The sequence below is a fragment of the Streptomyces sp. NPDC043738 genome (genome assembly GCF_056436545.1).
In genome coordinates, this window is record NZ_JBWKCJ010000003.1 from 193,130 (window position 1) to 250,800 (window position 57,671).

The window sequence follows — 57,671 nt, forward strand, 5'->3', positions numbered from 1 at the left end:
CCTACCCCCTACGCCCCTCTCCCCGCTCCCCCCCCCCCCCCCCCCCCCCACAAACCACCCCCCCCCCCCCCCCCCCCCCCCCCCCCCCCCCCCACGGCCGGTGTTTCGGGCCCCGCCGTTCGGCCGGATACGGCTAGCGGCGCCGTCCCCGACCGCCCCGGTCGCCGTCGTCGCCGTCCGCGTCGTCGCCCGGGTGCGGGCCGAGCAGCTCGTCGGCGAGCGTCGGCAGGTCGTCCAGCGGGGTCTCCTCCGCCCATTCGGGTCGGGGGCGGCTGCGCTGCGGGGGCTGTGCCGGGCGGCCCGTCGACGGGTCGACCTGCGGGAGCTCACGGGTGCGCTCCACGCCCGACTCGGCGGCGGAGGAGCCCCCGGCCTCCTCGTTCGGGGCTTCCTTGCGGAACATCCACGGCGGCACCCGGTCCGCGGGGTCACCCTCCCGTGCGCCATCGGAGTGTCCGTCCGGCCGTACGGGTGGCAGCACGGTGGTCTGCTCGGCGTCGGAGCCGTGGCTCCCGCGCGCGTCCCGCTCCTCGCGGACCGGGGGCAGCACGGCGGTCTGCTCCGCGTCGGAAGCCTGGCTCCCCCGCGCGTCCCGCTCCTCGCGCACCGGAGGCAGCACGGCCGTCTCGTCCGCCGCACCGGACGCCTCGCCGCCCCGGGGCGCCTCGGGCCACGACAGCGACTCCGTGCGCTCCTCGTCCGATCCGGAACCGGCGGAGGCATCCGCCGAGCCGTCCTCGCCCAGCCGCTTGCGCAGATCCGCCACCGGCGTCTCCGCGGTGGGCGCCTCGGCCTCCGCGCGAGCCCTGGCCTCCGCCGCGGCCGCCGCCTCGGCCGCCTCCACCCGCGCCTGCTCGGCGCGCAGCAGGGCCTCCTCGGCCTTGCGCTGCTTCTCCAGGCGGCGCTCCTCGGCCTCCTGGCGCAGCCGTGCCTGCTCCTCGTGCTGCTTGCGCAGCCGCTCCTGCTCGGCCTGGCGGGCCCGCTCCTCGGCCTCGCGGCGCTGCCGCTCCTCCTCCGCCGCCTGGCGGGCCTCCTCGGCGCGCTGCCGGGCCTCGGCCGCCTGCCGGGCGGCCTCCAGCGCCTTGGCCTGCTCGGCCTCCTGGCGCTTGCGCTCCTCTTCCTCGGCGCGCAGCTTGGCGAGCTGCTCCTGGCGCTCACGCTCCAGACGCGCCTCCTCCGCCTTGCGCGCGGCCTCCGCCTCGGCCCTGCGGCGAGCCTCTTCCTCGGCCGCCTTACGGGCCTCGGCCTGCGCCTTGACCTCGGCCTCGGACAACGGGAGGACCTGGTCGAGGCGGTGCCGTACGACGGTGGTGACGGCCTCGGGCTCCTGCCCGGCGTCGACGACCAGATAGCGCGCGGGGTCGGCGGCGGCCAGGGCCAGGAAGCCGGCCCGTACCCGCTGGTGGAAGGCGGCGGGCTCGGACTCCATCCGGTCCGGTGCCTCGGTGAAGCGCTCGCGGGCGGTCTCCGGGGAGACGTCGAGGAGCACGGTCAGGTGCGGGACCAGGCCGTCCGTCGCCCAGCGGGAGATCCGGGCGATCTCCGTGGGCGCGAGGTTGCGCCCGGCGCCCTGGTAGGCGACCGAGGAGTCGATGTACCGGTCGGTGATGACGACCGCGCCGCGCTCCAGGGCCGGCCGGATGACGCTGTCGACGTGCTCGGCCCGGTCGGCGGCGAACATCAGCGCCTCCGCACGGTCCGAAAGCCCGGACGTCGAGACGTCCAGGATGATCGAGCGCAGTCGCTTGCCGATGGCGGTGGCGCCCGGTTCACGGGTCACCACGACCTCGTGGCCCTTGGCGCGGATCCACTCGGCGAGCGCCTCGACCTGGGTGGACTTGCCGGCGCCGTCGCCGCCCTCCAGGGCGATGAAGAAACCCGTGGCCGCGGGCTCTTGCGTCGGGTCGCCGCCGCGCAGCGCCTCGCGCAGATCGCGCCGCAGCGACACGCCCTCGCGGTCGTCGAGCTTGCTCAGGACCCAGGCGGCGACCGGCAGCAGCAGCGCGCCGACCAGCATCAGCGTGTAGGCCGCGCCCCCGTAGGAGAAGTCGAAGGTGCCGTTGCCGAGGTGGTGCGGGCCGATGACGGCCGCGAGCAGGGGCGAGACGATGGCGGCCAGCGCGATCGCGAGCCGTACGACGGCGTGCAGATGCTCGGTCGTCCGGGCGGTGCGGAACTCCTCGGACTCCTGGTCCAGCAGGGTGTGCCCCGTATTGGCGGCGATGCCGGCGCCGACACCGGCCAGCAGCGCGAGCACCACGACCGTCGTCACGTCCGGGACCAGGCCCATGGCCAGCAGCGCCAGGCCCGTGGCGGCGACCGCCAGCGCGAGCAGCCGGCGCCGGGAGAGCGCGGGCAGCACCCGGCGGGCACCGCGGATGCCGACGGCCGTACCGCCGGTCAGCGCGAGCACCAGGAGCGCGAAGGTGGCCGGTCCGCCCGACAGGTCGTAGGCGTGGAGCACGGCGAGCGAGACGGCCGCGGCGATCCCGGCGGCAACCGCCGCGCAGGCCAGCACCAGCAGCGGGATCGCTCCCGTACGGCCCTTGTCGCCGCCCGGCCGGGCGGCTTCCGCCTTGTCAGCGGCGGCCTTCGGGCGGCGCAGCCCCTCCAGGGGGGACCGCGGCCGCGGCGTCTGCGTACCGGGAAGCTCGATGAAGTAGAGGATCGATACGGAGGCGGCGAACAGCCCCGCGGCCACATAGGAGCCGAGCGCGACCTGGTGGAGCTGGAACCAGTCGATGCCGGTGCCCAGGAGCTTGCTGACGAGCGTGACGACCACCAGGGCGGCGGCCGCGATCGGCAGCGAGACGAACGTGGTGCGCAGCGAGAGCCGGCGCAGGGCGTCCATGTTGTCCGGGAGCGGCCGCACCGCGGCGCCCTCCGGGGGCGGGGCGGGCAGCAGTCCGGGGGCCGCGCTCTCCCGGCAGACGGTCCAGAAGCGTTCGGCGACGCCGGTGACGAAGACCGTGACCAGCAGCCAGGCCAGCGCGTCGGCCGGCGTCCAGTCGATCCACAGCGGGGCGATCACCAGCAGCGCGAGCCGCAGCACATCCGCGCCGATCATCGTCCAGCGCCGGTCCAGCGGCCCGGAGGGCGCCGTGAGCGCCGAGAGCGGCCCCAGCAGGACGGCCCCGAAGAGCAGCATCGCCAGCATCCGGGCCGCGAAGACCGTGGTGACCGCCAGGGCGACGCCCCGATAGCCGCCACCGAAGACCGCCTCGCCCCCCACCGGTACGTACAGCGCCGCCTGAAGGGAGAGCACTATCAGGACAAGCATGGACAGGGCATCGCCGATGCCCCCGACAAATTGGGCGCTCCACAGTCGCTTCAGAGGGGGGAAGCGCAGCAGGGCTCGCACCGCGCGCTCGCGGGAATCCGCCGCCAGGGCGCCTGAAGTGGGGGTCACGACCGTTGGCTGCTCGGTACGCGTCATCTCGCCAGCCTATCGGGACGGTCCGCGCCGTCGGGCGCCTGCCCGAACAAACGGGCGGGCTCGACGGAACACGTCCGTCTTGCCCGCCCTTGTCCTGCGCCCGCAGCCGTCCGGCACGGTCTTTAGTCGTCGGCCGACGCCGCCGTCTTCTTGGCCGCCGCGGTCTTCGCGGTGGCCTTCTTGGCGGTCGTCTTCTTCGCCGTGGTCGTCTTCTTGGCCGCGGTCTTCTTGGCGGCGGTCTTCTTCGCCGTCGTCTTCTTGGCCGTGGTCTTCTTCGCCGCCGTCTTCTTGGCGGTCTTCTTCGCCGGGCCCTTGGCGCGCTTCTCCGCCAGCAGCTCGTAGCCGCGCTCGGCGGTGATCGTCTCGACGTCGTCGTCCCGCCGCAGCGTCGCGTTGGTCTCGCCGTCGGTGACGTACGCGCCGAAGCGGCCGTCCTTGACCACCACCGGCTTGCCGCTGACCGGGTCCGTGCCCAGCTCCTTCAGCGGCGGCTTGGCGGCGGCCCGTCCGCGCTGCTTGGGCTGGGCGTAGATCGCCAGCGCCTCGTCGAGGGTGATGGTGAAGAGCTGCTCCTCGCTCTCCAGGGAGCGCGAGTCGGTGCCCTTCTTGAGGTACGGGCCGTAGCGGCCGTTCTGCGCGGTGATCTCCACGCCCTCGGCGTCCGCGCCGACGACCCGCGGCAGCGACATCAGCTTGAGCGCGTCCTGAAGGGTCACCGTGTCCAGGGACATCGACTTGAAGAGCGAGGCGGTACGCGGCTTGACCGCGTTCTTCCCGGTCTTCGGGGTGCCCTCGGGCAGGATCTCGGTGACGTACGGGCCGTAGCGGCCGTCCTTGGCGACGATCTCGTGGCCGCTGACCGGGTCGGTGCCCAGCGCGAAGTCACCGCTGGGCTTGGCGAGCAGCTCCTCGGCGTACTCCACCGTCAGCTCGTCGGGCGCGAGGTCGTCGGGGACGTCGGCCCGCTGGTGGCCCTCGGAGTCCTTCTCGCCGCGCTCGATGTACGGGCCGTAGCGGCCGACCCGCAGCTTGATGTCGTCGCTGACCGGGAACGAGGAGATCTCCCGGGCGTCGATCGCGCCCAGGTCCTCGACCAGCTCCTTCAGCCCGCCGAGGTGGTCGCCGTCGCCGTTGCCGGCGTCCGAGGCGGCCCCTTCGGCCTCGCCCTCGCCGAAGTAGAAGCGCCGCAGCCACGGCACGGCCTGCGCCTCACCACGGGCGATGCGGTCGAGGTCGTCCTCCATCTTGGCGGTGAAGTCGTAGTCGACCAGCCGGCCGAAGTGCTTCTCCAGGAGGTTGACCACCGCGAAGGAGAGGAAGGAGGGGACGAGCGCGGTGCCCTTCTTGAAGACATAGCCGCGGTCCAGGATCGTGCCGATGATCGACGCATACGTCGACGGGCGGCCGATCTCGCGCTCTTCCAGCTCCTTGACCAGGGTGGCCTCGGTGTAGCGGGCCGGCGGCTTGGTGGCGTGCCCGTCGGCGGTGATCTCCCGCGCGGCCAGCGCGTCGCCCTCGGCGACCTGCGGCAGCCGGCGCTCGCGGTCGTCCAGCTCGGCGTTGGGGTCGTCGGCGCCCTCCACGTAGGCCTTGAGGAAGCCGTGGAAGGTGATGGTCTTGCCGGACGCGGTGAACTCGGCGTCGCGGCCGTCGGCGGCCCGGCCACCGATCTTGACCGTGACGGAGTTGCCGGTGGCGTCCTTCATCTGCGAGGCGACGGTCCGCTTCCAGATCAGCTCGTAGAGCCGGAACTGGTCGCCGGTGAGCCCGGTCTCGGCCGGGGTGCGGAAGCGGTCGCCCGAGGGACGGATCGCCTCGTGCGCCTCCTGGGCGTTCTTGACCTTGCCGGCGTACGTGCGCGGCTTGTCCGGCAGGTAGTTCGCGCCGTACAGGTGCGTCACCTGCGCCCGGGCCGCGGCGACCGCGGTGTCCGAGAGCGTGGTGGAGTCCGTACGCATATAGGTGATGAAGCCGTTCTCGTACAGCTTCTGCGCCACCTGCATGGTCGCCTTGGCACCGAAGCCGAGCTTGCGGCTGGCCTCCTGCTGGAGGGTCGTCGTACGGAACGGGGCGTACGGCGAGCGGCGGTAGGGCTTGGACTCCACGGAGCGCACCGCGAAGTCGGCGTTCTCCAGGGCGGCGGCGAGCGCGCGGGCGTTCGCCTCGTCCAGATGGAGCACGTCGTTCTTGAGCTGCCCGTTGGGGCCGAAGTCGCGGCCCTGCGCGACCCGGCGGCCGTCGACGGTGTTCAAGCGGGCGGTCAGGGTCGAGGGGTCGCTCGCGTCACCGGCCCGGCCGGTGGAGAAGGTGCCGGTCAGGTCCCAGTACTCCGCGGAGCGGAAGGCGATGCGCTCGCGCTCCCGCTCGACGACCAGCCGGGTCGCGACGGACTGCACACGGCCGGCCGACAGCCGGGGCATGACCTTCTTCCACAGGACCGGCGAGACCTCGTAGCCGTAGAGGCGGTCGAGGATCCGCCGGGTCTCCTGGGCGTCGACCAGCTTCTGGTTGAGGTCGCGCGGGTTGGCGACGGCCTCGCGGATCGCGTCCTTGGTGATCTCGTGGAAGACCATCCGGTGGACCGGGACCTTGGGCTTGAGGATCTCCTGCAGGTGCCAGGCGATGGCCTCGCCCTCGCGGTCCTCATCTGTTGCGAGGTAGAGCTCGTCGGACTCGGCCAGCAGCTCCTTGAGCTTCTTGACCTGGTCCTTCTTGTCACTGTTGACGACGTAGATCGGCTGGAAGTCGGCATCGACGTTCACGCCGAGGCGGGCCCAGGGCTCGCCCTTGTACTTCGCCGGCACCTCCGCCGCGCCGTTGGGCAGGTCGCGGATGTGCCCCACGCTGGCCTCGACCACATAGCCAGGGCCGAGGTAGCCCTTGATCGTCTTCGCCTTGGCAGGCGACTCGACGATGACAAGTCGGCGGCCGCCGCCCTCTGTGGCTTCGCTGGTCGGGGACAACTTCGCTCTTCTCTCCGGTCGACGCTGGGATTGCTCCCCGGCCTGGACGCCGGGACGCACTGCGGTGACGCTTGACGCTGCGGAGTGTGACGGTACCTCCCGCCCCCGTGTCAAACGGAAAAACCCCGCAACGCCACTCGAACGGTAACCCGACTACATGGCTTCATGCCGCCCGGACCGCATCAGCCGCTCTTTACGGGCCCCGGAGCGGGTCGGATGGATCATGACGGGTCCATGGCGGTTCCCGCCGCCCTCCCCGGCCGACGTCCGCACCCGCTACCGGCGGGCCGCCGACGATCTCGCAGAGTGACGGACCGCGTGCGGGCCACGGGTGAGCCCGGCGTCCCCGCCGCCGCGCCGACGGCCCCGGTGACGGTCACAAGGCGGCGCCGGATCCCGCCATCGCCCGATACGGCATATGAGCGGGCTGGCAGGATGGGCGCAGGACGAACACACGGTACGGCTCACCGCTCGAGCCGGTCACTGCCGTGGTCACGCAGACACTCGGGGGGACATCACCCATGGCGAACCAGTACCCCGGACCGCCACCGGAGCAGCCCGGCCAGCCCGGCCAGAATCCGTACGCCACACCTGCCGGCGGCCCGCCCGCCGACTCCGGCTACGGATACCCGCAGGGCGGCCGCCCCGGGGAGCCCGGATACGGCTACCCGCAGGCCGGCTCGCAGCCGCCCCCGCCCGGCTTCCCGCCGAGCGCTCCGCCGCCGCCGGCGCCCGGCGCGTTCCAGGCCGCGCCCCCGGTCGGCGGGATGTCCCTGTCGCTCGGGGACATCGCGGTGAGCGGCGACACGATCATGACGCCGGCCGGGCCGATGCCTCTCAAGGGCGCCATCTGGACGGCGACGGACATGTCGCGGACCGAGGAGAAGATCCCGGCGCACGCGGTCGTCCTCGCCATCGTCTTCTTCCTCTTCTGCCTGCTCGGCCTGCTGTTCCTGCTGATGAAGGAGCGGGTGACGACCGGGTTCGTGCAGGTCACGGTGAACAGCGGGGGCCGGCACCACTCCACGATGGTCCCGGTGCAGTCGCGCGAGCAGGTGATGTTCGTGCTCAACCAGGTCAACTACGCCAGGTCGCTGAGCGTGTGACCCCCCTGGAACCCGCTCAGCCGCCCACCGGGGCGTCGATCCGGAACCGCACCCTGCGCCGGGCGTCGATCGCGCTCGGCGTGGGCGGGGCGGCCGCGGTCTACCTCTGGCACACCAATCCGCACCAGCCCGGACAGGCGCTGCTCCCCTGCCCGTTCAAGTGGTGCACCGGGTTGCTGTGCCCGGGGTGCGGCGGGACGCGGATGGCGTACGACCTGATGCACGGTGATGTCGTCGCGGCGTTCCACGACAACGCGGTGCTCCTCACCCTGGGCGTGCCGGCCGTGGCGTTCGTCGCCGTGCGCTGGCTGGTCGCGGGGCTCCGCGGGCGGGCCCACCGGATGCGGCTGACGGCCCGGACCAACGCCGTGGTGCTCGGCATCGGCGCGCTGTGGATGGTCGCCCGCAATCTGGTGGGGTAGGGCGTGTCCGGGGGCCTCGGGGCGCGCCACGCGGAGCGCGCCCCGGCCGTCCGCCGGACGGGCGTGGACGGTCTCGACGTCAGCGGACGGTGACCGCGACCACCGGCGAGACGGTGCTGCCCGCGGCTATGCGGAGCTGGTTGGCGCCCTTGATGCCGAGCTTGACCCGTACCGAGTACGCACCGCTCTTGTTGACCGGAGCCTTGGCGGGCAGCGACACCCACTTCTTGCCCTGCTTCTGCTGGACGGTGACGTTGCTGCCGGCCTTGATGCCCTTGGCGACGCCGGAGATCCGGAACTCCTGCCAGGCCTTGACCGAGTTCACGCTGGCCTTGGCGGTCAGCGAGGCGGCGGCCGGAGCGGCGGCCACGACCGGCTTGGCGGTGTGGAGGTCCTGCGGCGCGGCGAAGGCGGCGGCCGAGCCGCCGGCCAGCAGGGAGACGGCGATGACGCCGACGGCGGCGTAGCGAAGTGCGCGGTTCATGGGAGTTCCTCACTGACGGTGTAGGGCCGTTGGTGACCTTCACCGAGGAACATGGCCGGGGGCCTGCCGGCGTTCCACGTAACGGCACATATCGGCCATCTGTCGGCCGGCTGTTACAGAACTGTCCGGAAGCACACGGAGCGGCCTTTCGGGGTGGCTCATGGGCGCGACGGCACGGCGGGCTGCGTGGTGGCTGCGAGGGCGGCTACAGCGTGGCCAGCAGCCAGCCCCCCGTGGCCAGGAACGCCACTCCTGCCAGCAGCGCCGCCAGGGCGGCGACCGGCCGGCTGACGCCCTCGGCGACCGGCTGGCCGGTCCGTGCGCAGACACCCGTCCACACCAGCAGTCCGGCGCCGAACAGTGCGAAGGCCGCACCGGCGAACACCTCGGGTCCACTCTCCATGCGGGCAGCGTGGCACCCCGGGACGGCATCCGGACGAACACCGGATGAACGGCTTCCGCCTGTCCCGTACGGACCCGCTCACATGGGCCCCGGTCTCCGTCCCACCCCTGGCCTGCGGCCCTTTGTTGCTCTTCGCGGGGCCGTCAGTCGGCCTCGGCCACCGGCTCCAGGAACCCCTGCTCGACCAGCATCCGGATGGAGGCCGGTGTGCGGTCCCGCAGCAGGACCGGGTCCTCGCCGACGAGTTGGGCGATCGCGTCGAGGATCCGCCCGGCGGGCAGCGAACCGTCGCACACCCCGGCGAAGCCCGCACCGACCGTGTCCACCTTCGTCGCCCTTCGCATACCGCGGTTCTGACGGAGCACCACATGCTCGGGGTCCTCCGCACCGGGCAGCCCGACCTGCTCCTGGACCACCTCGTCGGCCAGCCGGAAGTGGCCGGCCAGCAGCGCCGCGTCGTCGGTGGACCGCAGATAGTCCTGGCGGTCGAAGTGCCCCACGACCGACTCCCCCAGCGGCTGTTCGACCGGATGCGGCCACTCCTCGACCGTGATGGACGGGGCGTCGGACCCGGACTTGCGCAGCGTGATCCAGCCGAAGCCGATGGCCTTGGTCTTGCGCGCCTCGAACTCGTCGAGCCAGGCGTCGTACCCCGCGGCGTACGCCCCGGCATCGGCGCGGTGGTCACCGGCATCGCGCAGCCACAGCTCGGTGTACTGGGCGATGTCCTGCACCTCGCGCTGCACGATCCAGGCGTCGCAGCCGCGCGGCACCCAGGAGCGCAGCCGGTCGTGCCACTCCTCGCCCGCCACATGCTGCCAGTTGGCCAGCAGCTGGCAGTATCCGCCGTCGTTGAGGTGCGCGGCGGACTGCTGGACCAGCGTCCGGCACAGGTCGTCGCCGCCCATGCCGCCGTCCCGGTAGGTCAGCCGCGCGCCGTCGGACGCCAGGGGCGAGATCACGAACGGCGGGTTGGACACGATCAGGTCGTACGTCTCGTCGCCGACCGGCTCGAACAGCGAGCCCTCGCGCAGATCCGCCGCGCCCGCCCCGGAGAGCGCCAGCGTCAGCGCGGCGATCCGCAGCGCCCGGGGGTTGAGGTCGGTGCCCGTGACCCGGGTGGCGTGCTGGGCGGCGTGCAGCGCCTGGATGCCGGAGCCCGTACCGAGATCGAGCGCCTTGGCGACCGGGCGGCGGACCGTGATCCCGGCGAGGGTCGTGGAGGCGCCGCCGACGCCGAGCACCAGCTGCGCGCGCTCGGCCTCCCCGGCGCCCCGGATGCCGCCGGCGCCGCCGACCGCGCAGCCCAGGTCGGAGACGATCCACCAGTCCTGCCCCTCGGGGCCGCCGTACGGGCGTACGTCCACACGGGCGCGCAGCTCGTCGCCGTCCTGCACCAGCCAGCCGTCGGCGAGGCAGTCCTCGACCGGCAGCGCCGCCCGCGCCCGCCGCAGCTCCACCGGACGCTGGAGCAGGAAGAGCCGCACCAGCGTCTCCAGCGGGCTGTCGCCGCGGGTCGCCCGCAGCGCGGGAACGGTCTCGCTGCGGGCCAGCGCGGCGTAGGCCGGGGCGCCGAGCAGGTCCAGCAACCCGTCGGCGGTGAAGGCGGCGGTCAGCAGCGCCTCGCGCAGCCGGGCGGTGCGGGCGCTGCTCTCGGGGTCCTGGGCATCTGCGGTGGGGAGGTGCGTACTCACGTCCCCCATTGTCGGCCCTGTCACCGACAATCGGCGACGGCCCGGCGCCACGCCCGCCTCGGGCGCGTCGCCGGGCCGTACGGATCCGTCGCCGGTCCGTGGACGCCGGACCGGTTCCAGGCGTTCGTACGCCGGCCGGTTCCTAGGACTTCTTGGGCACCGGAGAACCGGACGCGCCCTGGCTCTGACAGCCCTTCTGCTTGGCCATCGCCGTGCCGACCTCGCCGGACTCCAGCTTCTTGAAGGCCTGCTCGCTCTGCTGGTTGAGCTTGTTGATGCCGCTGGACAGATCGCGCAGACCGTCGGCGAACTTGAGCTTGTCCGCGGTGTTCAGGCCTTCGACCTGCTTCTTGAGGTCCGCGTATCCCTTGGAGAGCGAGTTGAGCTCCTTGACCGCGTCCTTCTGCGCCTGCTCGCCGTTCTCGCTCGGCGGAGCCCCGGCCTTGTCCAGGTTCTTCGCCAGCGCGGCGTAGGCGTCGGAAATCTTCTGGAAGGCCGCCGAGTCGGTCTGCTGGACCTTCTTGGAGTCCGTGCTGCCGTTGTCGGCAGTCTGCATGGCGGCGTTGGCGTCCTGGATCTTCTTGAACTGAGCCTGCGCGGGGTCGCAGAACGTCTTCGCCCAGTCGTTGAGCTTCTTGCTGCTGTCCTCGCTGCAGCCGGTCAGCGCGAGCACCAGTGCCGCACCGCCGGACAGTGCAGCCACAAGCTTCTTGTTCACCGGATTGGTCCCTTCCATGGCTCTCGGCCCCGGAACATACACGTCCAAAGGGCCGGGCCGACCGGTCGGGCAGCAGGTCCGCCCGGCATTGCAGCCATTTGCACCAAGGTCCGCAGGGCCACCCGGGCATGCGGAAGGCGGGTGGCCGGCGCGTGTGAAAAACGCCGTCCACCCGCCCAGTTGAGCGGTCCGCGAGCCCCTTCGGAGGTGCTCGGTCCGTTAGGACGCCACGGCCGTCTTGGCCGATTTGGCGATGCTCTCCGGGTCTTCGGAGTTGCCTTCGTCACCTACGGCGATTCCGCGCCTCTTGGAGACGTAGACCGCGCCGACGATGACGGCGATCGCCAGCACCGCGACCACGAGCCGTACGCCGAGGCTCTTGTCCTCGCCGTACGAGAACTTCACCACAGCGGGCGCGATCAGCAGCGCCACCAGGTTCATGACCTTCAGCAGCGGGTTGATGGCCGGGCCCGCGGTGTCCTTGAACGGGTCGCCGACGGTGTCGCCGATGACCGTCGCCTCGTGCGCCTCGCTGCCCTTGCCGCCGTGGTGGCCGTCCTCGACCAGCTTCTTGGCGTTGTCCCACGCGCCACCGGAGTTGGCGAGGAAGACCGCCATCAGCGTGCCGGTGCCGATCGCGCCCGCCAGGAACGAGCCGAGCGCGCCGACGCCGAGCGAGAAGCCGACCGCGATGGGGGTGAGCACCGCCAGCAGCCCGGGGGTGGCCAGTTCGCGCAGCGCGTCCTTGGTGCAGATGTCGACGACCCGGCCGTACTCCGGCTTCTCGGTGTAGTCCATGATCCCGGGCTTCTCCCGGAACTGCCGGCGCACCTCGAAGACCACCGCGCCCGCCGACCGCGACACCGCGTTGATCGCCAGCCCGGAGAACAGGAAGACGACCGAGGCGCCGAGGACCAGCCCGACCAGGTTGTTGGGCTGCGAGATGTCCAGGCTGAGCCCCATCCCGCTGGCGGCGCTGCCGACTTCGCGAACGGCGGTGGCGATCGCGTCCCGGTACGAGCCGAAGAGCGCGGCGGCGGCCAGTACGGCCGTCGCGATGGCGATGCCCTTGGTGATGGCCTTGGTGGTGTTGCCGACCGCGTCCAGGTCGGTCAGCACCTGCGCGCCGTCACCGGTGACATCGCCGGACATCTCCGCGATGCCCTGCGCGTTGTCGGAGACCGGGCCGAAGGTGTCCATCGCCACGATCACGCCGACCGTGGTCAGCAGGCCGGTCCCGGCCAGCGCCACCGCGAACAGCGCCAGCATGATGGAGGCGCCGCCCAGCAGGAACGCCCCGTAGACCGCGAGGCCGATCAGCACCGCCGAGTAGACGGCCGACTCCAGGCCGATCGAGATGCCGGAGAGGATGACGGTGGCCGGACCGGTCAGCGAGGTCTTGCCGATGTCCCTCACGGGCCGCCGGTTGGTCTCGGTGAAGTAGCCGGTCAGCTGCTGGATCAGCGCGGCGAGCACGATGCCGATGGCGACCGCCACCAGCGCCAGCATCCGGGGGTCGCCGCTGCGGCCGAGGATGTCCGGGTCGGTGACGCCCTTGAGGTCCCGGTAGGTGGACGGCAGGTAGGTGAACACCGCGGCGGCCACCAGCAGCAGCGAGATGGCCGCGGAGATGAAGAAGCCGCGGTTGATCGCCGTCATGCCGCTGCGGTCGCTGCGCCGGGGCGCGACGACGAAGATGCCGATCATCGCGGTGACCACGCCGATGGCCGGGACCAGCAGCGGGAAGGCGAGCCCGGCGTTGCCGAAGGCCGCCATGCCCAGGATGAGGGCGGCGACCAGGGTCACCGCGTACGACTCGAAGAGGTCGGCCGCCATACCGGCGCAGTCCCCGACGTTGTCGCCGACGTTGTCCGCGATGGTCGCGGCGTTGCGCGGGTCGTCTTCGGGGATGCCCTGCTCGACCTTGCCGACGAGGTCGGCGCCGACGTCCGCGGCCTTGGTGAAGATGCCGCCGCCGACCCTCATGAACATGGCGATCAGCGCGGCGCCGAGGCCGAAGCCCTCCAGCACCTTGGGCGCGTCGACCGCGTACACGAGCACCACACAGGACGCGCCGAGCAGGCCCAGCCCCACGGTGAACATGCCGACGACGCCACCGGTGCGAAATGCGATCTTCATGGCCTTGTGCGAGACCGCCGTAAGATCCTTTTCCCGTTTGTCGCCCTCGGCCGGAGTGGCCTCCCGGGCGGCCGCCGCCACCCGCACATTGGCGCGCACCGCGAGCCACATGCCGATATAGCCGGTGGCCGCCGAGAATCCGGCACCGATCAAGAAGAAGGCGCTGCGTCCGGCGCGCTGCGTCCAGTTGTCCGCGGGCAGCAGCATGAGCAGGAAGAACACCACGACGGCGAATACGCCGAGGGTCCGCAACTGCCGTGCCAGGTAGGCATTCGCGCCTTCCTGCACGGCCGCCGCGATCTTCTTCATACTGTCGGTTCCCTGGCCGGCCGCGAGCACTTGGCGAACCAGCACCGCCGCGACAGCCAGCGCCGCCAGGGCGACCACGGCGATCACCAGCACGATGCCGCGATTGCCTGCCGTCAGCGAGGGCCCGGCCAGAAAAGAGGGGGTGTCAAGCAACTGAGGGGTGTAAGGCCCCGCCATTCGTCCTCCTTGACGTTTGGCACATGGGCGCGCGGAAGCACGCTCAGGCGTCCTGAGCAAGATGTGGACGGATTGTAGGGAGCCGCCGTTGATCAAAACAGGGCGCGTCAAAGGGAATTCGCCGGTAGCTGCGAAGATCAAAAGGTTGGCGGCACACGGAATTCGCCCGGACGAAGGAAAGGCGCGAATTGGCTGACCGCGGCCCGATGATCTCGATGTCGTACTGATCGTCAATTGCCCGCGCATTGATCGCCGCTGCTCAAAGGGGGCGGTCCCGGCACCCGGGCCGGTTGTGGCGTGCGGGACGCTGGTGAGAATTGAGCCGCTCGGCCGCGGCCGATCGGGTGACCCGGGGCGCGCGGGTCACCCCCTGACGCGCGCCGAAGGACGGTGATAGGCCGTCAGATCGAGTCCGGATCGCAACGCATGGGCGGGCGGGTGGCGTGACCGGGGGCAGGCGGGTCGAGGTCCGCCGGGGTGTTGCGTGGGCGTTCGCCGGCGGGGTGGGGCGCTCACGCGGTCGTCAGCGGGCCCGGGCAGGTGCGCCGGGACCGGGGCTGGGGCTGGGGCCGGGGGCCGGGGCTGGGGCTGGGATCGGGGCCGGGACCGTAGGGCGGCTTGCGCGGGCGTACTGGCGCGTCAGCGGCGATGCGCGAGGGACGGCGTGCACGGGCGTGTACCGGTGCGGCCGCGGTGACGTGAGGGGCGGGGCGCACGGGCGTGTACCGGCACGTCCGCGGTAATGCGAGGGGCCGTCTTCGGCGATCCCGGGGTCGGCATGCGGTGATCACGTGGTTCGGCGTCGGTGACGGCGAACCGTCGGGCCTGCCGAGGCCGTCGGCACCAGATACGGGGGCCGACAGGCGCGCTCTCGTACGTCTGGCGCGCTCTCGTACGTCTGGCACGCACGCATACGGCTCGCGCGCACGCATACGGCTCGCGCGCACGGCGCCCAGGCCGGCGCCCTCTCGCGCTCAGACCTGCGCTCCCGCGCTAAGGCAGGACGGCGGCCGTCGTCGTGGGCCAGCTCATGCGGATCATCCCGCCGTCCTCGCCGGAGGTCACCTCGACGTCATCGACCAGCCCGCTGATCACGGCGAGGCCCATCTCGTCCTCGCCCTCGGCGTCGCTCTCCGCGACGCTCTCGGCCTCGTCGGAGCCCCGCGCACCGGCCGCCCCGGAGCCGCCGGACACCCCGTCGCCCACCTCGATCGAGAACTTCTTCTCGTCCTCGATCAGCAGCACCCGCACCGGCGCCGAGATGTCATGGCTCTCATGCAGCCCAACGGCCCGGCTGCAGGCCTCACCGACGGCGAGCCGCACCTCGTCCAGCACGGCCTCGTCCACCCCGGCGCGCCGGGCCACGGCAGCTGCGACCAGTCGCGCGGTACGGACATGCTCGGGAAGGGCGCTGAAGCGAAGTTCGACGGTGGCCATGCCATCCCCCTCGATATGCGGGCGTGCGGCGCAGGGGGCCGGACACCGGGTCCGGTACCCCCCACTACTTCCTCCCCCGCGCCGGCTGGCGCGGGGGTACCGGCAAGCCGTCAGTCAGTGGCTGCGACGGCTTCGTCCACCGAGGTGTGAATCGGGAACACCTTGGTCAGGCCGGTAATACGGAAGATCTTGAGAATGCGCTCCTGGTTGCAGACCAGGCGCAGCGAGCCCTCATGGGCACGCACCCGCTTGAGCCCGCCGACCAGCACGCCGAGCCCAGTGGAGTCCAGGAAGTCGACACGTTCCATGTCCACCACGAGGTGGTAGCTTCCGTCGTTCACAAGCTCGACCAGCTGCTCCCGCAGCTTGGGCGCGGTGTATACATCAATCTCGCCACCGACCTCGACGACCGTACGGTCGCCAACGGTCCGGGTCGACAGGGACAGGTCCACGGATCCTCCAGCACCTTGCTATCGAGCGGTCGCCCCCCTGGGGCCTCCCCACCGAAGGTAGGGGCGGATCTGGCAGCCGCGATGGCATTCAATCACTTACCAGTAGGCGTGCACGACGCCCTTTGAGCATTGTCCGTCACTCCGGTGACACACTCGGTGCCGATGGCCTCCAATCGACTCCCGCCGGATGCGGGCGCGCGTCCTTCCCCAGGCATGATTCTCGAACGTCTCGCCCGGGGCGCGACCCGCGCTGCGCGCATCACTCATACGGAGCACTTGCCCCCGCGCATCGGCAGCCATGCCGACTGGCCGGAACAGATCCGACCGGAAGTGCTCGACGCCATCCGTTCGGCCGGAATCGATCGACCCTGGGCCCACCAGGCACGGACATCCGAACACGCACTGCGCGGCGAGTCGGTCGTCGTCGCCACCGGCACCGCCTCGGGCAAGTCCCTGGCATATCTCGCACCGGTCCTCTCCGCGCTCCTGGACGGCTCCGAGGCCCCGAACGGGCGGGGAGCCACAGCCCTGTATCTGGCCCCCACCAAGGCGCTGGCGGCCGACCAGCGGCGCGCCGTACGCGAGCTGGCCGCCCGGCTGGGCACCGCCGTCCGGCCCGCGGTCTACGACGGTGACACCCCCGTCGAGGAACGCGAATGGGTCCGCCAGTACGCCAACTACGTCCTGACCAACCCCGACATGCTGCACCGCGGCATCCTGCCGTCGCACCCCCGCTGGTCCTCCTTCCTGCGGGCGCTGCGCTATGTCGTCATCGATGAATGCCACAGCTACCGGGGTGTCTTCGGCTCCCATGTCGCGCAGGTCGTCCGCCGGCTGCGCCGCGTCTGCGCCCGCTACGGCTCCGAGCCGGTCTTCCTGCTCGCCTCCGCCACGGCCGCCGAACCGGCCCAGGCCGCGACCCGGCTCACCGGACTGCCCGTGGTGGAGATCACTGAGGACACCTCGCCGCGCGGCGAGTTGGTCTTCGCGCTGTGGGAGCCGCCGCTGACCGAGCTGCACGGCGAACAGGGCGCGCCGGTCCGCCGTACCGCCACCGCCGAGACCGCGGACCTGCTCACCGACCTCGCCGTCCAGGGCGTACGCACCGTCGCCTTCGTGCGCTCCCGGCGCGGCGCCGAGCTGATCGCTCTGATCGCCCAGGAACGGCTCGCGGAGGTCGACCGCTCGCTGCCCGGGCGGGTCGCCGCCTATCGGGGCGGCTATCTGCCCGAGGAGCGCCGCGCCCTGGAACGCGCCCTGCACAGCGGGGATCTCCTCGGCCTGGCCGCCACCACCGCGCTCGAACTGGGCGTGGACGTCTCCGGCCTCGACGCCGTGGTCATCGCCGGCTATCCGGGCACCCGCGCGTCCCTGTGGCAGCAGGCGGGGCGCGCCGGGCGCGCCGGGCAGGGCGCGCTCGCCGTGCTCGTGGCCCGCGACGATCCGCTGGACACGTATCTCGTCCACCACCCCGAAGCCCTCTTCGACCAGCCCGTCGAGTCGACCGTGCTCGACCCCGACAACCCCTACGTGCTCGCCCCGCACCTGTGCGCGGCCGCGTCCGAACGCCCCCTCACCGAAGCCGACTTCCCGCTCTTCGGACCCGCGGCCGCCGGGCTGATGCCGCAGCTGGAGGCCGCGGGCCTGCTGCGCCGGCGCGCCACGGCCTGGCACTGGACGCGCCGCGAGCGGGCCGCCGACCTCACCGACATCCGCGGCCAGGGCGGCTCGCCGGTCCAGGTCGTGGAGGCCGGCACCGGGCGGCTGCTGGGCACCGTCGACGCCGCCGCCGCGCACACCACCGTCCACGACGGTGCGGTCCACCTCCACCAGGGCCGCACCTATGTGGTCCAGCGCCTCGACCTGGACGACGACGTCGCCCTCGTCGAAGAGGCCAGCCCGCCCTACTCGACGACCGCCCGCGACACCACCGCCATCTCCATCCTGGAGACCGACACCGAGATCCCCTGGGGGGACGCCCGGCTCTGCTTCGGCTCCGTCGAGGTCACCAACCAGGTCGTCTCCTTCCTGCGCCGCAAGCTCATCACCGGGGAGGTGCTGGGCGAGACCAAGCTCGATCTGCCGCCCCGTACGTTGCGCACCCGCGCGGTGTGGTGGACCGTCACCGAGGACCAACTCGACGCCGCCCGCGTCAATCCCGAGCAGCTGGGCGGCGCGCTGCACGCCGCGGAGCACGCCTCCATCGGCCTGCTGCCGCTCTTCGCCACCTGCGACCGCTGGGACATCGGCGGCGTCTCGGTCCCCCTGCACCCGGACACCCTGCTGCCGACCGTCTTCGTCTACGACGGCCACCCCGGCGGTGCCGGCTTCGCCGAACGTGCCTTCCACACGGCCGCCGACTGGCTCGCCGCCACCCGCACCGCCATCGCGTCCTGCGAATGCGAGGCGGGCTGCCCGTCTTGCATCCAGTCCCCCAAATGCGGCAACGGCAACGACCCGCTCCACAAGCGGGGAGCGATCCGCCTGCTGGCAGAGCTGCTGCGAGGAGCGCCGGAGGGGCCCCGACCCGGGGCGTAGCGGTCTCACGGCGGCTTCCGTGACGGGCCGGTGGTGGCTCCTGCCCGATGGCCGCACTCTGCCCGGCCCGGCCCCGGCTCCCGCCGGATCTCCACGCCCCAGCCGCCCCGCCGATCCCGCGGGCGCCGACCCGGGCCCCACCGGACCGGCGCGCGCCCGCACCCGCGAGGTGAACGGACGGCCCCCCGCCTCGACCGACACATCCGCGATCGCCCCCGCCATCGAGCACCGCACCAGACGAGTGCGCTGGGCGTCCGCCACCCGGCCCGCCGCCGCACACGCCCTGGCCGGCCCCTGGAGGGCGCGATCCGCCGCGGCCAGCGCCGCCAGATCCGCGGCTCCCCCCGCGCGATGTCGTGCCGTGACGGCCTGCCCCACGGCGAGCAGGGCCAGGAAGACGGCGCACAGCGCAGCGGCCGCGAAGACCGTCCAGACCGTCGCCGAGCCCTCATCACCGCACCGTTTCCTCCGCAAGAGCCACCGCCTCCCCTGTGACCTGGGCCGTCAGCCGCCCCGCACCGGGCAGCCCGGCCTCGACCCGTACGCGCACCAGGTCGCCCTCCCTCGCCAGCGCGACCCGCGCACCCCGCGGAGCGGCGCCCCGTGCTGCCGCGATCACCGCCGCCCGGGGTTCCGACCGCGCCGCCGCCCGCGCCCCGGCCCGGGCCGCGTCCACACACTCGATACGGGCGCAGACCGCCATCAGTCCCCAGATCAGCGCCGCCACGATCGTCACCAGAACCGGCATGACCACGGCCGTCTCCGCCGTCACGAATCCGGCGTCGCGCGAGGCCCTCGGGGCGCCGCGGGCCCCAGGGCCCATGCCCGTGCCCCTGCCCCCGCCCCTGCTGTCAGAACTGGGCATGGAGCGCCCGCTCGAACAGCGACCGCAGTGCCGCCTGGACGGTGTCACTCGTCGCGATCTTGTAGAACACCGTCGCCAGGGCTGCCGCCGCGAGCGTTCCCACGGCGTACTCCGCCGTGACCATCCCCCGGTCGTCGGCCGCCACCGAGCGCAGCCGCGTCCACCACCGTCGAAACATTCCATCCCCCGCTCCCCGGCGCTCGGCCGGTCGTTGAACTTGCTTCATCCAGAGACCAGTCAGGTCTCGAGACCAGTCAGGTACTGAGATCGGTCAGGTACCGAGTTCAGCCGGACAGGTAACGAGATCAGCCGCCTCCCAAGAGGCCGGCTGCCAGGCCGATCAGTACCGGCGCCACCCCGAGCACCAGGAACGCCGGCAGAAAGCACGCCGCCAGCGGAAGGGTGACGAGCACCCCGGCCCGCCGGGCCCGCGCGGTGGCCGCCCTGGCCTGCTCCGCACGGAGTTCGGTGGCGATCCGCGATACCGACTCGACGGCCGGCACCCCCGATATCCCGGCGCGCTCCATGCAGCGCGCCAGCCCCTCGGCTCCGGGAAGGGCAGCCAGCCGCGGCCAGACGACGGCCGGTTCGCCGCCCAGGCGCAGTTCCGCCGCCACCTGACGCAGCCGCTCGGCTACGGGCCCGTGGAGCGAACGGCCCACGGCCTCGGCCGACTCCCGCGGGCCGGCCCCCGCCGCGAGGCAGGCCGCCAGCAGATCGCCGGCCGGCCCCAGCTCCGTACGTACGGCCGCGGCCGCCAACCTCGCCTCCTCCGTGCTCCGTTGGCCCGCCAGCCAGCGATATGCTCCGATGCCCACGGCGAGCCCTGCCGCGGCACCAGGGACACCGCCGACGACGATGGCCACGAAACCGGCCGCCCCCAGCGGCCCGGCCCACGCCCTCGGTCCCCTCACGGGCCCCCGACCGCCGTTCCGTCCTCCGCCCCGAAGTCCGGTCCGACCTCCCGTCCGTCGAGCCCCGTCGCGGCCCGGCCCGCCACCCCACAGCGCCGTCGCCCGTCTGCGCGCGGCTCGTGTGCGGTGCACTGCCCGCAACAGCGCCATGACGCACAGCAGCGCCATCACGGCCGCGACCGTCATCCCCACCCTGTGGACAACTTCCGCGCTCACGACGCCGCCCTCCTCACTGCGGTGCCTTCCGCGTCCGCGACGATCCGGGCGGTCCAGGCCACGCCGCCCCACTCCAGAAGCCCGCCGGCCGCCAGGCAGCCCCAGCCGGCCGGGGTGTGCAGCAGCACCCGCAGTGGGTCGGCACCCAGTGCGCCGCCCATCAGGAGTCCGCCTGCCGGGAGCAGCGCGAGCATCAGCGCCGTGGTGCGCGGCCCCGCCAACTGGGCACGTAGCTCTTCGCGTTGATCCCGCTGGGCGCGCAGCCCGGCCGCGATCCGCTCCAGCCCGGAGGCCAGCCCGGCACCGCCCTCCACCGCCACCTGCCAGCACGCCGCCATGCCGGTCAGCCCCTCGGCTCCGGAGGCTCGCGCCGCGGCACGCAGCGCCTGGGGGACGTCCCCGCCGTAACGGGCGGCGGCCACCACCGCCGAGCCCGCGTCCCCGAGACCCGGCACCCCCGCGGCGAGCAGGGCCTGGGCCGGCTGCCGTCCGGCCCGCAGCTCACCCGCCACCGCCGCGCACAGCCCGATCACCTGAGCGGCCCGCCGGTCCCGCGCCCGCTCCGCGCCACGGGCGGCCAGCCCGCGCCGGACGAGGAACATGGCCACCGGCGCGGCGAGCACCGGCAGCGGGGACCCGCCCAGCACGCCCAGCACCAACCCGGCCGGCAGGCACCAGACCTCCCACCCGATGTCCCCCCAGCGACCGACGCTCCACCGTCTGCCCGCGTCCCCCTCGGTCACCCGCCCCGCGCACCACTTCCGCAGCCCTTCGCCCCGAAGCCGGGCCTGCCACCGCCCTGCCGGGCCGACCTCCCCGCCGCCTCCGAACAGGGCCCGGGCCCGCCGCCGTACGTCACCCCGCCGTCCGGCGGCGGCCGCCTGGAGCGCGGCTCCCGCGATGAGCACCGCGACCACGAGCGCCACCCCGGTCCCGTTCATCGCCCCTCACCCCCGCCCCGCTCGCACAACCGCATCAACCGCCCCCAGCCACGCATGTGCTGAAAGCCGCTCGGGCCCCAGACCGCGGCCGGTACGGTCACCACGAAGCCGTCGCGGTCCCGCTCCAGGACATGGAGCTCGGCGATTCGGCGCCGGCCGGTCCGATCGCGCACCAGATGCAGCACGACCGAGAGCGCGGCCGCCAGTTGGCTGTGCAGCGCGGCACGGTCGAGCCCCGCGGCCGAGCCGAGGGCCTCCAGCCGGGCCGGGACGTCGCAGGCTGCGTTGGCGTGGACCGTGCCGCAGCCCCCCTCATGCCCCGTGTTGAGCGCGGCCAGCAGGTCCGTGACTTCGGCGCCGCGCACCTCGCCGACCACCAGCCGGTCCGGCCGCATCCGCAGCGCCTGCCGAACGAGGTCCCTCAGCGCCACCCGGCCGACACCCTCCTGGTTGGCCGGGCGGGTCTCCAGCCGCACCACATGGGGGTGGTCCGGCCGCAGCTCCGCGGAGTCCTCGGCCAGGACGATCCGCTCGGCCGGGCCGACCAGGCCGAGCAGCGTGCTGAGGAGTGTGGTCTTGCCGGAGCCGGTGCCCCCGCTGACGAGGAACGACAGCCGGGCCGTCAGCATCGCCCGCAGCAGCCGTTCGCCGCCCGGCGGGACCGTCCCCGCCGCGACCAGCTCCGCGAGTCCGAAAGCACGCGGCCGCAGCACCCGAAGGGACAGACAGGTCCCGGCCACCGCCACCGGGGGCAACACGGCATGCAGCCGGGTGCCGTCCGGGAGCCGGGCGTCCACCCAGGGGCGGGCGTCGTCCAGGCGCCGGCCGGCCACCGCCGCCAGCCGCTGGGCGAGCCTGCGTACCTCCGCCTCGTCCCGGAAGCGGACATCCGTACGCTCCAGCCCCGTGCCGCGGTCCACCCAGACCTCGTCCGGCGCGGAGACCAGGACGTCCGTCACCTCGGGCGCGGCCAGCAGCGGCTCCAGTGGCCCGCTGCCCACCATCTCGGACCGTAACGCGGCCACCACGCCCAGCACTTCGGCGTCCCCCAGGAGCCGCCCCTCCGCGCGCAGCGCCACCGCCACCCGAGCCGGTGTCGGCTCCGCCCCCGCCTCGGCGAGCCGCCGGCGCACGACATCCAGCAGGTCCTGCCCCGGTCCCGCCCTCATGCCCGGCCTCCGCCCCGGCCGCCCGCCCGGACCACGCCGGCGTCCATCGCGACCGGCGGCCCCGAGCCGGCCCATGCAACCGGACCACGCCCCGGTCCCCGCCCTGCTGCGGGCTCCGAACCCGGACTCAGCCCCAGCCGCGAGTCCGGCACCGGTCCCGAACCGGCTCCCGGCTCCACTCCTCGCCCCACTCCCGGCCCCTCGCTCGGTCCCGCATCGGGAGCCGGGCCGGCCTGCGGCCCCAGCCATTGGGCTTGCCCTTGCGCCACGCCCGGACCAGGCCCCTCCCCTGTCTCGTCGTCCCCACTCGCCACCATCCGCCGCCAGAACGCCGCGCAGAACCGCGCCAACGGCTCCCGCACCCGTGCCCCCGGCGGTACGCCACGCGCCAGGTCCGCCAGCAGCCCCTGCTCCCAAGGAAGTTCACCGGCCAAGGGCAGGTCCATGAGGCGGGCGATCTCGCTCGGAGACAGGCCGTGACCGTGGCGTTCAGGGGTACCGCGGGCCACTACGCGGAGGTCATCCAGCTGCTGCACCCCGGAGGCCACCCGCTGGGCCGCCGCGACCGCGCGCAGCTCCGTAGGGACGAGTAGCAGCCCCATGTCCACCTGGGCCAGGGCCTCCGCCGTCGCCTCGTCGACGCGGCGGGGCAGGTCCACGACCACGACCCCGCCCCGTCGGCGCGCCGCCGCCATGACCGCACGCATCGCCGCCGGCGGAATGACGACGTCGGGCCCCCGGTCCCAGCTGAGGACCCGCAGGGAGTGCAGGTACGGCAGCGATTCGGCCAGGGCACCGCAGGCCACCCGGCCGCGCGACTCGGCGAACGCCGGCCAGCGCAGGCCCTTTTCCTTCTCGCCGCCCAGCAGGACGTCCAGTCCGCCGCCCAGCGGGTCGCCGTCGACGAGCATCGTGCGCCGGCCCGTCCGGGCGGCGGTGACGGCCAGCGCGCCGGCCAGGGTGCTCGCGCCGGCACCGCCGCGACCGCCGATGACACCGACCGTCAGAGCCGGCGGGCCCACGCCCTCGACGGCGTCGGCGATGCGGTCGACCAGCCAGCGCTCGCCGTCAGGCAGGGCAAGGACGCGCTCCGCCCCGATGGCGACGGCCCTGCGCCAGGTCTCCTGGTCGTCGGTGTCCCGGCTCGTCAGGACGACGCCTGCCCGGCGGCCGGCCCCGTACAGACGGCTGGCGCAGTCCTCACCGACGATCACCAGTGGCGCCGCCTCCCAGCCCCCTTTGCGGGCCGGCAGCCCATGTGCCACTTCGGGCAGCGCGCCCGCCGCGGCACACAGCCGCAGCAGATCGTCCAGGAGCCGTTCGTCCTCAGTGATGATCAGCGGTCCGATCCGCTCCTCGCCGGTGCGGTCCGGGCGCTCCGATGGCGTGGTTCCGGCCACGTTCCGTCCCCCTATCGCTACGCAACTCACACATCCGCGAACTCGCGGACTTTTACGATGCGGCGATCAGGAAATCCGAGTGGATCTTGAACCAAATCTGTGGACAACTCAGCGGCTGTGGATATACCCGTCACCTATTCCAGCGACGAAGGGCGACTTCTGGGGCTCAAGAGAGCCCCACGATGGGCTCGGGAGGGGGTTCCTCAGAGCAGTGCGTTGACTACAGCGGGTAACGGGAGCGAGGCGGACCAGCCGTCGACGCCGTACAGGCGGAGTGAGTGGCGGATCCTCGTCCGGCGGCGGAAAATGCGTCCGGACATGCGACGACCCCCGCCGGGGGGGAGAGCGGGGGTCGTCCCCACGGCCGACTCGGGGGGGGAGGAGCCGGACCGGGTTAGCACGGTCGCGAACGATCCGTGACTTCCATGGTGTACCCGAGAGCCTTCTCAGGCAAACCCACGCGCCACACCTTACGCCGAATGGTGGGAGCCTATGCTCACCCCGTGGAAAACCACTCCGTGCCTCACTCGACTCCCCGTACTGCTGCGTTCTTCGACTTGGACAAGACCGTCATTGCAAAGTCGAGCACGCTGACCTTCAGCAAGTCGTTCTACCAAGGCGGCCTGATCAATCGGCGGGCCGTACTGCGCACTGCGTACGCCCAGTTCGTGTTCCTTGCGGGCGGCGCCGACCACGATCAGATGGAGCGGATGCGTGAATATCTCTCCTCGCTGTGCCGCGGCTGGGATGTGGCCCAGGTCCGCGAGATCGTCGCCGAGACCCTGCATGATCTGATCGACCCGATCATTTACGACGAGGCGGCCTCACTGATCGAAGAGCATCACGCCGCCGGACGCGATGTCGTCATCGTCTCGACTTCCGGCGCCGAGGTCGTCGAACCGATCGGTGAACTCCTGGGCGCCGACCGGGTCGTGGCCACCCGTATGGTCGTCGGCGAGGACGGCCGCTTCACCGGCGAGGTGGAGTATTACGCCTACGGTCCGACCAAGGCCGAAGCCGTCCGGGAACTCGCCGCATCCGAGGGCTACGACTTGGAGCGCTGCTATGCCTACAGCGATTCGGCCACCGACGTGCCGATGCTTTCGGCGGTCGGACACCCCTGCGCGGTCAATCCGGACCGGGCGCTGCGCCGGGAGGCGGTCGCGCGCGGCTGGCCGGTCCTGACCTTCAGCCGCCCGGTCCCGCTCAAGCAGCGGCTGCCGGCGCTGTCGATGCCCTCGCGGCCGGTTCTCGCCGCCGTGGCGGCGGCCGGCGCGGCCATGGCGACCGCGACACTGGTCTGGTACGCGAGCCGGCGGAAAACCACAAAGTTGCGCTTCCGTTTTGACCGAAGCAGTGCCGCCCGTAATGCCCGTGTTTGAAGGTGAACGTAAAGTTCTGCGGTCTGGGCTTCCCCTCGCCCGGCACGAGTAGTACAAAGGACTTAACGGCCCGCGAGACCAAGGACATCCGAGAGGAACACCTTTAACGCAGCAAGTGGCCCACGGACCGATGCATGAAAGTCGGGCACCCACGCGACGCCGACCCGTCGATTACGGGCCAGCCGCACCAGGTAACCGGACGAAGATTCCGACCTGATGGGCAAATTTCGTGCACGCATGGTAACCCGGCAGACATGCCAGCGGCGGTACCACCGATTGGTACCGCCGCAACCCTGTTCAGGGACGAATTGAAGCAATGGTTCCGGATTCCCCGGGCGGTTTCGAAGCCCTCACCTCGTCGCCACTTATGCCACCCTTATGCCGCGCCGCGCTGCAGCGCCTCACAGACCGCGGTGCTCTCCCGAACGCCGAGTTCCACCGCGCGCCCACAGTGCGCGATCCACGCCGCGACGCCCTCCGGGGTGCCCGAGACATAGCCCTCGAGGGCGGCGACATATGCCGCTCGCCCCAACTCGGCATGCCCGACCTCGGCAGGACAGATCGACTTGGGGTCCAGTCCGCTGCCGATCAGCACGATCCGCTCCGCGGCCCGCGCGACCAGCCCGTTGTGCGACGCGAAGGGCCGCAACGCGAGCAGCTCGCCGTGCACCACCGCCGCGACCACCAGGGCCGGCGCCTCGGTACCCGCGAGCAGCAGCCGCGACAGCCCGTCCAGGCGCCCTGCGACCTCGTCCGCATCCGGGAGCGCCAGCTCGACGAGCGGTTCGTTCACCGGCTCGCCGGCCAACCGGGGCCGTCCCACGGTCTCGTCCGGCGACTCTCCGCCGGCCGCCACCAGATGGAGCCGCGCCAGGACGCGCAGCGGCGACTGCCGCCACACGCTCAGCAGCTGCCCTGCCTCCGCGGTCAGCCGCAGCGCCGCGCCAACGGTCCGCGGCTCGCCCGCGACGCCGAAGTCGGTACGGCGCCGGACCTCTTCGAGCGCCCAGTCGGCTCCCGACAGCGCCGCGGAACCGCGCGCTCCGCGCAGCGCCGCCTCAGAGGTGACCTCATTGCTCCGGCGCCGCATGATCCGGTGGCCGTAGACCCGGTCGACGCCCTTGCGCACGGAGTCCACGGAGTCGGCGACTCCCGGGAGCGAGGCCAGGGTCACAAGCGGATCGTCGCTCGCTTTGGGGGGTACGGGGGAGGTCCCCCGGGAGATTCCAGCCATGGGTACGACCCTACGCACCACTGGGCCGGACCCCTCGAAGGAGTGGTCTTCTTCACGCGGACCCCTCACTCAGAGGCAGAGCGAGATTACCCTTGGTGAACATGAAGATCGCTTTCGTAGGCAAGGGCGGCAGCGGCAAGACCACCCTGTCCTCCCTGTTCATCCGGCATCTCGCCGCGTCCCGGATCCCCGTGATCGCGGTGGACGCCGATATCAACCAGCACCTGGGGGCCGCCCTCGGCCTCGATGAGGCAAAGGCCGCCGCGCTCCCCGCGATGGGTGCCCATCTGCCGCTGATCAAGGACTACTTGCGCGGCGGCAACCCACGGATCCCGTCCGCCGCCTCCATGATCAAGACCACCCCGCCCGGAGAGGGCTCACGACTGCTGCGGGTCGTCGAGGACAACCCCGTCTACGACGCCTGCGCGCGCACGGTGGAGCTCGACGGCACCGCGGTGCGGCTGATGGCGACGGGCCCGTTCACCGAGTCCGATCTGGGCGTGGCCTGCTACCACTCCAAGGTCGGTGCGGTCGAACTGTGCCTGAACCACCTTGTCGACGGCCGGGCGGAGTATGTCGTCGTCGATATGACGGCCGGCTCCGACTCCTTCGCCTCCGGGATGTTCACCCGCTTCGACATGACCTTCCTGGTTGCCGAGCCGACCCGTAAGGGCGTCGCCGTCTACCGCCAGTACAAGGAGTACGCGCAGGATTTCGGCGTCCCCCTCAAGGTCGTCGGCAACAAGGTGCAGAGCCCCGACGACCTGACGTTCCTGCGCGAGGAAGTGGGCGACGACCTGCTGGTGACGGTCGGGCACTCCGAGTGGGTGCGCGCCATGGAGAAGGGCCGGCCGGCCCGCTTCGCCTACCTGGAGCAGGCCAACCGCCGCGCCCTGGAGGTGCTGCACGACACGGCCGACGCGGCCTACGGGCGACGCGACTGGGAGCGCTACACGCGCCAGATGGTGCACTTCCATCTGAAGAACGCGGAGAGCTGGGGCAATGCGAAGACCGGCGTCGACCTGGCGGCCCAGGTCGACCCGGCGTTCGTGCTCCACGAAGGCGCGGCCACCCCACAGCCCGCCTGACCTGCCAGGCCGCGCGAGCCGGGCGGCCTGGTCCGCGGCCCGCCGGCCGAGCCGCCCCTCGCCGCCGCGGCAGGTCCCGTCACTCCTGGCACCCCTCGCCGCCGCCTCATTGCCGCGGCCGAACTCAGCCGATGCGACCGCCCTGCGGCCGTGTCATTTCCGGCGCCGCGAGCACTTTTCCGAGTGGCCGATCGAAATAGCCACCCGGGCTTTCACGCGCCAGGGACAGGAATGGCACGGGCAAGCCGAAAGAACTCGCTTTCACCCGATAGATGGACAGATTGGGGCGAATGCGCGCAAAAGCTTCTCACTACCTTTACCCGTCATTACGATCCATTTACCGATGCTTGAGGGTCGCCGGACCGTCCCCCATCACGACGACCGCCGGCCGGCTCACGTCCCGCCGCAGTACACCGCCGCCCCACGCTCGCGCCCCGCGCGACCGCGTCGCCCCGGAGGAGACGGGAATGTCGCAGATGGAGAAGTTGCCGCCGCAGCCGCCGCACACACCGCACCGCTCCGAGATCCCTCCCGAGCCCCGTACGCGCCCCGAGGAACCCCCTGCGCGAAAGGCCGGCCGGGCCACCTGCCGCCGGGACCTGTCCGCCTCGATCGTCGTCTTCCTGCTCGCCGTACCGCTGTCGCTGGGCATCGCACTGGCCACCGGCGCCCCGCTCCAGGCCGGACTGGTCGCGGCGGCCGTCGGCGGTATCGTCGCCGGGCTGCTCGGCGGCACTCCTCTCCAGGTGAGCGGCGCGGCCACCGGCCTTCTGGTGGTCACCGCCGACCTCGTCCAGCGCTTCGGCTGGCGCGCCACCTGCGCCATCACGGTCCTGGCCGGCCTCAGCCAACTCGCCCTGGGCGCACTGCGCGTGGCCCGTGCGACGCTGGCCATCAGCCCGGCCATCGTGCACGGCATGCTGGCCGGTATCGGGGTCACCATCGCCATCGGCCAGCTCCATGTGGTGCTCGGCGGCAGCCCCGACAGCTCGGCGCTCGACAACGCCGCCGCGCTGCCCGGACAGTTGGCGCATCCGCACACCGCCGCGCTGCTGATCGGCGCCATCACCGTCACCGTACTGATCGGCTGGGCCCGGCTGCCGGGCCGCGCCGGGCGCTGGGCGCGGGTGCTGCCGGCTCCGCTGGCCGCCGTGCTCGCCGCGACGGCCGCCAGCGCCGGGATGGCGGTACCGCGTGTGGAGCTGCCGTCCTGGCGGCTGCCCGAGCCGCCCGCCCTCCCGGAGGCGTCCGTTCCGGCCCTCGTGGCCGCGGTGCTGACCGTCACCCTCGTCGCCAGCATGGAGTCGCTGCTGTCGGCGGCGGCGGTGGACCGGCTGGCGGCCGAGCGGCCGGGCGCCCCCACGGGCCGAGCGCAGCTCAACCGCGAGCTGGCCGGCCAGGGCGTGGCCAATGTCGCCTCCGGGCTGCTGGGCGGGCTGCCGATCTCCGGCGGTGCGATCCGCGGCTCGGCCAACGTACGGGCCGGGGCCGCCACCCGCTGGGCCACCGTGCTGCACGGCGTATGGGTACTGCTGTGCGCGGGCCTGCTGGCCGGGGTGCTGGAGCTGATCCCGCTGGCCGCGCTCGCCGCGCTGGTGATGGCCGTCGGCGTACGGATGGTGAGCTTCGCGCACATCCGGCATGTGCAGCGGCACCGCGAATTCCCGGTGTACGCGGGCACCTTGGGCGGGGTCGTCCTCTTCGGGGTCCTCCAGGGCGTGGCGGCCGGCATCGCGGTCGCGGCCTTCCTGGCGCTGCGCCGGCTGACCCACACCCGGGTCACCGTCACTCAGGAGGACGAGGCCTACCGGGTGCGCATCAGCGGCCAGCTGACGTTCCTGGCGGTGCCGCGGCTGACCCGGGCACTGGCGCTGGTGCCGGCGCACACCGAGGTCGTCGTCGAGCTGTACGGCTCGTTCATGGACCACGCCGCCTACGAGGCCCTGCAGTCCTGGTGCGCCACCCATCAGGCGCACGGCGGCTGGGTGACGCTGGGCGGCCGTGGGGGCCGTCCGCTCGCCGAGCCGGCCGGCGGGCACTCGTGCCGGCCGTGGACGCCGTGGCGCAACCACCACTGCACCCGGCCCGCCCCGCACCAGGCGGCGGCCCCGGAGAGCAGCGGCAGCCAACTGCTGGGCGGGGTCAGCGCGTTCCAGCGCCACACCGCCCCGCTCGTGCGCGAGGAGCTGGCGCGGCTCGCCCGCGACGGCCAGCGGCCCACCCAGCTGTTTCTGACCTGCGCGGACTCCCGGCTCGTCACGAGCATGATCACCTCCAGTGGTCCGGGTGACCTGTTCACCGTGCGCAACGTCGGCAACCTGATGCCGCCACCCGGCTCGGAGGCCTCCTGCGACTCCGTGGGAGCGGCGATCGAGTACGCGGTGGAGGTGCTGCGGGTCGGCTCGATCACGGTGTGCGGGCATTCGGGGTGCGGCGCCATGGGGGCGCTGCTGAGCACCGCGGCACCGGACGGGACCGAGCCGACCCCGCTCGCCCGCTGGCTGCGCCACGGCCGCCCGAGCCTGGCCCGGATGCAGCGCATCGGGCGGCTGGGACGGGGCGAAGTCGCGCTGGCCGGACGGCCGGTGGCCGATGACCAGGAGCGGCTGGCGCTCGTCAACGTCATGCAGCAGCTCGACCATCTCAGGGCGCACGCCTGTGTGGCCCGCCGGGTGGCCGAGGGCACCCTCGCCCTGCACGGCATGTACTTCGACGTCGGCGCGGCCCAGGCGTATGTGCTCGACGAGGCCACCGGGCGGTTCTGCGCGGTCCGCGGCGAGGCGGCGCCGGTCGGCGTCTGACCTGCACAATGGCCGTCCGACGGTCGCGAAACAGACGATCAGTCAACAGGTCTACACCAATAATTGTCCACAGCCCTTGTCAGGGTCCACCGCGGGCTGATGAGCTATGGCCTGGGACACATCGGACGCCCTGGGAATGGGAGATGTCGTGAGCAACGAAAGCCTGGCCAATCTGCTCAAGGAGGAGCGGCGGTTCGCGCCACCCTCGGATCTGGCCGCGCATGCCAACGTCACGGCCGCCGCGTACGAACAGGCCGCGGCGGACCGGCTGGGCTTCTGGGCAGAACAGGCCCGGCGACTGTCCTGGGAGACCGCACCCACTCAGACCCTCGACTGGTCCAACGCGCCCTTCGCGAAGTGGTTCGCCGACGGCAAACTCAATGTCGCCTACAACTGCGTGGACCGGCACGTGGAGAACGGCCTGGGCGACCGGGTCGCCATCCACTTCGAGGGCGAGCCGGGCGACAGCCGCGCGATCACCTACGCCGAGCTGCAGCGAGAGGTCTCCAAGGCCGCCCATGCGCTGATCGAGCTGGGCGTGCGGGCCGGCGACCGGGTCGCCATCTACATGCCGATGATCCCGGAGACGGTCATCGCCATGCTGGCCTGCGCCCGCCTGGGCGCTCCGCACTCGGTGGTCTTCGGCGGCTTCTCCGCGGACGCGCTGGCGACGCGGATCATCGACGCCGACGCCCGCGTGGTGATCACCGCCGACGGCGGCTACCGCCGCGGAAAGCCCTCCGCCCTCAAGCCGGCCGTCGACGACGCGCTGGCCAAGCCCGGCACGGAGAACGTCCGCAGCGTGCTCGTCGTACGCCGCACCGGCCAGGAGGACGTCGCCTGGCACGAGGGCCGGGACGTGTGGTGGCACGAGATCGTCGAGCGGCAGAGCGAGACGCACACGCCCGAGGCCTTCGACGCCGAGCACCCGCTGTTCATCCTCTACACCTCCGGGACGACGGGTAAGCCCAAGGGCATCCTGCACACCACCGGCGGCTACCTCACCCAGGTGTCGTACACCCACCACGCGGTCTTCGACCTGAAGCCCGAGACCGACGTCTACTGGTGCACCGCCGACGTCGGCTGGGTGACCGGCCACTCGTACATCACCTACGGCCCGCTCTCCAACGGTGCGACCGAGGTGCTCTACGAGGGCACGCCCGACAGCCCGCACCAGGGCCGCTGGTGGGAGATCGTGCAGAAGTACGGCGTGACGGTCCTGTACACCGCGCCGACCGCGATCCGCGCCTGCATGAAGTGGGGCGACGACATCCCGGCGAAGTTCGACCTGTCGTCGCTGCGCGTCCTGGGGTCGGTCGGCGAGCCGATCAACCCCGAGGCATGGATGTGGTACCGCAAGCACATCGGCGCCGATGCCACTCCGATCGTCGACACCTGGTGGCAGACCGAGACCGGCGGGATGATGCTCAGCCCGCTGCCCGGCGTCACGGAGACCAAGCCCGGCTCGGCACAGCAGCCGCTGCCCGGCATCTCCGCCACGGTGGTGGACGACGAGGCGCGCGAGGTGCCCAACGGCGGTGGCGGCTACCTCGTCCTCACGGAGCCCTGGCCGGCCATGCTCCGTACGATCTGGGGCGACGACCAGCGCTACCTCGACACGTACTGGTCGCGCTTCGAGGGCAAGTACTTCGCCGGCGACGGCGCCAAGAAGGACGACGACGGCGACATCTGGCTGCTGGGCCGGGTGGACGACGTCATGCTGGTGTCCGGCCACAACATCTCCACGACCGAGGTCGAGTCGGCCCTGGTCTCGCATCCGAAGGTGGCCGAGGCCGCGGTCGTCGGCGCCACCGACCCGCAGACCACCCAGTCCATCTGCGCCTTCGTCATCCTGCGCGGCGGCGCGGCCGAGAACGAAGGCCTGGTCGAGGAGCTGCGGGCGCATGTCGCCCAGCAGCTCGGCCCGATCGCCAAGCCCAAGCGGATCATGCCGGTCGCGGAGCTGCCCAAGACCCGCTCGGGCAAGATCATGCGCCGGCTGCTGCGCGATGTCGCCGAGAACCGCGACCTCGGTGACGTCACCACGCTCACCGACTCCTCGGTCATGGATCTGATCCAGGCCAAGCTGCCGAGCGCGGCCAGCGAGGACTGAGCGGTACGGATCATGGAGGGGGCGCCGGGCCGTTGCGGCCGGGTGCCCCCTCCGGCCTGTCCGGGCCCCTCGGAAGCCCGACGGCCCGGCTTTCCTCCAGCGGCCCGGAGCCCGATTTGCCCGTAAAGTAGGGCCACCGAATAGCCGTTCGCACCCGCCCGGTAAAGTAGGAGGCGCGTCAATGACGCGCTAAGAAACTCAGGGTGCGCCGGGAAGTCTGGTCGGCAACTGCAACAGCCGTACACAGCTGCCGAAGGCCGGAGGTCACCCGTCGTGAGTGCGTCCAACCGCCGTTCCATATTCCTCGGACGGATGTCCCTGCCCGAGCGGAACTTCATCGCCGATGCGCTGCGCGCCGAAACCGTCGGCGGCGTCCTCCTCCTCGCTGCCGCCGTAGCGGCTCTGATCTGGGCAAACACCCTCGGCGGGAGCTACGAGGCGGTCCGCGGCTTCCACCTCGGCCCGGCCTCGCTCGGCCTGGATCTCTCCGTTCAGCACTGGGCCGCCAACGGCCTGCTGGCGATCTTCTTCTTCGTCGCCGGCATCGAGCTCAAGCGCGAACTGGTCGCCGGCGAGCTGCGCGACCGCCGGGCCGCCGCGCTCCCCGTGATCGCCGCGGTCTGCGGCATGGCGACACCGGCGCTCGTCTACGTCGTCGTCAACACCCTCGGCGGCGGCTCACTGCAAGGCTGGGCGGTGCCCACCGCCACCGACATCGCCTTCGCGCTCGCCGTACTCGCCGTCATCGGGACGTCCCTGCCCGCCGCCCTGCGCGCCTTCCTGCTCACGCTCGCCGTCGTCGACGACCTCTTCGCCATCCTGATCATCGCGATCTTCTTCACCTCGAAGATCAACTTCGCGGCGCTCGGATTCGCCGTCGTCGGCCTGGTGGTCTTCTACCTGCTGCTGCGCAAGGGCGTCCGCGGCTGGTACGTCTACGTCCCGCTCGCCGTGGTCATCTGGGCCCTGATGGAGAACAGCGGGGTGCACGCCACCATCGCCGGCGTGGCCATGGGCCTGATGCTGCGCTGCCACCGCCGCGACGGCGAGACCCAGTCGCCCGGCGAACACATCGAGCACCTGATCCGCCCGCTCTCGGCCGGTCTCGCGGTGCCGCTGTTCGCCCTCTTCTCCGCCGGTGTATCCATCTCCGGCGGTGCACTCCACGAGGTCTTCACCCGGCCGGAGACGCTCGGGGTGGTCCTCGGCCTGATAGTGGGCAAGGCGCTGGGGATCTTCGGCGGAACGTGGTGCGCCGCCCGCTTCACCAAGGCCGAACTCAACCCCGACCTCAGATGGCCGGACGTCTTCGCGGTGGCCTCCCTCGCCGGCATCGGCTTCACCGTCTCCCTGCTGATCGGCGAACTCGCCTTCTCCGAGGACCTGGCGCTGGCCGACGAGATCAAGGCGTCGGTGCTGATCGGCTCGCTGCTCGCGGCCGTCTTCGCCGCGGTCCTGCTCAAGCTCCGCAACCGCAAGTACAGGAAGCTGTGCGAGGACGAGGAGCGGGACGAGGACCAGGACGGCATCCCCGACATCTACGAGGTGGACAAACCGGAATACCACCTCCGGATGGCGGCGATCCACGAAGCCAAGGCCGCCGAACACCGCCGGCTTGCCGAAGTGGCCTCCGGCTCGCACGCCGGAGACGATGGTCCGGCATGATCTGAGAGGCTTTGCATCCGGGTGACGAGATGAGGGAGACGGCGATGAGCGCAGCCGACCACGGCGCGGACCGCAGCCTCGGGCAACTGGTGGCCTCGGCCACCGCCGAGATGTCCGCACTGGTGCACGACGAGATCGCACTGGCCAAGGCGGAGCTGCGGCAGGACGCCAAGCGGGCGGGCATCGGAAGCGCCGCCTTCGTCGTGGCGGGCGCGCTGGCGCTGTTCGCGCTGCCGGTGCTGAGCTTCGCGGCGGCGTACGGCATCCACAACCTCGGACTCGGGCTCGCCTGGTCCTTCCTGATCGTGGGCGGCGCCTTCCTGGTCCTCGCCGGGCTGCTGGCCCTCATCGCCATCACCAAGATCAAGAAGATCAAGAAGCCGGAGAAGTCCATCAACTCCGCCAGGGAGACCGCGGCCGTGCTGCAGAAGGCCAAGCCGCACCCGCGCGTGGAGACCAAGGACCACCCGGTCCTGGAGTCTGTGACACGCTCGTCGGTATGACAGCCCCTGACAGCACCGCATCGGTCGTACGGCTCGACGTCCCCGGCGGACACGAGGTGTCGCACCGCGACGTCGCGGCGAACGGTGCGCGCTTCCACATCGCCGAGATGGGCGAGGGCCCCCTGGTGCTGCTGCTGCACGGTTTCCCGCAGTTCTGGTGGACCTGGCGGCACCAGCTCCCGGCCCTCGCCGAGGCGGGCTTCCGCGCGGTGGCGATGGACCTGCGGGGCGTCGGTGGCAGCGACCGCACCCCGCGCGGCTACGACCCGGCGAACCTCGCGCTGGACGTCACCGGCGTCGTACGGTCCCTGGGCGAGCCGGACGCCGCGCTCGTCGGACACGACCTGGGCGGCTATCTCGCCTGGACGGCGGCGGTGATGCGGCCCAAGCTGGTGCGCCGGCTCGCGGTCGCCTCGATGCCGCATCCGCGGCGCTGGCGCTCGGCGATGCTCGCCGACGTCCGGCAGAGCACCCGCAGTTCGCACATCTGGAACTTCCAGCGGCCCTGGCTGCCGGAGCGCCGGCTGACGGCGGACGACGCGGCGCTGGTGGGCCGGATGATCCGGGACTGGTCCGGGCCCCGGCTGCCGGACGACGAGGCGATCGCGGTCTACCAGCGGGCGATGAGCATCCCTTCGACGGCGCACTGCTCGATCGAGCCGTACCGCTGGATGGTGCGGTCCATGGCCCGCCCCGACGGCATCCAGTTCAACCGCCGGATGAAGATGCCCGTCCGGGTCCCGACCCTGCATCTGCACGGCTCGCTGGACCCGGTGATGCGCACCCGCAGCGCGGCCGGCTCCGGCGAGTACGTCGAAGCCCCCTACCGCTGGCGACTGTTCGACGGCCTGGGGCACTTCCCGCACGAGGAGGACCCGGCCGCCTTCTCGACCGAGCTGATCAACTGGCTGAAGGACCCGGAACCCGACCGCTGAGCGCTCCCTGACGGGTCGTTCGGGCGGCGGCGTACCGCTGAACGGGGCGGGTTGCACCGCTCAGCGGAACCGACACGCCACAGCACTCGAACGTAGGCATGGCGAACGGCCACTTGCCCGGCGCATAGGCCAATTGGCGGCCCCCATGGCGGTTACGGACCTTGGGCCACGGGCAGAGTCGAGGGTATGGGCTGGACGCACGACTACCGTGACGTGGCACGCAACCGCCGCAGCAGTGCCGCTGCAGTGGGCACTCAGGACAGGGGCACACCGGATCTCGGGTCCGGCGCGTCCCCCGACCCGGCGCACCCGATGGGCATCCCGCGCATCCTGCGCCGCAGAGCGCGCTGGATGAGCGCGCGCCTGCGCCATCGCACCTGACTGGCCACGACCCGAGCCGACGAGGCGCGGGAAGCACCGCTCCCCGCGCCCTGAGCCCCTCCGGGCGGCTCGGACCGCTCAGATCGCGCAGCCCTGGCTGTCGACCTGCTGCTGAGCCGTACGCCCCCTGACGATGTCCTGACGGATCTCATCGGCGGTCAGCGCATAGCCGGTGTGCGAGTCGTCCAGCGACTTCGCGAAGACGACGCCGTAGACCTCGCCCCTGGGGGTGAGCAGCGGACCGCCGGAGTTGCCCTGCCGGACCGTGGCGTAGAGGGAGTAGACGTCGCGGCCGACCGTGCCCCGGTGGTAGATGTCCGGGCCGTTGGCCTGGATACGGGCGCGGATACGGGCGGAGCGGACGTCGTACCCGCCGTTCTCCGGGAAGCCGGCGACGATGGCGCTCTTGCCGCTGTCGGCGTCCTCGCCGGCGAACCGCAGCGCCGGAGCGTCCAGCGAGGGCACGTCCAGGACCGCGATGTCACGCCGCCAGTCGTAGAGCACGACCCTGGCGTTGTACTGACGGCCCTCACCGCCCACCTGGACGGTCGGCTCGCTCACGCCTCCGACGACATGGGCGTTGGTCATCACCCGGTGCCGCCCGAAGACGAACCCGCTGCCTTCGAGGACCTTGCCGCAGCCGGGAGCCGTGCCGACGACCTTGACGATGCTGCGCTTGGCCTGCGCCGCGACGGGACTCGCGGCCAGCTGCGGGTCGGGCGCCGGCACGTTGTTGATCGGTTCGTTGGAGAACGGCGTGAAGACCTGCGGGAAGCCGTTCTGGGCGAGCACCGAGGAGAAGTCCGCGAACCAGGTGTTGGCCTGCGACGGCAGCACCCGGGAGACCCCGAGCAGCACCTTGGAGTTGCGCACCTCCTTGCCGAGCGTCGGCAGGGACGTACCGGCCAGCGCGGAGCCGATCAGCCAGGCGACCAGCAGCATCGCCATCACGTTGACCAGCGCGCCGCCGGTCGCGTCGAGCGCTCTCGCCGGTGACCAGGTGATGTGCCGGCGCAGTTTGTTGCCCAGATGGGTGGTGAGCGCCTGACCCACGGATGCGCACACGATCACGATGGCGACCGCCGCGATGGCCGCGAAGGTGCCGGGTGTGGCATCACCGGTGATCTCGTTCCAGATCACCGGCAGCACATAGACCGCGATCAGGCCGCCTCCGAGGAAGCCGATGACGGACAGGATGCCGACGACGAAGCCTTGCCGGTACCCGACGATCGCGAACCACACGGCCGCGACCAGCAGCAGGATGTCCAGGACGTTCACGCCGGACACCGTCTCACGAGCGCCAGTCGAGCGGGACCTGCTTGTCACGGTCCCACGGAATCTCCCACCCGGCGTAGTGCAGAATCCGGTCGATCACTCCGGCCGTAAAGCCCCAGACCAGGGCGTTTTCGACAAGGAAAGCCGGTCCGATGTGGCCGCTGGGATGGCGCGTTGTCACACGATGGGCGGGATCCGTGAGATCCGCCACGGGAACCGTGAACACCCGGGCGGTCTCCGCCTGGTCGACCGCGCCGACCGGACTCGGCCGGCGCCACCACCCCAGGACCGGTGTCACCACGAAGCCGCTGACGGGGATGTAGAGCCGCGGCAGCACGCCGAAGACCTGTACGCCCGACGGATCGAGGCCGGTCTCCTCCTGGGCCTCACGAAGCGCCGCCCGCACCGGTCCGGGACCGTCGGGGTCGCCGTCCTCGGGGTCCAGCGCGCCACCGGGGAAGGACGGCTGGCCGGCATGGGAGCGCAGCGTGCCGGCGCGCTCCATCAGAAGCAGCTCGGGGCCGCGCGGGCCATGGCCGAAGAGGATCAGCACCGCGGACTGCCGGCCGCCGCTCTCCGGCGGCAGGAAGCGGCTGAGCTGGCGCGGCTCGATCGTGCCGGCCGCACGCACCACCGGGTCCAGCCACTCGGGCAGGCCGTCGGCCGTCACCGCGACCTCCTGGCCGGCCGCCGCACCGGCCGCTCCCCGGTACCCCGCCTCCTCGCCGTACTGCTGCTCCCGTGCACTCCTCATACGCGCCCCCTCAGGCCTGGCTTCGATGGTGGATCCCTACTCGGGCCTCGCCGGTGATGGCGCGCGGCCGCTGCCCGACGGCCGGCGCGGCCGCCGTCATGAGGCGGCCGCCGGGGCCGCCATCGGGGGCGCGGGCTGCCCCGGATAGTCGGCCGGTGGCCTGAGCCGCTGTCCCGGCTGGCCGCCCAGCTCGTACTTGAGCAGCTTCCTGGCCTTCTCCGGGTCCGTCTCGCCCTCGCCGTAGGCGGGGCACAGCGGGGCGATGGCGCAGGCTCCGCAGGCCGGCTTGCGGGAGTGGCAGACCCGGCGGCCGTGGAAGACGACGCGGTGCGAGAGCATCGTCCACTCGCTCTTGGGGAAGATCTCGGCGACGTCCGCCTCGACCTTGTCCGCGTCCTGGTGGGTCGTCCAGCCGAAGCGGCGCGCCAAGCGGCCGAAGTGGGTGTCGACGGTGATGCCCGGTACGCCGAAGGCGTTGCCCAGCACCACGTTGGCGGTCTTGCGGCCGACGCCGGGGAGCGTGACCAGATCCTCGAGGCGGCCGGGCACCTCGCCGCCGAAGCGGTCGCGCAGCGCCGCGGACAGGCCCAGCAGCGACCTCGTCTTGGCCCGGAAGAAGCCGGTCGGCCGGATCAGCTCCTCCAGCTCCTGGGGATCCATCGCCGCCATGTCCTCGGGAGTGGGGCAGACCGCGAAGAGGCGCGGGGTGGTCTGGTTGACCCTCAGGTCGGTGGTCTGCGCCGACAGCACCGTCGCGACCAGCAGCTCGAAGGGGTTGGTGAAGTCCAGCTCGGGGTGGGCGTACGGATACAGCTCGGCCAGCTCGCGGTTGATCCGGCGGGCCCGCCGCACCATGGCGGCCCGCGACTCCGGCTTGCGCGCGGCGGTCTTCTTGGCGGGGGCCTTCGCCGTGGTGGTCTTGGCGGCGGTCTTCTTGGCAGCGGCGGTCTTGGTGGTCGCCGTCTTGGTGGTCGCCGTCTTCGTCGCCGCCTTCTTGGTGGCTGCCTTCTTGGCCGCTGCCGCAGTGGCCGCCCGCTTCTTGGCCGGCGCCTGCTCGGAGGCCGCGGTGGCCTTCTTGGCCACGGCCTTCTTCGCGGCCGCCTTCTTCGTCACGGCCTTCTTCGCTGCGGCCTTCTTCGCCGCCGTCGGCTTCTCGGGGGTTTCGTTCACGGCCGCCTTCTTCCCTGCCGAGGTCGTGCCTACCGGGGTCTTCGTCGCGGAGATCTGGTCGGTTGTGTCCTGCTCAGCGGCGTCCCGCGCCGACGGTCGCGACGCGCCAGGCTCCTGGACGGTCGGCTTCCGCTCGGCCGTCATCCCGGAGGGCGATTTGTTACTTTTATCCGAATGGGACGCTTCGCCGGACGCCTGTTCGCCCACAGCGGAATCGCGCCCTGCACTCACTCGCCCAGCCCCCCAGTCCTCTGCTCTCACCGGCGTATTGGACACTCGGCCAGACTAAAGCCAGCCACTGACATCCGGCTTGATCACCGTGATTCGTGACCCCAATCGGCCCCCTGCCTTATGGCTGGGGGCACCGGTCCGGCAAACTTGTGATTGATCGCACTGTTTTGCATTCCGGCATGATGGGGACCACAGTCCCCCGGAGCATGTCGACAAGGAGAGATCTCGTGGACGACGTTCTGCGGCGCGCACCGCTCTTCGCGGCGCTCGATGACGAGCAGGCGGCCGAGCTGCGCGCCTCTATGGGAGAGGTCACGCTCGCCCGCGGCGACGCCCTGTTCCACGAAGGGGACCCCGGCGACCGCCTCTACGTGGTCACCGAGGGCAAGGTGAAGCTGCACCGCACCTCCCCCGACGGCCGGGAGAACATGCTCGCCGTCCTCGGCCCCGGCGAGCTGATCGGTGAGCTCTCGCTCTTCGACCCCGGCCCGCGTACGGCCACCGCCTCCGCCCTCACCGAGGTCAAGCTGCTCGGCCTGGGCCACGGCGACCTCCAGCCCTGGCTCAACGCCCGCCCCGAGGTGGCCACGGCCCTGCTGCGGGCGGTCGCCCGCCGGCTGCGCAAGACCAACGACCAGATGTCCGACCTGGTCTTCTCGGACGTTCCGGGCCGTGTGGCACGCGCTCTGCTCGACCTGTCGCGCCGCTTCGGCGTGCAGTCCGAGGAGGGCATCCACGTCGTCCACGACCTCACGCAGGAAGAGCTGGCCCAGCTGGTCGGCGCCTCCCGAGAGACGGTCAACAAGGCGCTCGCCGACTTCGCGGGCCGCGGCTGGCTGCGCCTGGAGGCGCGCGCCGTGATCCTGCTGGACGTCGAGCGGCTGGCCAAGCGCTCGCGCTGAGCGCCGCAGACCGCTGGCATCGAAGGGCCCCGCTCCGGCGGGGCCCTTCGCAATTGCCTCGCGCCCCCGCCCGCCCCCTCGCCATAGTTGCGCCATGGCCAACGGCACGGGACTGGATCGGAACGGCCGCTTCGTACGGGAAGGATCCCTGGACCGCGTGTCCGCGCGGTTCGCGCCCGTGGTGGCACAGCTCAGCGCCCGCCTCACCGACCACTTCGGCCCCGACCGCCTCCACAGCAGCTACCTCTTCGGCAGCATCCCGCGGGGCACCGCCGTACCGGGCGTCTCCGACCTCGATGCGCTGGTCGCCCTACGGGACGAGCCGACCGACGACGACCGCGCCGCCGCCCGCGCCATCGAGGAGGAGCTGGACGCCGCCCACCGGCAGATCGACGGCGCGGGCCTGCTGCTGTTCGGTGTGGACCGGCTGCTGAGCGAGCCGGAGCGGCACGACCTCGCGTGGTTCGTGGCGTGTCTGTGCACGCCCCTCAGCGGCCCGGACCTCGCCGCCCGGCTGCCCCGCTACCGTCCCACCTCGCTCCTCGCCCGCGAGACCAACGGCGACCTCTTCCGCAGCCTGCCCGGTCTGCGCGAGAAGGCCGCGGCGGCAACCACGGAGGCCGAACGCACCCGGCTGACCCGGGGCGTGGCCCGCCGGCTCGTACGCACCGGGTTCACGCTGGTCATGCCGCGCTGGGGCGGCTGGACCAGCGATCTCGCCCAGTCCGCCGAGGTGTTCGGCCGCTACTACCCGGCGCACGCCGAGCAGATGCGCGCCGCGGCCCGCGCCGCCCGCACCCCCGCCGCGTACCCGAAACTGCTGGACGAGCTGCTGGCCGGCCTCGCGCCCTGGCTGGCCGACGAATACCTCGCCGTCCACGGGGCGAAGGCTCCCCGCCCGTAGAGCGGCTGACGGAGCCTCGCAGCGGGCGCCGTGGCCGGCTGCCGGCCACGGCCCAGGGCGCTCAGCCCTCGATCAGCCCGTGCTCGCCCAGGTAGTCCAGCTGCGCCCGTACCGACAGCTCGGCGGCCGGCCACAGGGACCGGTCGACGTCGGCGTAGACGTTGGCGACGACCTCGGCGGGGGTGCGGTGCCCGGCCTCGACCGCGGTCTCCACCTGGGCGAGCCGGTGGGCGCGGTGCGCCAGATAGAACTCCACCGCCCCCTGGGCGTCGTTCAGGACCGGCCCGTGGCCCGGCAGGACAGTCGAGACGCCGTCGTCCACCGTGAGGGAGCGCAGCCGGCGCAGCGAGTCCAGATAATCGCCCAGGCGCCCGTCCGGGTGCGCGACCACGGTGGTGCCGCGCCCCAGGATCGTGTCGCCGGTGAGCACCGCGCGGTCGGCCGGGAGGTGGAAGGAGAGCGAGTCGGCGGTGTGCCCCGGTGTGGGCACCACGCGCAGTTCGAGCCCACCGGTGGTGATGACGTCGCCGGCCGCCAGCCCCTCGCCGCCGAGGCGCAGCGCCGGGTCCAGCGCCCGTACGGCCGAACGGGTCAGCTCGGCGAACCGGGCGGCCCCGTCGGCGTGGTCCGGGTGACCATGGGTCAGCAGGGTCAGCGCGATGCGCTTGCCGGCTCGCTCGGCGGTGTCGACGACGGCCTGGAGGTGGCCCTCGTCGAGGGGCCCCGGGTCGATGACGACGGCGAGGTCGGAGTCCGGCTCGGCGACGATCCAGGTGTTGGTGCCGTCCAGCGTCATCGCCGACGGATTCGGGGCCAGTACGCAGTGGGCGCGCGCGGTGGCCGCCCCGGAGATCACTCCGCCACGTGGCTGCCCCGGGAGGGCGGCTGCTTCGGTCACGTCGGGTTCCCTCCCTTGGGGCCGGGGGCTCCTGAGGATCCGTCGGAACCGCCGGCTCCGGCGGCGCCATCGGCGTCCGTCGGCGCGATGTGCTTGGTGAATTCGTCGTGCCCCGGCCAGCTCAGCTCGATCTCGCCGCCCACCAGGCGCGCGCGGGCCAGGACCGGCGTCAGGTCCTGGGCCTCCGCGGCGGCCAGCACGTCCGCGGCGGTGGCGTACGGCTGGAGAGCGCGCAGCGTCGCGATCGTCGGCGGCATCATCAGCAGCTCGCCCCGGTCGTAGCCGGCCGCCGCCTCCTCGGGCCGGACCCACAGTGCGAGATCCGCCTCTGTGGACGCGCTGGGGGTCCCCCCTGGAGCGACGGCGGAACCGGTCGCACCAGGCTGGGACGCGGGGATATCGGAAGGTCCTTGGGTGAGGGTGCGCTGGCCCTCGGGCAGCGCTGCGACGAAGAACCAGGTGTCGTAGCGCCGCGGCTCGAACTCCGGGGTGATCCAGCGTGCCCACGCGCCCAGCAGGTCGGAGCGCAGGACCAGGCCGCGGCGCCCCAGGAAGTCGGCGAAGGACAGCTCATGGGCGATCAGGGCCGCGCGGTCCGCCTCCCAGTCCTCGCCCGTGGTGTCCTCGACGACCGTGTCGGCCGAGGCGCCGGCGAGCAGCACCCCCACCTCCTCGAAGGTCTCGCGCACCGCCGCGCAGACGATGGCCTGCGCGGTGGCCGGGTCGACGCCCATCCGGACGGCCCACTGGGCACGCGAGGGACCGGCCCAGGCCACCGGGCGCTCGTCACGGGGGTCGACGGAGCCGCCCGGATAGGCGTACGCGCCTCCGGCGAAGGCCATGGAGGCGCGTCTGCGCAGCATGTGGACGGTGGGGCCACCGGATCCCGAGTCCCGCAGCAGCAGGACGGTCGCGGCCCGCCGCGGCTCGGCAGGGGTCAGCTCGCCGCTCGTGAGCGCCCGGATGCGGTCGGGCCACTCCGGCGGGTACCACTGGCCATTGGTCGTGGACGACATGGCCGGATGCTATGCGCTCGCGCGCGGATGTTCGAGGGCCACTTTCGCGCCGGGCGCGCTCCGCCGGGACGGGCGCCGCCCCCACCTCCGGGAGCGGGGGAAGCACCGACCACGAACCCGCGAGGCCGCCGACCACGAACCCGCTAGCCCGCTGGCCCCGCGCACGCGAGGCCGCGGGGCCCGCCCCGCGACCTCGACCACTCCGCGGTCCCGACTACTGCGCGACCTCGACCTGGATCTCGACCTCGACCGGCGCGTCGAGCGGCAGCACCGCCACGCCCACGGCGGACCGGGCGTGGACGCCCTTGTCGCCGAGGATCTCGCCCAGCAGCTCGCTGGCGCCGTTGAGCACGCCCGGCTGGCCGGTGAAGTCCGGCGCGGAGGCCACGAAACCGACGACCTTGACGACCCGCTGGATCTTGTCGAGGTCGCCGATGACGGACTTCACGGCGGCCAGCGCGTTGAGCGCGCAGGTCGCGGCGAGCTCCTTGGCCTGCTCCGCGCTCACCTCGGCGCCGACCTTGCCGGTGGCCGGCAGCGCGCCGTCCACCATCGGCAGCTGGCCGGAGGTGAAGACGTACGAGCCGGAGCGCACCGCGGGCTGGTACGTGGCCAGCGGCGGCACGACCTGCGGCAGCTTCAGGCCGAGCGCTGCGATCTTGTCCTCGGCCGCACTCACGCCTGCTTCTCCCGCTTCAGGTAGGCCACCAACTGCTCAGGGTTGTTCGGGCCCGGCACGACCTGGACCAGCTCCCAGCCGTCCTCGCCCCAGGTGTCCAGAATCTGCTTCGTCGCGTGCACGAGCAGCGGCACGGTCGCGTATTCCCACTTGGTCATGGGCCGAGCGTAATGCCTGTCCAGGGCCGCGGTGGACGCCGTCCGCCACGGCCCGCCCGCGCCCGCCCGACACGGCCGCCGAGCCGGTGCCCGCCCGACCCCTACGGAACATCCCTGAACCGTCCCGGAGGGATCGTGGGCAAGATCTCCGGGACCTCCCAGGCGTATCCCGTGCGTACTCCCGACGCGGACTGGTTAGGCTCCTTGGCGTGAGCAGGCTCCATGTCGTCAGCGGCAAGGGCGGCACCGGCAAGACCACGGTCGCCGCTGCCCTCGCCCTCGCCCTGGCCACCGAGGGGCGCCGTACCCTCCTGGTCGAGGTCGAGGGCCGGCAGGGCATTGCCCAGCTGTTCGAGACCGAGGCGCTTCCGTACGAGGAGCGCAAGATCGCCGTAGGCCCGGCATCCGAGAGCGCCCCGCGGTGGGGGTCCCCCCGGGCGGAGCCGGGGGCGGACGCCGTCAGGGGCGGTGGCGGACGACGGGCCGGCGAGGTCCACGCCCTGGCCATCGACGCCGAACGCGCCCTGCTGGACTACCTCCAGATGTTCTACAAGCTCGGCGGCGCGGGCCGGGCGCTGAAGAAGCTCGGCGCGATCGACTTCGCCACGACCATCGCCCCCGGCCTGCGGGACGTCCTGCTGACCGGCAAGGCCTGCGAAGCGGTGCGCCGCAAGGACAAGAACGGCAGGTTCGTCTACGACGCGGTCGTGATGGACGCCCCGCCGACCGGCCGCATCACCCGGTTCCTGAACGTCAACGACGAGGTCGCCGGCCTTGCGAAGATCGGCCCGATCCACAATCAGGCGCAGGCCGTGATGCGGGTCCTCAAGTCGCCCGAGACCGCGGTGCATCTGGTCACGCTCCTGGAGGAGATGCCGGTCCAGGAGACCGCGGACGGTGTCGCGGAGCTGCGCGCCGCGGGCATCCCCGTCGGCGGCATCGTCATCAACATGACCCGCCCGGCCCTGCTGGACAACGGCGACCTCGACCTCATCGCCGCCCGCGGGGCCCGTACGGGCGTCGCCAAGGCGCTCTCCCAGGCGGGCCTGGGCGGTGCCCGCCGCGGCGGGCTGGCGGACCGGCTGATCGACCCCCTGCTGGAACAGGCGCGGGAACACGCCGAGCGCGTCGAGCTGGAGCGCGCCGAGCACGCCGAACTGACCGCGATCGGCCTGCCCACCTACGAGTTGGAGCTGCTCCCCGAGGGAGTGGACCTCGCCGGGCTCTACCAACTGGCGAGAGACCTGCGGAAACAGGGGCCCATATGACCTCGGACGACACGACGCTGGACGCCTCGGCCCCGGGCCTGGAGGTCGACGCCCTGATCGACGACCCGCGCACCCGCATCGTGGTGTGCTGCGGTTCGGGCGGCGTCGGCAAGACCACCACCGCCGCGGCGCTGGGCGTACGCGCCGCCGAGCGCGGCCGCAAGGTCGTCGTGCTGACCATCGACCCGGCGAGGCGGCTGGCGCAGTCGATGGGCATCTCCGAGCTCGACAACGTCCCGCGCCGGGTCAAGGGCGTCGACGAGACCGCGGGCGGCGAACTGCACGCGATGATGCTCGACATGAAGCGCACCTTCGACGAGATCGTCGAAGGCCATGCCGACGCCGACCGGGCCCGCGCCATCCTGGAGAACCCCTTCTACCAGTCCCTGTCGGCCGGTTTCGCGGGCACGCAGGAGTACATGGCCATGGAGAAGCTCGGCCAGCTCCGCGCGAGCGACGAGTGGGACCTGATCGTCGTCGACACGCCACCGAGCCGGTCCGCCCTGGACTTCCTGGACGCGCCCAAGCGCCTCGGCTCCTTCCTGGACGGCAAGTTCATCCGGGTGCTGATGGCGCCGGCGAAGGTCGGCGGCCGGGCCGGCATGAAGTTCCTCAATGTCGGCATGTCGATGATGACCGGCACGCTCAGCAAGCTCATGGGCGGTCAACTGCTGCGCGACGTGCAGACGTTCGTGGCCGCCATGGACACCATGTTCGGCGGCTTCCGCACCCGCGCGGACGCCACGTACCGCCTCCTGCAGGCGCCCGGTACGGCGTTCCTCGTGGTGGCCGCGCCGGAGCGGGACGCGCTCCGCGAGGCGGCGTACTTCGTCGAGCGGCTGGCCGCCGAGCAGATGCCGCTGGCCGGCCTGGTGCTGAACCGGGTACACGGCAGCAACGCCGCCCAACTGAGCGCCGAGCGCGCGCTTGCCGCCGCGGAGGCCCTGACGGACGCGGCCGCGGAGGACGACACCGAAGCGGACCACGCAGAAAATAATCTTGAAGCAACCGGCATTGTGGATCTCGACGACGGGAAGGCTGGATCACGTACCGCCGGCGGCCTCTCCCCCGCTGCCGCGGCGGAGCATGTGGCACCCACTTCGGCCTCGGCGGCGCAACTGGCCGCCGGGCTGCTGCGACTGCACGCGGAACGCATGCAGGTTCTCGCGCGCGAACGGCGCACGCGGGACCGCTTCACCGCGCTGCACCCCGAGGTCCCGGTGACGGAGGTCGCCGCGCTGCCCGGCGACGTCCACGACCTCGCAGGCCTGCGCGCGATCGGCGACCGCCTGGCGCTCAACGGCGCACAGAGCGGTACGGATACGGACTCCGACCTCTGAGCCGTACCAGCCATGCGGCCCCTACGGGCGGCATTCACCCCGCCCGTATGCACGCAGCACCACCCGCACACGCAACCCGTACGAGCGCACACCACTGTCGAGCACACCACTGCCCTGCGCATCGCTTTCGTGCGCATCACGTGCGGACGCACCAAGGCGCTCGACGCGTACACCGGCGGCACCCGACCTCCGGGCGCACCCAGATCACTTGACGGTGCGCGCCCGTGACACCGAGCGTGCCACCGACCGAGCCGACGCTCATCCGGCCGACCGGCCGGCCGCTATCCGACCGCGGCGTACTCGTCGAAGGTCTCGTCCTCGCAGTCCACCGGCAGAATGCCCGTGCTGCGCTCGTATTCCGTACGTGCTGTCTCCAGCAGGCGACGCCATGACGTCACGGTCGGGCGGCGGCGCAGCAGCGCCCTCCGCTCGCGCTCGGTCATCCCGCCCCACACGCCGAACTCCACCCGGTTGTCCAGGGCATCGGCCAGGCATTCCGTGCGTACCGGACATCCGGTGCACACCGCCTTGGCGCGGTTCTGTGCCGCCCCTTGAACGAACAATTCATCCGGATCGGTAGTGCGGCAAGCTGCCTGCGTACTCCAGTCGGTTACCCAGCCCATGCTGGCGCCGTCCTCTCCCGAATCGAGGCTCCCCCACGGCGGCAATCGGCATATTCACCGTTGCCAGTTGAGGACGTTACGGAAGGCAGACAGGGTGCAACACCCCCTTCGGGCCCAATCTTGAATGGCCCGAACGGACTATGCGTACGCGGCAGATCACCCAACGGAGTGACCGAACGGCATACGTAACTTTGCTCACAAGGCGGGACAGTCCGTCGCCCTGACGCCGGATTTCTGGCGACTCATGGGGACACGTGGGGTGTGGTCCGCGGGAGAGTAGGGGTTGACGAACCGAGGCGTAACCATTCCGCTGCGGCAGCTGAGGACAGGCTAAACGAACAGGTGCGCCCCTGTCCGGCGATTCAGAACGTAGGCTGCCCCCATGCCTAAGAAGCGCGATGGCGGAGGACTGTCCAAGACGCAGCAAGCCGCCAAGTTCCTCGGTGTCAGCGTCCTGGCCGGAGCGGTGCTCGCCGGTCTCGCGCTTCCGGCGGCCGGAGCGCTGGGCCTCACGGCCAAGGGGTCCGTCGAGGGCTTCGACGACATCCCGGCGAACCTCAAGACGCCGCCGCTCAGCCAGCGGACCACCATTCTGGACGCCAAGGGCGGCGAGATCGCCAAGGTCTACTCCCGTGACCGCACGGTCGTGGACCTCAAGGACATGTCGCCGTACATCCGGCAGGCGATCGTCGCGATCGAGGACGCGCGCTTCTATCACCACGGCGCCATCGACATGAAGGGCATCCTGCGCGCGGTCAACAAGAACGCCCAGTCGGGCGGTGTCTCCCAGGGCGCCTCGACGCTGACCCAGCAGTACGTGAAGAACGTCTTCATCGAGGAGGCGGGGAACGACGCGGACAAGGTCGCGCAGGCCACCCAGCAGACGATCGGCCGCAAGATCAAGGAACTCAAGTACGCGATCCAGGTCGAGAAGGAACTCGGCAAGCGCAAGATCCTGCAGAACTACCTCAACATCACCTTCTTCGGCCAGCAGGCGTACGGCGTCGAGGCGGCCGCCCAGCGGTACTTCAGCAAGCACGCCAAGGACCTGAGCCTGGAGGAGTCGGCGCTGCTGGCCGGCATCGTCCAGTCGCCGAGCCGCTACGACCCGGTCACCGCCCCGCAGGAGGCCGCCCGGCGGCGCAACACCGTTCTGCAGCGGATGGCCGACCTCAAGAACATCACCCAGGCACAGGCCGACGCGGCCGCCAAGAAGCCGATCAAGCTCGCGGTCAGCCGCCCGAAGAACGGCTGCATCACCGCCACGGACGGCGCCGGGTTCTTCTGCGACTACATCCGCAAGGTCTTCCTCACCGACAAGGCCTTCGGCAAGACCCGCAAGGACCGGCTGAAGCGCTGGGACAGGGGCGGACTGACCATCCGCACCACCCTCGATCCGCAGACCCAGAAGGCGATCCAGGCGTCGATCGGCGACCACGTCTACGAGGACGACCCGGTCGCCACCGCCGCCACCATCGTCGAACCGGGGACCGGCAAGATCCTCGGCATGGGCCAGTCGCGCCCGTACGGCTTCGGTGAGAACCAGACCGTGCTCAACCTCTCGGTGGACGACGCCATGGGCGGCGGCGCCGGCTACCAGCCCGGCTCGACCTTCAAGCCGGTGATCGCGGCGGCCGCACTGGAGCAGGGGACCAGCCCCGAGCAGGAGTACTCCTCGCCCTACCGGATGCCGTATCCGAGCCCGGTGCAGACCTGCGAGGGCCAGTGGCAGGGCAGCCCCGCCGACACCACCCAGAACGAGAACAAGCGCGAGGTCGGCCCGTACGGCATGAAGGAGGCGACCGCGAAGTCGGTCAACACCTACTTCGTGCAGCTGATCAGCGATATGGGCATCTGCCCGGCGGTCAAGATGGCCCAGAAGATGGGCATCGAGCGGGCGGACGGCAAGCCGCTGCAGCAGGTGCCGTCGATGACGCTCGGCGTCCAGGAGATGTCGCCGCTGACGATGGCCTCCGGCTACGCCGCCTTCGCCAACGGCGGGGAGTACTGCTCCCCGGTCGCCATCGAATCGATCACCGACGCGCGGGGCCGGGCGCTGGAGGTCCCGCGGACCAGCTGCCGCAGCGCGATGTCCAAGCGGACCGCGGACACGATCAACACCCTCCTCAAGGGCGTCGTCGAGGACGGCACCGGCAAGGAGGCCGGCCTCAAGGGCCGCGACAGCGCCGGCAAGACCGGCACCAGCGACAGCCGGTACGCCGCATGGTTCGTCGGCTACACCCCGAACGCGGCGGGCGCCGTCTGGGTCGGCGACCCGCAGCACAAGCGCAAGATGTACGACATCACCATCGGCGGTGTCCCGCACGAGAAGGTCTACGGCGCCGACACCCCCGGCCCCATCTGGCGCGACGCGATGACCGGCGCCCTGGCCGGCCGGCCCGCGCCGGCCCTGCCCACCGTCCCGATCGGCAACCCCGACCGGGACAAGGACCGGGGCGACGACAAGGGCCGCGGCAAGCACAAGCCCCGCCCGGGCCACGGCGGCGACGACAAGCCGGGCGGTGGCTGGGACCTTCCCGACTGGCCCGACATCCTGGGCGGCGGCAACGGCGGCTGGTAGGTGTCCGGTTGGCGGCGGACGAGTCGGCAGGGGACCGGCGACTGGCCGGCGCGTCGGCGGCAACCCCCGCGGGGACTTGCCCGCAGCGCCGCGGGTGCCCACCGTGGAGCCGGACGGCGAGCGCGATGAGGGGGCGCCCCAACAACGGGGCGCCCCCTCACCCTTCCTCAGGATTCCCGCCGGCCCGCCCCGTCCTCAGGACGTCCTTCGGTCCTCCCTCAAGGACTTCCCTCGGCCGCTCAGCCGGCCAGCAGCTTCTTCACCACCGCGGCCACCCGGCCGCCCTCCGCACGACCCGCCACCTGCGGGTTGACGATCTTCATGACGGCGCCCATCGCCTTCGGGCCCTCGGCGCCGGCCCCCTTGGCCTCCGCCACCGCCGCCGCGACCAGCTGCTCCAGCTCGTCCTCGGTCAGCTGCTTGGGCAGATACTCCGCGAGCACCTCGCCCTCGGCGCGCTCCCGCTCGGCCGACTCGCTCCGGCCGCCCTTGTCGAAGGCGTCCGCGGCCTCCCGGCGCTTCTTCGCCTCCCGCGCGATGATCTTCTCGACCTCGCTGTCGGACAGCTCGCGTGCCTCCGTGCCCGCGACCTCTTCCTTCTGGATCGCGGTCAGCGTGAGGCGGAGGGTGGAGGAGCGCAGCTCGTCGCGCGCCTTGATCGCGGTGGTGAGGTCGTCCTGCAGCTTGGTCTTGAGCGTGGTCATGCCGTCGAGTATGCCCCCACCCACCGACAACCGCCGCGCCTTTTCCTCCCGGCCGCCCCGGCCCTGCCCGCCCTGTCCGCACCCACCCCCGCCACTCTGCAACCATGGGGTCATGCGCGCGCGATACGGAGTACCCCTGACCCTGACCGCAGTCGGCGCGGCCGGCCTGGCCTATGCCGCCGGCTTCGAAGCCCGCTCCTTCCGGTTGCGACGCGTGACCGTGCCCGTACTCCCCCGCGGCATGCGCCCGTTGCGCGTCCTTCAGGTCTCCGACATCCACATGGTCAGCGGGCAGCGCAAGAAGCAGCGCTGGCTCCAGTCGCTCGCCGGGCTGCGCCCCGACTTCGTCATCAACACGGGTGACAACCTCTCCGACCCCGAGGGCGTCCCGGAGACGCTGGACGCGCTCGGCCCGCTGATGGAGTTCCCCGGCGCGTATGTCTTCGGCTCCAACGACTACTACGGCCCCAGGCTGCGCAACCCTGCCCGCTATCTGCTCGAGCGGGTCCAGGGCCGGCACGGCCTCAACGGGAACGCCCCCGTCGTGGGCGCCGTCCACAACCCCTGGGAAGAGCTGCGCGACGCCTTCGACACGGCCGGCTGGGTCAACCTGTCCAACACCCGCGGCCGCCTCAAGCTGGAGGGCTTCGAGATCGCCCTGACCGGCCTGGACGACCCGCACATCAAGCGCGACCGCTACGCCGAGGTGGCCGGCGGCCCGGAATCCGGCGCCGACCTCTCGCTGGCCGTCGTACACGCCCCCTACCTGCGCTGCCTGGACGCCTTCGCCGCCGACGGCTATCCGCTGATCCTGGCCGGCCACACCCACGGCGGCCAGATCTGCATCCCGTTCTACGGCGCCCTGGTCACCAACTGCGACATCGACACCGACCGCGTCAAGGGCCTGTCCACCCACACCGCCGACGGCCGCACCTCCTTCCTCCACGTATCCGCCGGCTGCGGCGCCAACCGCTACACCCCGGTCCGCTTCGCCTGCCCCCCGGAGGCGACGCTGCTGACGCTCACGGCGCGGGCGTAGGAAGACCACCCGGGCGTACGGGCCCGGGGGGCGGCGAGCACCGAGGGCTGCGGGCTCCGGGCTCCGGGCTCCGGGCTCCGGGCTCCGGGCTCCGGGCTGCGACGGTGCCGGGCACACGGTCCGGGGCGCGATGGGCACCGACGCCTCCGCGGCGGCGCGGGGCGCGAGGGGCACCATCGCCCCCGCGGCCCAGTGCCTTCGTAGGCCGCGCGGTACCTCCATGGCCCGCTTGCGCCACGGCCCGCCGTCCTCCGCGGCCCGGTGCTCTTCCGACACGGGGTTCCCCCACCCGTCCCCGATCCTCCGTCCCCCTACCGTGGAGGAATGTCCGACCCCACCCGGACCTCGCAGTCCACGCGCCACGCCACCGGACCGGCCGGCGCCGCCGCCCGCACCCCCGCCGCGGCCGTCGCCCCCGCCCTCCGACGCCCCCTCGCGGGCGCCTTCCGCCTCCTCATCGCCGCGGCCGCCCTGGCCGGCCTCCTCCTGGAGGCCCTCGCCATCCCCGCCCCGGCCCGCCTCGCCGCCTCCTTCACCGCGCAGGCCGCCCTCGCCACCGCGCTGGTCTCCGTCTGCACCGCCCACCGCGCCTGGACCGGCCGCCGCCCCGTAACCCCCCGCCTCACGGGCGCCCTCCTCACCTACGTCTCCCTCGCGACCCTCCTCCACCACCTTCCGACCGGCGCCCCCGCCCCCTTCGCGCTCCCCGAAACCGCCGCCCCCACCACGGCCCAAGCGATCTCCCACCTCCTCCTCTTCACGCTCACCCCGCTCGCCACCGCCGCCGACTGGCTCCTGCTGACCACCCCGCGCGGATTCCGTCTCCCCTTCGCCTGGCAGTGGCCGGCCTACCCCCTGCTCTACCTCGGCTTCGCCCTCCCCCTCCCGGCCCCCGCGGGCACCGCCCCCTCCCGCACCCTGGCCCCCACCCTCACCATCGCCGCGGCGAGCTGCCTCCTCCCCCTGGCCGCCATCGCGATCGACCAGGTCAGGCCGACTCCGCGGCTCCACAAGAACCGGATTTCGCCTACGGGGCTCAGTCCGCTAAAGTAGAGCTCGTTGCTTCGGGGTGTAGCGCAGCTTGGCAGCGCGCTTCGTTCGGGACGAAGAGGTCGTGGGTTCAAATCCCGCCACCCCGACTGAAGGAACACAGGAGAGGCACCTACTGATTCAGTAGGTGCCTCTCCTGCTTTGTGCGTCGCTAACTGCGTGACCGGCGTTTCGGATTCGCTCTCTTCGAGGGGGCGCCGCCGTCCGCCGACAGCGAGACGGAGCTGTGGCGTAGCTCATGCGGCGCCCCAGAGGCGCGGCCGCCCCCTACCGTCCGCTGTTGGCGGTCCGGGCGAGGGTGCGGGTGATCACCTCGGCGCGGGCGTTGATCATGTACATGCTTCCCGCGTAGAAGAGGTCCCCGGAGGCGAGATCGCCCAGTGCGAAGAAGCGCGGGACGTCTTCGGGGAGGGTGGAGCGCAGGGCGTTGGTGGCGACGTCGATGCGCATGCCGCCGAGCGGGTTGCGGACGGCGAGGCCGGAACCGGTGAGCGAGTCGACGAAGGGCTCCGCTCGGGTACCGGTGCCGGCCAGGCCGGAGCGGGTGGCGTCGACCACCGCGTCCACACCGGTCAGCCGTCCGCCGCCGTCCTCCAGGGTGAACCCGCCGCCGGGGCGCGCGGTGACGCCGGCGGTTCGGGACCGTACCGTCAACTGGCCGCTGTCCATGGCGTCCAGCAGCGCCCTCGCGGTGGGCGGCGGCATCGGGTTGTACAGCGGTTTGCCGAACGGATGGAAGCGGTTCAGGAACAGCCGCCGGTCGGCGTCCGGCATGGCGCACCAGATGGGTTCCCGCGCCTGGTGCATCATCGCCGCCACCGCCGCGTGGCAGGCGTTGTAGTCCAGCTGGGAGAGGTCCTCGCGCAGCCGCTCGGCCGCGGGCCGGTCCGCGGCGAGCGCGCGGAGGTCCACCCCGGCCGCGGTCAGCTCGTCGCGCAGCAGCCGCCAGGCGTCCCGTATCCGCAGGGTCCCGTCGTGCCCGGTCCGGCGCCGCACCGCCTCCGGCGTCGTGTGGCGCAGCTGGAACGGGGTCTGGGTGGCACGTACCCCCGGCAGCAGGCCGTGCCGGGAGGTCATGGTGATCGGCCCGCGGTGTCCGGAGCGCAGCAGTCCGAGGGCGACGTCCACTCCGGACAGGCCGGTGCCCAGCACCAACACGTGGGCGTCGGCGGCTATCCCGGGCAGTACCGAGCGCAGCGGATAGGGGTCGGGGTGGAAGCCGGGGGCGCCGGTCAGCCGGTAGGGGTCGGCGGGCTCGCCGGTCCCCAGGCACAGCACCACCCGGTCGAAGTGGCTGACGCCGCCGGCGCTGCGGATCATGACGTCGGCGGCGGTCGCCTTCGCCTCGACGGCGAACTCCGGTACCACCCCCACCGTCCAGCCGCGCCGCTCGGCCTCGGCGCGGCCGGACTCCAGATGGGACGTCAGGTACTCGCCGTAGACCCGCCGGGGAACGTAGGAGTCCACCGGCTGCGACGCGTAGGGGGTGTCCCGGTACCGCGGTTCGTCGTGCAGCCAGCGCAGGAAGTGGTCCCGTTCCGCGCACCGCACCGACATGTACCCGGCCTCCCTGTTGACCAGGGCGCAGTCCAGGTCCGGGCGGTAGGCGCGGCCGGTGGCCAGATTGGCCGATCCCTCGTACACCGTGAGGTCACAGCGCGTCTCCTCGCCCTCGAAACGGCGCAGCATGCTGTCCAGCAGGCTGACCGCCGCCGCGCCACCACCGATCACCGCCACACGCATCGTGCATCCCCCTCCGGCCGCCGGGTCTAGCGGTCCGCTTCCAGATCGATGACGGGCAGCCCGCGCGCCTCGTCCAGGCGCCTGGTCAGCGGGCTCGGAAACTCGGTGACCATGACCTCCAGCGTCGGCCGCACGGTGGCCCGTTGGACGTGTCCGCCGACGGTCGAGCCGTCCCGGCGGCCGAGCACCGCGTGCATGTGGACGGAGGGCCGCCCGTCCTTGAGCGCGATGTTGCCGGTCAGGCTGAGCACCTCGGTGTGCTCGGTGACCGGGATCGGCACATGCGTCCTGCTCTCCGGGTCGAAGAGCGAGAGCGCGGCGTCGCGGAAGGCGCCGATACCGGTGAACGAGGCCCCGGCCACCGAGTGGTCGGTGGCGAACTTCTCCAGTACGGGCAGCACGTCATCGTCCTGGTCGAAGACGACGGCGAACATCCGGGGTGCGTCATCGGTCAGCAGGCGGCTGTGCATCTGGGTCAACTCGCTTTCGTGGTGCTGGTGCTGGCGGCCGGGTCGCCGCCGGGGACTTCGGTCGGCGCGGGCGCGGTCGGCGCGGCCTGCCAGCGTTTCTTCAACCGGCCGACGAGGTCGAACTGGTTGATGACCAGTCCCAGGATGACCAGCACGATCGCGGCGGCCTTCAGCGCGCCGAGCGGCTCACCGAGGAGCAGCATCGAGGAGGCCATCCCGAAGACCGGCACGAGCAGCGACAACGGCGCCACGTGGGAGGTCTTGTAGTTGCGCAGCAGATGACCCCACAGGGTGAAGCCGAAGAGGATCGTCGGGTACACCATGTAGGCCAGCGAGCCGAGGCCCACCCAGCCCATGTGCTCGAAGGAGTGGGTGATCGAGCCCCAGCCGTTGATGCCCAGCGAGAGCAGGAACATCGGGATCGGCGGGATCAGGCTCGCCCACACCGTGAACGCCAGCGCGTCGGTCGGGTGCGCCTTCTTGATGACGATGTTGGCCGCCGCCCACGACATCGACGCGCCGATCACCAGCACCGCGCCGACGGCGGTGACCGACCCGTCGGTGATCCCTATGATCAACGCGATGCCGACGGCCGCCACCACCACGCCGGTCAGCTGACGCGGGACGACCCGCTCGCGCAGCATCGCCGCCGCCAGCCCGATGGTCCAGAACGCCTGGAGCTGCATCACCACCGAGGCGAGCCCGGCGGAGAACCCGAAGTGCATCCCGGCGAAGAGCAGTCCGAACTGACCGATGCCGAAGAACAGCCCGTATAACGCGATGTAGCGCCACGGCACTTGGGGGCGCTTGAAGAAGAACACCGCGGGCACGGCCGCCAGCAGGAACCGCAGCGAGGCCAGCAGGTAGGGGTCGAACGACCGTAGGCCGATGTCGATGATGGCGAAGTTGACCCCCCAGATCACCATCACCAGGACGCCGCCCAGAAACTTCGAGATCGGCAAGGAACCCTCCTTCAACGGGTGCGCTCGACAGGCTGGGCAGCCGGTTCGGTACGTATCACCTGGAAGGCCTCGGCCAGCCGGCCGTCGGCCAGGCCGCCCGCCGCGGCCTGCCCGCGCAGCCTCGAACGTATGTCGTCCGCCAGGTTCGCACGATGGGCGGTCTGCGACGTGTGGGCGCGCAGTGCGGCCAGCTTGCGGTCGAAGGCGTCGGTGACGTCGACCCAGGTGTCGGGGCGCGGCGAGGTCATCACCCAGATCTCCGGGACGACGCACGGCGCCAGCCCCTCGGACAGCAGCAGTTCCGGGTAGGCGCGCGGATTGCGGGCGTCCGGGTAGAGCGCCGCCAGCGCGGCCTCTCCCGCGGCGCGGTGGTCGGGATGGACGTCCGGCAGGAAGTCCCAGTTGATCTCCGGGCTCTGGATCAGCGCCCGCTGGGGCCGGACCCGCCGGATCACCCGGGTGATCTCCCGCCGCAGTTCCAGGCCGGCCGTCAGCTCCCCGTCGGGCAGGCCGAGGAAGACGACCTCCTTGACGCCGAGGACGTCGGCGGCGGCCCGCTGCTCCGCCTCCCGGACGGCGGCCAGTTCGGCGCGCGGGACGGCCGGGTCCTCGCCTCCGGCCGCCCCGTCGGTCAGCACCAGATAGGTCACCTCGGTGCCCGCCGCGGTCCACTGCGCGATGCTGCCGCCCGCCTTGAAGTCCACGTCGTCCGGGTGCGCGACGATCGCCAGCACCCGGTCCACATGGCCGAACGGGGGCTCGGCGGATCCGGCGTACGTCACGCGGGCTTCACCCCGGCGGTGAACAGGAAGGACCGCGGCACGTTGGGCATCGAGCGCGGCGGCACCGGGTGCGGCCAGCGGTCGAAGTCGGCGCCCTCCTCACCGGGCTGGAGCAGCTGCTCGGTCGCCCAGCCGCAGGACTCCAGGAACTCCTCCGGCTCGTCGGTGCCGAACAGCCAGGGGTTGCCGTCCTCCATCAGCACCCGCATGAAGCCCTTGGCGAGCGGGTTGTGGAGGGTGGCCCGGCTGGTCATGTCGCCGATCAGCACGGACCCGGGCGCGGACAGCTCGCGCAGCGAACCCAGCAGGTCGCGCACCACGTCCTCGGGCAGGAAGAAGAACAGTCCCTCGGCCACCCACAGGGTCGGCTGCCCGGGGTCGAAGCCCGCGGCGTGCAGCTCGTCCTGCCATCCGGCGGCCAGGTCGACCGGAACCGAGTGGCTCTTGCTGACGGCTCCCTCCGTCTGCCGCGGCGGGTTCTCGGCCAGCAGCGCCGCCTTGGTCTCCAGCAGCGCCGGCCGGTCGAGCTGGTAGAGCGTGACGCCCTCGGGCCAGGTCAGCCGCACCGCCCGCATGTCCATCCCGGCGGCCACCAGCACCACCTGGCGGATGCCGCGCTCCTTGACGGTGCGGACGATGGCGTCGTCCATGTAGCGGGTGCGCACCAGCACGAACGGGACGACCGCGGAACCGGCGTAGCGTTCGAGCAGTTCGAAGCCGGTCTCACCGGCGACCAGCCGTGCGTAGGGGTCGTCGAAGATGCGGTCCGGCCGCTCGGACTCCACCGCGCGGGCGGCGGCGGTCCACTGCGCGGTCTTGGACACCGGCTCCATGACCTGATTCACCGATTCCATGTGTCACTGCTCCCCGTCTGTAGAAAGTGGGCCCGGGTGGGGTCAGACATCCCGGCGCCGGAAGATGCTGTGCAGGACCATGCTGAAGACCGCTTTTCCCTGCGGGTCCAGCAGTTCGCACCGGGGGCGGACGATGCCGGAGCCGCGGCGGCCGAGCACCGGGGCGATCCCCAGCACCGTCAGCCGGGCCTGCAGCACGTCCCCGGCCCGCACCGGTTGGAGGAAGCGCAGCTCGTCCACGCCGGGCGAGCCCTCCCCTGCGGACCGGTTGAGGATCTCCTCGACGTAGCGCCGCATGAACAGCGAGGCCGTCAGCCAGCCGCTGGCCACCAGGCCGCCGAAGGAGGAGTCCCGGGCCTTCTCCGGGTCGGTGTGGAAGACCT

48 protein-coding genes, 1 tRNA gene and 2 pseudogenes (1 of these 51 cut by a window edge) are annotated in these 57,671 nt (G+C 72.0%); 19 read left to right on the forward strand and 32 right to left on the reverse strand.

Annotated features, from left to right (window positions below):
- Positions 1-133 precede the first annotated feature (133 nt).
- A complete protein-coding gene (gene tmk, locus AC0680_RS06320) occupies positions 134-3,436 on the reverse strand; it encodes a dTMP kinase (RefSeq protein WP_478625426.1) in 3,303 nt (1,100 codons plus the stop codon).
- 122 nt (positions 3,437-3,558) lie between these two features.
- The gene (gene topA, locus AC0680_RS06325) at positions 3,559-6,399 is read right to left on the reverse strand and encodes a type I DNA topoisomerase (RefSeq protein WP_478625429.1); all 2,841 of its coding nucleotides are present in this window, start codon (positions 6,397-6,399) and stop codon (positions 3,559-3,561) included.
- Between the two features lie 521 nt (positions 6,400-6,920).
- Here topA and AC0680_RS06330 point away from each other — a divergent pair.
- Both AC0680_RS06330 and AC0680_RS06335 read left to right on the forward strand, forming a co-directional pair.
- Positions 6,921-7,505: a hypothetical protein gene (locus AC0680_RS06330; protein ID WP_478625432.1), complete on the forward strand. Its 585-nt coding sequence runs from the start codon at positions 6,921-6,923 to the stop codon at positions 7,503-7,505.
- Positions 7,502-7,927: a DUF2752 domain-containing protein gene (locus tag AC0680_RS06335; RefSeq protein WP_478625435.1), complete on the forward strand. Its 426-nt coding sequence runs from the start codon at positions 7,502-7,504 to the stop codon at positions 7,925-7,927. The genes AC0680_RS06330 and AC0680_RS06335 overlap by 4 nt, the downstream gene beginning before the upstream one ends.
- A 79-nt stretch (positions 7,928-8,006) precedes the next feature.
- Here the strand turns inward: AC0680_RS06335 and AC0680_RS06340 are convergent, their stop codons facing one another.
- The 7 genes from AC0680_RS06340 to bldG all read right to left on the reverse strand — a co-directional run bounded on the left by AC0680_RS06340 (position 8,007) and on the right by bldG (position 15,740).
- Positions 8,007-8,411 carry a hypothetical protein gene (locus AC0680_RS06340; RefSeq protein ID WP_478625437.1) on the reverse strand — a complete coding sequence of 135 codons (405 nt, stop codon included), beginning with the start codon at positions 8,409-8,411 and terminating at the stop codon, positions 8,007-8,009.
- Between the two features lie 205 nt (positions 8,412-8,616).
- Positions 8,617-8,814: a hypothetical protein gene (locus AC0680_RS06345; RefSeq protein ID WP_468975383.1), complete on the reverse strand. Its 198-nt coding sequence runs from the start codon at positions 8,812-8,814 to the stop codon at positions 8,617-8,619.
- 143 nt (positions 8,815-8,957) lie between these two features.
- The gene (locus tag AC0680_RS06350) at positions 8,958-10,517 is read right to left on the reverse strand and encodes a DUF7059 domain-containing protein (protein ID WP_478625441.1); all 1,560 of its coding nucleotides are present in this window, start codon (positions 10,515-10,517) and stop codon (positions 8,958-8,960) included.
- Between the two features lie 133 nt (positions 10,518-10,650).
- Entirely contained in the window at positions 10,651-11,226 is a 576-nt protein-coding gene (locus tag AC0680_RS06355) for a small secreted protein (RefSeq protein ID WP_478625444.1), read from the reverse strand.
- Positions 11,227-11,445: 219 nt separating this feature from the next.
- Positions 11,446-13,851 (reverse strand): sodium-translocating pyrophosphatase, encoded by a 2,406-nt coding sequence (locus AC0680_RS06360; RefSeq protein WP_478625447.1) that lies wholly within the window; start codon positions 13,849-13,851, stop codon positions 11,446-11,448.
- Positions 13,852-14,844: 993 nt separating this feature from the next.
- Positions 14,845-15,288, reverse strand: coding sequence for an ATP-binding protein (locus AC0680_RS06365; RefSeq protein ID WP_478625449.1), 444 nt, complete (start codon positions 15,286-15,288; stop codon positions 14,845-14,847).
- 110 nt (positions 15,289-15,398) lie between these two features.
- The gene (gene bldG, locus AC0680_RS06370) at positions 15,399-15,740 is read right to left on the reverse strand and encodes an anti-sigma factor antagonist BldG (protein WP_004571875.1); all 342 of its coding nucleotides are present in this window, start codon (positions 15,738-15,740) and stop codon (positions 15,399-15,401) included.
- A 162-nt stretch (positions 15,741-15,902) separates the two neighbouring features.
- On the opposite strand from bldG, the gene AC0680_RS06375 reads away from it, so the two are divergent.
- On the forward strand, positions 15,903-18,278 hold the full coding sequence (locus AC0680_RS06375) for a DEAD/DEAH box helicase (RefSeq protein ID WP_478625452.1): 2,376 nt from the start codon (positions 15,903-15,905) through the stop codon (positions 18,276-18,278).
- A gap of 153 nt (positions 18,279-18,431) precedes the next feature.
- On the opposite strand, the pseudogene AC0680_RS06380 reads toward AC0680_RS06375, so the two are convergent.
- The 7 genes and pseudogenes from AC0680_RS06380 to ssd all read right to left on the reverse strand — a co-directional run.
- Positions 18,432-18,752 (reverse strand): annotated as a pseudogene (locus tag AC0680_RS06380) (Rv3654c family TadE-like protein); the annotation flags it as partial.
- Positions 18,730-19,101 (reverse strand): TadE family type IV pilus minor pilin, encoded by a 372-nt coding sequence (locus AC0680_RS06385; RefSeq protein WP_478625454.1) that lies wholly within the window; start codon positions 19,099-19,101, stop codon positions 18,730-18,732. The gene AC0680_RS06385 and the pseudogene AC0680_RS06380, both read right to left, overlap by 23 nt.
- Positions 19,102-19,129: 28 nt before the next feature.
- On the reverse strand, positions 19,130-19,321 hold the full coding sequence (locus AC0680_RS06390) for a DUF4244 domain-containing protein (RefSeq protein ID WP_478625457.1): 192 nt from the start codon (positions 19,319-19,321) through the stop codon (positions 19,130-19,132).
- A 127-nt stretch (positions 19,322-19,448) separates the two neighbouring features.
- Positions 19,449-20,057: a type II secretion system F family protein gene (locus AC0680_RS06395; RefSeq protein ID WP_478625460.1), complete on the reverse strand. Its 609-nt coding sequence runs from the start codon at positions 20,055-20,057 to the stop codon at positions 19,449-19,451.
- Positions 20,058-20,269: 212 nt separating this feature from the next.
- Positions 20,270-21,214, reverse strand: coding sequence for a type II secretion system F family protein (locus AC0680_RS06400; RefSeq protein WP_478625462.1), 945 nt, complete (start codon positions 21,212-21,214; stop codon positions 20,270-20,272).
- Entirely contained in the window at positions 21,211-22,383 is a 1,173-nt protein-coding gene (locus AC0680_RS06405; RefSeq protein ID WP_478625464.1) for a TadA family conjugal transfer-associated ATPase, read from the reverse strand. The genes AC0680_RS06400 and AC0680_RS06405 overlap by 4 nt, the downstream gene beginning before the upstream one ends.
- 302 nt (positions 22,384-22,685) lie before the next feature.
- Positions 22,686-23,783 (reverse strand): annotated as a pseudogene (ssd, locus tag AC0680_RS06410) (septum site-determining protein Ssd); the annotation flags it as partial.
- Positions 23,784-24,262: 479 nt separating this feature from the next.
- Here ssd and AC0680_RS06415 point away from each other — a divergent pair.
- The gene (locus AC0680_RS06415; protein ID WP_478625466.1) at positions 24,263-25,165 is read left to right on the forward strand and encodes an HAD family hydrolase; all 903 of its coding nucleotides are present in this window, start codon (positions 24,263-24,265) and stop codon (positions 25,163-25,165) included.
- A 376-nt stretch (positions 25,166-25,541) separates the two neighbouring features.
- On the opposite strand, the gene AC0680_RS06420 is transcribed toward AC0680_RS06415, so the two are convergent.
- Positions 25,542-26,399 carry a Fic family protein gene (locus AC0680_RS06420; protein WP_478625468.1) on the reverse strand — a complete coding sequence of 286 codons (858 nt, stop codon included), beginning with the start codon at positions 26,397-26,399 and terminating at the stop codon, positions 25,542-25,544.
- 101 nt (positions 26,400-26,500) lie between these two features.
- On the opposite strand from AC0680_RS06420, the gene AC0680_RS06425 reads away from it, so the two are divergent.
- The 7 genes from AC0680_RS06425 (at position 26,501) to AC0680_RS06455 (ending at position 35,885) form a co-directional block, all read left to right on the forward strand.
- The gene (locus AC0680_RS06425; RefSeq protein ID WP_478625470.1) at positions 26,501-27,487 is read left to right on the forward strand and encodes an ATP-binding protein; all 987 of its coding nucleotides are present in this window, start codon (positions 26,501-26,503) and stop codon (positions 27,485-27,487) included.
- A 467-nt stretch (positions 27,488-27,954) separates the two neighbouring features.
- On the forward strand, positions 27,955-30,288 hold the full coding sequence (locus AC0680_RS06430) for a SulP family inorganic anion transporter (RefSeq protein WP_478625472.1): 2,334 nt from the start codon (positions 27,955-27,957) through the stop codon (positions 30,286-30,288).
- A 148-nt stretch (positions 30,289-30,436) separates the two neighbouring features.
- Entirely contained in the window at positions 30,437-32,401 is a 1,965-nt protein-coding gene (gene acs, locus AC0680_RS06435; protein ID WP_478625473.1) for an acetate--CoA ligase, read from the forward strand.
- Between the two features lie 312 nt (positions 32,402-32,713).
- Positions 32,714-34,066, forward strand: a complete 1,353-nt coding sequence (gene nhaA, locus AC0680_RS06440) for a Na+/H+ antiporter NhaA (RefSeq protein WP_478625728.1) — start codon at positions 32,714-32,716, stop codon at positions 34,064-34,066.
- A gap of 44 nt (positions 34,067-34,110) precedes the next feature.
- Positions 34,111-34,569 (forward strand): phage holin family protein, encoded by a 459-nt coding sequence (locus tag AC0680_RS06445; protein ID WP_478625475.1) that lies wholly within the window; start codon positions 34,111-34,113, stop codon positions 34,567-34,569.
- Positions 34,566-35,504 carry an alpha/beta fold hydrolase gene (locus AC0680_RS06450; RefSeq protein WP_384427871.1) on the forward strand — a complete coding sequence of 313 codons (939 nt, stop codon included), beginning with the start codon at positions 34,566-34,568 and terminating at the stop codon, positions 35,502-35,504. The genes AC0680_RS06445 and AC0680_RS06450 overlap by 4 nt, the downstream gene beginning before the upstream one ends.
- Before the next feature lie 186 nt (positions 35,505-35,690).
- Complete coding sequence (locus AC0680_RS06455) at positions 35,691-35,885, forward strand: hypothetical protein (protein ID WP_384427869.1); 195 nt, start codon at positions 35,691-35,693, stop codon at positions 35,883-35,885.
- A gap of 78 nt (positions 35,886-35,963) precedes the next feature.
- Here the strand turns inward: AC0680_RS06455 and AC0680_RS06460 are convergent, their stop codons facing one another.
- From AC0680_RS06460 to nth, 3 genes are all read right to left on the reverse strand, one after another.
- Positions 35,964-37,163, reverse strand: a complete 1,200-nt coding sequence (locus AC0680_RS06460; protein WP_384427867.1) for a MarP family serine protease — start codon at positions 37,161-37,163, stop codon at positions 35,964-35,966.
- A gap of 13 nt (positions 37,164-37,176) precedes the next feature.
- The gene (locus AC0680_RS06465) at positions 37,177-37,914 is read right to left on the reverse strand and encodes an NUDIX hydrolase (protein WP_478625477.1); all 738 of its coding nucleotides are present in this window, start codon (positions 37,912-37,914) and stop codon (positions 37,177-37,179) included.
- A 96-nt stretch (positions 37,915-38,010) separates the two neighbouring features.
- On the reverse strand, positions 38,011-39,084 hold the full coding sequence (nth, locus tag AC0680_RS06470) for an endonuclease III (RefSeq protein WP_478625479.1): 1,074 nt from the start codon (positions 39,082-39,084) through the stop codon (positions 38,011-38,013).
- A 458-nt stretch (positions 39,085-39,542) separates the two neighbouring features.
- Here nth and AC0680_RS06475 point away from each other — a divergent pair, with 458 nt between their 5' ends.
- Positions 39,543-40,217: a Crp/Fnr family transcriptional regulator gene (locus AC0680_RS06475; RefSeq protein ID WP_006604164.1), complete on the forward strand. Its 675-nt coding sequence runs from the start codon at positions 39,543-39,545 to the stop codon at positions 40,215-40,217.
- 94 nt (positions 40,218-40,311) lie between these two features.
- A complete protein-coding gene (locus AC0680_RS06480; RefSeq protein ID WP_478625481.1) occupies positions 40,312-41,121 on the forward strand; it encodes a nucleotidyltransferase domain-containing protein in 810 nt (269 codons plus the stop codon).
- Positions 41,122-41,182: 61 nt separating this feature from the next.
- Here AC0680_RS06480 and AC0680_RS06485 read toward each other — a convergent pair whose 3' ends face one another.
- The 4 genes from AC0680_RS06485 to AC0680_RS06500 form a co-directional block, all read right to left on the reverse strand.
- Positions 41,183-42,019, reverse strand: a complete 837-nt coding sequence (locus tag AC0680_RS06485; protein WP_478625483.1) for an MBL fold metallo-hydrolase — start codon at positions 42,017-42,019, stop codon at positions 41,183-41,185.
- Complete coding sequence (locus AC0680_RS06490; protein ID WP_478625485.1) at positions 42,016-43,035, reverse strand: NUDIX hydrolase; 1,020 nt, start codon at positions 43,033-43,035, stop codon at positions 42,016-42,018. Before AC0680_RS06490 ends, AC0680_RS06485 begins: the two co-directional genes overlap by 4 nt.
- A gap of 214 nt (positions 43,036-43,249) precedes the next feature.
- A complete protein-coding gene (locus AC0680_RS06495) occupies positions 43,250-43,714 on the reverse strand; it encodes a RidA family protein (RefSeq protein ID WP_384427855.1) in 465 nt (154 codons plus the stop codon).
- Positions 43,711-43,872 (reverse strand): Sp36 family protein, encoded by a 162-nt coding sequence (locus tag AC0680_RS06500; RefSeq protein ID WP_003975360.1) that lies wholly within the window; start codon positions 43,870-43,872, stop codon positions 43,711-43,713. Before AC0680_RS06500 ends, AC0680_RS06495 begins: the two co-directional genes overlap by 4 nt.
- Positions 43,873-44,081: 209 nt before the next feature.
- Here AC0680_RS06500 and bagA point away from each other — a divergent pair, with 209 nt between their 5' ends.
- Both bagA and bagB read left to right on the forward strand, forming a co-directional pair.
- Complete coding sequence (gene bagA / locus AC0680_RS06505; protein ID WP_478625487.1) at positions 44,082-45,140, forward strand: ATPase BagA; 1,059 nt, start codon at positions 44,082-44,084, stop codon at positions 45,138-45,140.
- The gene (bagB, locus tag AC0680_RS06510) at positions 45,137-46,480 is read left to right on the forward strand and encodes an ATPase BagB (RefSeq protein ID WP_478625489.1); all 1,344 of its coding nucleotides are present in this window, start codon (positions 45,137-45,139) and stop codon (positions 46,478-46,480) included. Before bagA ends, bagB begins: the two co-directional genes overlap by 4 nt.
- 281 nt (positions 46,481-46,761) lie before the next feature.
- Here bagB and AC0680_RS06515 read toward each other — a convergent pair whose 3' ends face one another.
- Entirely contained in the window at positions 46,762-47,103 is a 342-nt protein-coding gene (locus AC0680_RS06515) for a WhiB family transcriptional regulator (protein WP_384427848.1), read from the reverse strand.
- 382 nt (positions 47,104-47,485) lie between these two features.
- Here AC0680_RS06515 and AC0680_RS06520 point away from each other — a divergent pair, with 382 nt between their 5' ends.
- Positions 47,486-49,684 (forward strand): transglycosylase domain-containing protein, encoded by a 2,199-nt coding sequence (locus AC0680_RS06520; RefSeq protein WP_478625492.1) that lies wholly within the window; start codon positions 47,486-47,488, stop codon positions 49,682-49,684.
- 239 nt (positions 49,685-49,923) lie between these two features.
- Here the strand turns inward: AC0680_RS06520 and AC0680_RS06525 are convergent, their stop codons facing one another.
- Entirely contained in the window at positions 49,924-50,388 is a 465-nt protein-coding gene (locus AC0680_RS06525; RefSeq protein ID WP_478625494.1) for a GatB/YqeY domain-containing protein, read from the reverse strand.
- A 112-nt stretch (positions 50,389-50,500) separates the two neighbouring features.
- Between AC0680_RS06525 and AC0680_RS06530 the strand changes: the two genes are divergently transcribed.
- From AC0680_RS06530 to AC0680_RS06540, 3 genes are all read left to right on the forward strand, one after another.
- Positions 50,501-51,427, forward strand: a complete 927-nt coding sequence (locus tag AC0680_RS06530) for a metallophosphoesterase (RefSeq protein ID WP_478625496.1) — start codon at positions 50,501-50,503, stop codon at positions 51,425-51,427.
- Between the two features lie 324 nt (positions 51,428-51,751).
- Complete coding sequence (locus AC0680_RS06535) at positions 51,752-52,480, forward strand: Pr6Pr family membrane protein (protein WP_478625498.1); 729 nt, start codon at positions 51,752-51,754, stop codon at positions 52,478-52,480.
- Between the two features lie 12 nt (positions 52,481-52,492).
- Positions 52,493-52,566, forward strand: a tRNA-Pro gene (locus tag AC0680_RS06540).
- 178 nt (positions 52,567-52,744) lie between these two features.
- Here AC0680_RS06540 and AC0680_RS06545 read toward each other — a convergent pair.
- The 6 genes in view from AC0680_RS06545 to AC0680_RS06570 are tightly spaced (at most 42 nt apart) and all read right to left on the reverse strand, a layout consistent with a single transcriptional unit that may run on beyond the window.
- Positions 52,745-54,220, reverse strand: a complete 1,476-nt coding sequence (locus AC0680_RS06545; protein ID WP_478625500.1) for an FAD/NAD(P)-binding protein — start codon at positions 54,218-54,220, stop codon at positions 52,745-52,747.
- 26 nt (positions 54,221-54,246) lie between these two features.
- A complete protein-coding gene (locus AC0680_RS06550; protein ID WP_478625729.1) occupies positions 54,247-54,690 on the reverse strand; it encodes a PPC domain-containing DNA-binding protein in 444 nt (147 codons plus the stop codon).
- A 5-nt stretch (positions 54,691-54,695) separates the two neighbouring features.
- A complete protein-coding gene (locus AC0680_RS06555; protein ID WP_478625502.1) occupies positions 54,696-55,652 on the reverse strand; it encodes an EamA family transporter in 957 nt (318 codons plus the stop codon).
- 11 nt (positions 55,653-55,663) lie between these two features.
- Complete coding sequence (locus AC0680_RS06560) at positions 55,664-56,434, reverse strand: PIG-L deacetylase family protein (protein ID WP_478625504.1); 771 nt, start codon at positions 56,432-56,434, stop codon at positions 55,664-55,666.
- A complete protein-coding gene (locus AC0680_RS06565; RefSeq protein WP_478625506.1) occupies positions 56,431-57,288 on the reverse strand; it encodes a class I SAM-dependent methyltransferase in 858 nt (285 codons plus the stop codon). Before AC0680_RS06565 ends, AC0680_RS06560 begins: the two co-directional genes overlap by 4 nt.
- A 42-nt stretch (positions 57,289-57,330) precedes the next feature.
- A protein-coding gene (locus AC0680_RS06570; protein ID WP_478625507.1) for a MaoC/PaaZ C-terminal domain-containing protein crosses the window boundary here: on the reverse strand, positions 57,331-57,671 show its 3' portion. The gene runs 79 nt beyond the window's last position; the window shows 341 of its 420 coding nt (coding positions 80-420); the start codon falls outside the window, past its right edge; its stop codon occupies positions 57,331-57,333.

Bases quoted from the DNA above. Each gene is read 5' to 3' on its own strand.
- tmk (WP_478625426.1), bottom strand. From the start codon at position 3,436: ATGACGCGTACCGAGCAGCCAACGGTCGTGACCCCCACTTCAGGCGCC.
- AC0680_RS06330 (WP_478625432.1), top strand. From the start codon at position 6,921: ATGGCGAACCAGTACCCCGGACCGCCACCGGAGCAGCCCGGCCAGCCC.
- AC0680_RS06340 (WP_478625437.1), bottom strand. From the start codon at position 8,411: ATGAACCGCGCACTTCGCTACGCCGCCGTCGGCGTCATCGCCGTCTCC.
- AC0680_RS06345 (WP_468975383.1), bottom strand. From the start codon at position 8,814: ATGGAGAGTGGACCCGAGGTGTTCGCCGGTGCGGCCTTCGCACTGTTC.
- AC0680_RS06350 (WP_478625441.1), bottom strand. From the start codon at position 10,517: ATGGGGGACGTGAGTACGCACCTCCCCACCGCAGATGCCCAGGACCCC.
- AC0680_RS06360 (WP_478625447.1), bottom strand. From the start codon at position 13,851: ATGGCGGGGCCTTACACCCCTCAGTTGCTTGACACCCCCTCTTTTCTG.
- AC0680_RS06365 (WP_478625449.1), bottom strand. From the start codon at position 15,288: ATGGCCACCGTCGAACTTCGCTTCAGCGCCCTTCCCGAGCATGTCCGT.
- AC0680_RS06375 (WP_478625452.1), top strand. From the start codon at position 15,903: ATGGCCTCCAATCGACTCCCGCCGGATGCGGGCGCGCGTCCTTCCCCA.
- AC0680_RS06385 (WP_478625454.1), bottom strand. From the start codon at position 19,101: ATGGGCCCTGGGGCCCGCGGCGCCCCGAGGGCCTCGCGCGACGCCGGA.
- AC0680_RS06390 (WP_478625457.1), bottom strand. From the start codon at position 19,321: ATGTTTCGACGGTGGTGGACGCGGCTGCGCTCGGTGGCGGCCGACGAC.
- AC0680_RS06400 (WP_478625462.1), bottom strand. From the start codon at position 21,214: ATGAACGGGACCGGGGTGGCGCTCGTGGTCGCGGTGCTCATCGCGGGA.
- AC0680_RS06405 (WP_478625464.1), bottom strand. From the start codon at position 22,383: ATGAGGGCGGGACCGGGGCAGGACCTGCTGGATGTCGTGCGCCGGCGG.
- AC0680_RS06415 (WP_478625466.1), top strand. From the start codon at position 24,263: ATGGTGGGAGCCTATGCTCACCCCGTGGAAAACCACTCCGTGCCTCAC.
- AC0680_RS06420 (WP_478625468.1), bottom strand. From the start codon at position 26,399: ATGGCTGGAATCTCCCGGGGGACCTCCCCCGTACCCCCCAAAGCGAGC.
- AC0680_RS06425 (WP_478625470.1), top strand. From the start codon at position 26,501: ATGAAGATCGCTTTCGTAGGCAAGGGCGGCAGCGGCAAGACCACCCTG.
- AC0680_RS06430 (WP_478625472.1), top strand. From the start codon at position 27,955: ATGTCGCAGATGGAGAAGTTGCCGCCGCAGCCGCCGCACACACCGCAC.
- nhaA (WP_478625728.1), top strand. From the start codon at position 32,714: ATGTCCCTGCCCGAGCGGAACTTCATCGCCGATGCGCTGCGCGCCGAA.
- AC0680_RS06445 (WP_478625475.1), top strand. From the start codon at position 34,111: ATGAGCGCAGCCGACCACGGCGCGGACCGCAGCCTCGGGCAACTGGTG.
- AC0680_RS06450 (WP_384427871.1), top strand. From the start codon at position 34,566: ATGACAGCCCCTGACAGCACCGCATCGGTCGTACGGCTCGACGTCCCC.
- AC0680_RS06455 (WP_384427869.1), top strand. From the start codon at position 35,691: ATGGGCTGGACGCACGACTACCGTGACGTGGCACGCAACCGCCGCAGC.
- AC0680_RS06465 (WP_478625477.1), bottom strand. From the start codon at position 37,914: ATGAGGAGTGCACGGGAGCAGCAGTACGGCGAGGAGGCGGGGTACCGG.
- AC0680_RS06480 (WP_478625481.1), top strand. From the start codon at position 40,312: ATGGCCAACGGCACGGGACTGGATCGGAACGGCCGCTTCGTACGGGAA.
- AC0680_RS06490 (WP_478625485.1), bottom strand. From the start codon at position 43,035: ATGTCGTCCACGACCAATGGCCAGTGGTACCCGCCGGAGTGGCCCGAC.
- AC0680_RS06500 (WP_003975360.1), bottom strand. From the start codon at position 43,872: ATGACCAAGTGGGAATACGCGACCGTGCCGCTGCTCGTGCACGCGACG.
- bagB (WP_478625489.1), top strand. From the start codon at position 45,137: ATGACCTCGGACGACACGACGCTGGACGCCTCGGCCCCGGGCCTGGAG.
- AC0680_RS06515 (WP_384427848.1), bottom strand. From the start codon at position 47,103: ATGGGCTGGGTAACCGACTGGAGTACGCAGGCAGCTTGCCGCACTACC.
- AC0680_RS06520 (WP_478625492.1), top strand. From the start codon at position 47,486: ATGCCTAAGAAGCGCGATGGCGGAGGACTGTCCAAGACGCAGCAAGCC.
- AC0680_RS06525 (WP_478625494.1), bottom strand. From the start codon at position 50,388: ATGACCACGCTCAAGACCAAGCTGCAGGACGACCTCACCACCGCGATC.
- AC0680_RS06530 (WP_478625496.1), top strand. From the start codon at position 50,501: ATGCGCGCGCGATACGGAGTACCCCTGACCCTGACCGCAGTCGGCGCG.
- AC0680_RS06535 (WP_478625498.1), top strand. From the start codon at position 51,752: ATGTCCGACCCCACCCGGACCTCGCAGTCCACGCGCCACGCCACCGGA.
- AC0680_RS06545 (WP_478625500.1), bottom strand. From the start codon at position 54,220: ATGCGTGTGGCGGTGATCGGTGGTGGCGCGGCGGCGGTCAGCCTGCTG.
- AC0680_RS06550 (WP_478625729.1), bottom strand. From the start codon at position 54,690: ATGCACAGCCGCCTGCTGACCGATGACGCACCCCGGATGTTCGCCGTC.
- AC0680_RS06565 (WP_478625506.1), bottom strand. From the start codon at position 57,288: ATGGAATCGGTGAATCAGGTCATGGAGCCGGTGTCCAAGACCGCGCAG.